Origin of the sequence: Bradyrhizobium sp. CCBAU 53415, from assembly GCF_028128735.1 — a bacterium.
Classification (GTDB): Bacteria; Pseudomonadota; Alphaproteobacteria; order Rhizobiales; family Xanthobacteraceae; genus Bradyrhizobium.
Window position 1 is genome coordinate 1 of sequence record NZ_LBJF01000021.1, and the last position, 57,671, is coordinate 57,671.

Annotated in this window: 41 protein-coding genes and 7 pseudogenes; 26 read left to right on the plus strand and 22 right to left on the minus strand. The window is 57.9% G+C overall.

The window, feature by feature from the left end; all coding sequences use genetic code 11:
• Positions 1 to 383: 383 nt before the first annotated feature.
• Positions 384 to 557, minus strand: coding sequence for a hypothetical protein (locus tag XH87_RS13400; protein ID WP_271587632.1), 174 nt, complete (start codon positions 555 to 557; stop codon positions 384 to 386).
• 842 nt (positions 558 to 1,399) lie between these two features.
• Positions 1,400 to 2,476, minus strand: coding sequence for a TRAP transporter substrate-binding protein (locus XH87_RS13405; protein ID WP_271587633.1), 1,077 nt, complete (start codon positions 2,474 to 2,476; stop codon positions 1,400 to 1,402).
• A gap of 173 nt (positions 2,477 to 2,649) precedes the next feature.
• Here XH87_RS13405 and XH87_RS13410 point away from each other — a divergent pair, with 173 nt between their 5' ends.
• Positions 2,650 to 5,292 (plus strand): ATP-binding protein, encoded by a 2,643-nt coding sequence (locus XH87_RS13410; RefSeq protein ID WP_271587634.1) that lies wholly within the window; start codon positions 2,650 to 2,652, stop codon positions 5,290 to 5,292.
• Positions 5,293 to 5,403: 111 nt separating this feature from the next.
• Here XH87_RS13410 and XH87_RS13415 read toward each other — a convergent pair.
• Positions 5,404 to 5,676: pseudogene (locus XH87_RS13415) on the minus strand (ATP-dependent DNA ligase); the annotation flags it as partial.
• Between the two features lie 21 nt (positions 5,677 to 5,697).
• On the opposite strand from XH87_RS13415, the gene XH87_RS13420 reads away from it, so the two are divergent.
• The 3 genes and pseudogenes from XH87_RS13420 to XH87_RS13430 all read left to right on the plus strand — a co-directional run bounded on the left by XH87_RS13420 (position 5,698) and on the right by XH87_RS13430 (position 6,765).
• Positions 5,698 to 5,928, plus strand: a complete 231-nt coding sequence (locus tag XH87_RS13420) for an ATP dependent DNA ligase (RefSeq protein WP_271587802.1) — start codon at positions 5,698 to 5,700, stop codon at positions 5,926 to 5,928.
• A gap of 140 nt (positions 5,929 to 6,068) precedes the next feature.
• A complete protein-coding gene (locus XH87_RS13425; protein WP_271587635.1) occupies positions 6,069 to 6,239 on the plus strand; it encodes a hypothetical protein in 171 nt (56 codons plus the stop codon).
• Positions 6,240 to 6,580: 341 nt separating this feature from the next.
• Positions 6,581 to 6,765: pseudogene (locus XH87_RS13430) on the plus strand (DUF3606 domain-containing protein).
• A gap of 6 nt (positions 6,766 to 6,771) precedes the next feature.
• On the opposite strand, the gene XH87_RS13435 reads toward XH87_RS13430, so the two are convergent.
• On the minus strand, positions 6,772 to 7,533 hold the full coding sequence (locus tag XH87_RS13435) for a 3'-5' exonuclease (RefSeq protein ID WP_271587803.1): 762 nt from the start codon (positions 7,531 to 7,533) through the stop codon (positions 6,772 to 6,774).
• Between XH87_RS13435 and XH87_RS13440 the strand changes: the two genes are divergently transcribed.
• The 4 genes from XH87_RS13440 to XH87_RS13455 all read left to right on the plus strand — a co-directional run bounded on the left by XH87_RS13440 (position 7,501) and on the right by XH87_RS13455 (position 11,851).
• A complete protein-coding gene (locus XH87_RS13440; protein WP_271587636.1) occupies positions 7,501 to 7,842 on the plus strand; it encodes a hypothetical protein in 342 nt (113 codons plus the stop codon). The two genes, XH87_RS13435 and XH87_RS13440, sit on opposite strands and share 33 nt — an antisense overlap.
• A gap of 279 nt (positions 7,843 to 8,121) precedes the next feature.
• The gene (locus XH87_RS13445) at positions 8,122 to 9,894 is read left to right on the plus strand and encodes an adenylate/guanylate cyclase domain-containing protein (protein ID WP_271587637.1); all 1,773 of its coding nucleotides are present in this window, start codon (positions 8,122 to 8,124) and stop codon (positions 9,892 to 9,894) included.
• Positions 9,895 to 9,935: 41 nt separating this feature from the next.
• Positions 9,936 to 10,823, plus strand: coding sequence for a phosphatase PAP2 family protein (locus tag XH87_RS13450; protein ID WP_271587638.1), 888 nt, complete (start codon positions 9,936 to 9,938; stop codon positions 10,821 to 10,823).
• On the plus strand, positions 10,823 to 11,851 hold the full coding sequence (locus tag XH87_RS13455) for a G1 family glutamic endopeptidase (RefSeq protein ID WP_271587639.1): 1,029 nt from the start codon (positions 10,823 to 10,825) through the stop codon (positions 11,849 to 11,851). The genes XH87_RS13450 and XH87_RS13455 overlap by 1 nt, the downstream gene beginning before the upstream one ends.
• Before the next feature lie 176 nt (positions 11,852 to 12,027).
• On the opposite strand, the pseudogene XH87_RS13460 reads toward XH87_RS13455, so the two are convergent.
• From XH87_RS13460 to XH87_RS13475, 4 genes and pseudogenes are all read right to left on the minus strand, one after another.
• A pseudogene (locus tag XH87_RS13460) lies at positions 12,028 to 12,747 on the minus strand (SOS response-associated peptidase).
• Positions 12,748 to 12,831: 84 nt separating this feature from the next.
• On the minus strand, positions 12,832 to 13,053 hold the full coding sequence (locus XH87_RS13465; RefSeq protein WP_271587640.1) for a hypothetical protein: 222 nt from the start codon (positions 13,051 to 13,053) through the stop codon (positions 12,832 to 12,834).
• A 142-nt stretch (positions 13,054 to 13,195) separates the two neighbouring features.
• Positions 13,196 to 13,558, minus strand: a complete 363-nt coding sequence (locus XH87_RS13470; protein ID WP_271587641.1) for a hypothetical protein — start codon at positions 13,556 to 13,558, stop codon at positions 13,196 to 13,198.
• A 377-nt stretch (positions 13,559 to 13,935) separates the two neighbouring features.
• The gene (locus XH87_RS13475) at positions 13,936 to 14,346 is read right to left on the minus strand and encodes a DUF4429 domain-containing protein (protein ID WP_271587642.1); all 411 of its coding nucleotides are present in this window, start codon (positions 14,344 to 14,346) and stop codon (positions 13,936 to 13,938) included.
• Between the two features lie 670 nt (positions 14,347 to 15,016).
• On the opposite strand from XH87_RS13475, the gene hxsA2 reads away from it, so the two are divergent.
• From hxsA2 to XH87_RS13500, 5 genes are all read left to right on the plus strand, one after another.
• Positions 15,017 to 15,298 (plus strand): His-Xaa-Ser repeat protein HxsA2, encoded by a 282-nt coding sequence (gene hxsA2, locus XH87_RS13480; RefSeq protein ID WP_271587643.1) that lies wholly within the window; start codon positions 15,017 to 15,019, stop codon positions 15,296 to 15,298.
• Positions 15,273 to 15,632, plus strand: coding sequence for a hypothetical protein (locus tag XH87_RS13485; protein ID WP_271587644.1), 360 nt, complete (start codon positions 15,273 to 15,275; stop codon positions 15,630 to 15,632). The genes hxsA2 and XH87_RS13485 overlap by 26 nt, the downstream gene beginning before the upstream one ends.
• Positions 15,633 to 15,649: 17 nt before the next feature.
• Positions 15,650 to 17,098: a His-Xaa-Ser system radical SAM maturase HxsB gene (hxsB, locus tag XH87_RS13490; RefSeq protein ID WP_271587645.1), complete on the plus strand. Its 1,449-nt coding sequence runs from the start codon at positions 15,650 to 15,652 to the stop codon at positions 17,096 to 17,098.
• Complete coding sequence (gene hxsC, locus XH87_RS13495; protein ID WP_271587646.1) at positions 17,095 to 18,303, plus strand: His-Xaa-Ser system radical SAM maturase HxsC; 1,209 nt, start codon at positions 17,095 to 17,097, stop codon at positions 18,301 to 18,303. Before hxsB ends, hxsC begins: the two co-directional genes overlap by 4 nt.
• Before the next feature lie 1,275 nt (positions 18,304 to 19,578).
• Positions 19,579 to 23,430, plus strand: a complete 3,852-nt coding sequence (locus tag XH87_RS13500) for a hypothetical protein (protein WP_271587647.1) — start codon at positions 19,579 to 19,581, stop codon at positions 23,428 to 23,430.
• A 196-nt stretch (positions 23,431 to 23,626) separates the two neighbouring features.
• On the opposite strand, the gene XH87_RS13505 is transcribed toward XH87_RS13500, so the two are convergent.
• Both XH87_RS13505 and XH87_RS13510 read right to left on the minus strand, forming a co-directional pair.
• Complete coding sequence (locus XH87_RS13505; RefSeq protein WP_271587648.1) at positions 23,627 to 25,900, minus strand: DUF2235 domain-containing protein; 2,274 nt, start codon at positions 25,898 to 25,900, stop codon at positions 23,627 to 23,629.
• A gap of 409 nt (positions 25,901 to 26,309) precedes the next feature.
• Complete coding sequence (locus tag XH87_RS13510; protein WP_271587649.1) at positions 26,310 to 26,495, minus strand: hypothetical protein; 186 nt, start codon at positions 26,493 to 26,495, stop codon at positions 26,310 to 26,312.
• 491 nt (positions 26,496 to 26,986) lie between these two features.
• Here XH87_RS13510 and XH87_RS13515 point away from each other — a divergent pair, with 491 nt between their 5' ends.
• Positions 26,987 to 27,409 carry a hypothetical protein gene (locus XH87_RS13515; RefSeq protein ID WP_271587650.1) on the plus strand — a complete coding sequence of 141 codons (423 nt, stop codon included), beginning with the start codon at positions 26,987 to 26,989 and terminating at the stop codon, positions 27,407 to 27,409.
• A 394-nt stretch (positions 27,410 to 27,803) separates the two neighbouring features.
• Here XH87_RS13515 and XH87_RS13520 read toward each other — a convergent pair whose 3' ends face one another.
• Positions 27,804 to 27,986: a hypothetical protein gene (locus XH87_RS13520; RefSeq protein ID WP_271587651.1), complete on the minus strand. Its 183-nt coding sequence runs from the start codon at positions 27,984 to 27,986 to the stop codon at positions 27,804 to 27,806.
• A 257-nt stretch (positions 27,987 to 28,243) separates the two neighbouring features.
• On the opposite strand from XH87_RS13520, the gene msrB reads away from it, so the two are divergent.
• The 3 genes from msrB to XH87_RS13535 are packed head-to-tail and all read left to right on the plus strand — an operon-like array spanning position 28,244 to position 30,505.
• Positions 28,244 to 28,696 carry a peptide-methionine (R)-S-oxide reductase MsrB gene (gene msrB, locus XH87_RS13525; protein WP_271587652.1) on the plus strand — a complete coding sequence of 151 codons (453 nt, stop codon included), beginning with the start codon at positions 28,244 to 28,246 and terminating at the stop codon, positions 28,694 to 28,696.
• A 2-nt stretch (positions 28,697 to 28,698) separates the two neighbouring features.
• Complete coding sequence (msrA, locus tag XH87_RS13530) at positions 28,699 to 29,211, plus strand: peptide-methionine (S)-S-oxide reductase MsrA (protein ID WP_271587653.1); 513 nt, start codon at positions 28,699 to 28,701, stop codon at positions 29,209 to 29,211.
• 13 nt (positions 29,212 to 29,224) lie between these two features.
• Entirely contained in the window at positions 29,225 to 30,505 is a 1,281-nt protein-coding gene (locus XH87_RS13535) for a lactonase family protein (RefSeq protein ID WP_271587654.1), read from the plus strand.
• Between the two features lie 222 nt (positions 30,506 to 30,727).
• On the opposite strand, the pseudogene XH87_RS13540 reads toward XH87_RS13535, so the two are convergent.
• Positions 30,728 to 31,270: pseudogene (locus tag XH87_RS13540) on the minus strand (Dps family protein).
• A 533-nt stretch (positions 31,271 to 31,803) separates the two neighbouring features.
• Positions 31,804 to 32,709 carry a sensor histidine kinase gene (locus tag XH87_RS13545; RefSeq protein WP_271587655.1) on the minus strand — a complete coding sequence of 302 codons (906 nt, stop codon included), beginning with the start codon at positions 32,707 to 32,709 and terminating at the stop codon, positions 31,804 to 31,806.
• 340 nt (positions 32,710 to 33,049) lie between these two features.
• On the opposite strand from XH87_RS13545, the gene XH87_RS13550 reads away from it, so the two are divergent.
• From XH87_RS13550 to XH87_RS13575, 6 genes are all read left to right on the plus strand, one after another.
• Positions 33,050 to 33,664, plus strand: coding sequence for a response regulator transcription factor (locus XH87_RS13550; RefSeq protein ID WP_271587656.1), 615 nt, complete (start codon positions 33,050 to 33,052; stop codon positions 33,662 to 33,664).
• A gap of 88 nt (positions 33,665 to 33,752) precedes the next feature.
• Positions 33,753 to 34,121, plus strand: a complete 369-nt coding sequence (locus tag XH87_RS13555; RefSeq protein WP_271587657.1) for a response regulator transcription factor — start codon at positions 33,753 to 33,755, stop codon at positions 34,119 to 34,121.
• Between the two features lie 86 nt (positions 34,122 to 34,207).
• Positions 34,208 to 35,185, plus strand: coding sequence for a LysR family transcriptional regulator (locus XH87_RS13560; protein ID WP_271587658.1), 978 nt, complete (start codon positions 34,208 to 34,210; stop codon positions 35,183 to 35,185).
• Between the two features lie 896 nt (positions 35,186 to 36,081).
• Positions 36,082 to 36,369 (plus strand): hypothetical protein, encoded by a 288-nt coding sequence (locus XH87_RS13565; RefSeq protein WP_271587659.1) that lies wholly within the window; start codon positions 36,082 to 36,084, stop codon positions 36,367 to 36,369.
• A gap of 135 nt (positions 36,370 to 36,504) precedes the next feature.
• The gene (locus XH87_RS13570; RefSeq protein WP_271587660.1) at positions 36,505 to 41,916 is read left to right on the plus strand and encodes a trifunctional serine/threonine-protein kinase/ATP-binding protein/sensor histidine kinase; all 5,412 of its coding nucleotides are present in this window, start codon (positions 36,505 to 36,507) and stop codon (positions 41,914 to 41,916) included.
• Between the two features lie 124 nt (positions 41,917 to 42,040).
• Complete coding sequence (locus tag XH87_RS13575) at positions 42,041 to 42,184, plus strand: hypothetical protein (RefSeq protein WP_271587809.1); 144 nt, start codon at positions 42,041 to 42,043, stop codon at positions 42,182 to 42,184.
• 164 nt (positions 42,185 to 42,348) lie between these two features.
• On the opposite strand, the pseudogene XH87_RS13580 reads toward XH87_RS13575, so the two are convergent.
• Positions 42,349 to 42,654: pseudogene (locus XH87_RS13580) on the minus strand (hypothetical protein).
• A 51-nt stretch (positions 42,655 to 42,705) separates the two neighbouring features.
• A pseudogene (locus XH87_RS13585) lies at positions 42,706 to 43,323 on the minus strand (LabA-like NYN domain-containing protein).
• Positions 43,324 to 43,490: 167 nt separating this feature from the next.
• Between XH87_RS13585 and XH87_RS13590 the strand changes: the two are divergent.
• Together XH87_RS13590 and XH87_RS13595 are read left to right on the plus strand one after the other, a co-directional pair.
• The gene (locus tag XH87_RS13590) at positions 43,491 to 43,769 is read left to right on the plus strand and encodes a hypothetical protein (protein WP_271587661.1); all 279 of its coding nucleotides are present in this window, start codon (positions 43,491 to 43,493) and stop codon (positions 43,767 to 43,769) included.
• Positions 43,770 to 44,285: 516 nt separating this feature from the next.
• Positions 44,286 to 44,699, plus strand: a complete 414-nt coding sequence (locus tag XH87_RS13595) for a cupin domain-containing protein (protein ID WP_271587662.1) — start codon at positions 44,286 to 44,288, stop codon at positions 44,697 to 44,699.
• 405 nt (positions 44,700 to 45,104) lie between these two features.
• Here XH87_RS13595 and XH87_RS13600 read toward each other — a convergent pair whose 3' ends face one another.
• Positions 45,105 to 45,992, minus strand: a complete 888-nt coding sequence (locus tag XH87_RS13600) for a LysR family transcriptional regulator (protein WP_271587663.1) — start codon at positions 45,990 to 45,992, stop codon at positions 45,105 to 45,107.
• Positions 45,993 to 46,421: 429 nt separating this feature from the next.
• Positions 46,422 to 47,240: a YiiX/YebB-like N1pC/P60 family cysteine hydrolase gene (locus XH87_RS13605; protein WP_271587664.1), complete on the minus strand. Its 819-nt coding sequence runs from the start codon at positions 47,238 to 47,240 to the stop codon at positions 46,422 to 46,424.
• 1,415 nt (positions 47,241 to 48,655) lie between these two features.
• Here XH87_RS13605 and XH87_RS13610 point away from each other — a divergent pair.
• Complete coding sequence (locus tag XH87_RS13610; RefSeq protein WP_271587665.1) at positions 48,656 to 49,396, plus strand: Crp/Fnr family transcriptional regulator; 741 nt, start codon at positions 48,656 to 48,658, stop codon at positions 49,394 to 49,396.
• Positions 49,397 to 50,523: 1,127 nt separating this feature from the next.
• Here XH87_RS13610 and XH87_RS13615 read toward each other — a convergent pair.
• The 5 genes and pseudogenes from XH87_RS13615 to XH87_RS13635 form a co-directional block, all read right to left on the minus strand.
• Positions 50,524 to 50,925 carry an SPW repeat domain-containing protein gene (locus XH87_RS13615; RefSeq protein WP_271587666.1) on the minus strand — a complete coding sequence of 134 codons (402 nt, stop codon included), beginning with the start codon at positions 50,923 to 50,925 and terminating at the stop codon, positions 50,524 to 50,526.
• Between the two features lie 557 nt (positions 50,926 to 51,482).
• Positions 51,483 to 52,895 (minus strand): annotated as a pseudogene (gene gorA, locus XH87_RS13620) (glutathione-disulfide reductase).
• Positions 52,896 to 53,302: 407 nt separating this feature from the next.
• On the minus strand, positions 53,303 to 53,818 hold the full coding sequence (locus XH87_RS13625) for a Dps family protein (protein WP_271587667.1): 516 nt from the start codon (positions 53,816 to 53,818) through the stop codon (positions 53,303 to 53,305).
• 177 nt (positions 53,819 to 53,995) lie between these two features.
• Complete coding sequence (locus XH87_RS13630; protein ID WP_271587668.1) at positions 53,996 to 55,585, minus strand: GMC family oxidoreductase; 1,590 nt, start codon at positions 55,583 to 55,585, stop codon at positions 53,996 to 53,998.
• A gap of 958 nt (positions 55,586 to 56,543) precedes the next feature.
• Positions 56,544 to 57,227, minus strand: coding sequence for an antibiotic biosynthesis monooxygenase family protein (locus XH87_RS13635; protein ID WP_271587669.1), 684 nt, complete (start codon positions 57,225 to 57,227; stop codon positions 56,544 to 56,546).
• Between the last annotated feature and the right edge of the window lie 444 nt (positions 57,228 to 57,671).

Sequence of the window (57,671 nt, forward strand, 5' to 3'; positions counted from 1 at the left end):
GAATGGAAGGCGCCTGTTCAGTTCGCGGCCTGATCCGCTCCGGGCCGTGTGATTACCCCGCGGCCCTCACCGGACGGTTACGTCCGAAGCCGGTTGCCTGCCGGAAGAGCGGAAACCGAACGACAACGAAAGCGAAGAGGCAGACCGCGATCAGAGCAAATAAGATGGCGAGAATGTCAGTGCGCGTCGGGTACCAGCGAGGCCTCCGCATCTTTAGCCCCTTAGCGGTCGGTCGCTAAACCTATCGGCGTACGACGCGTCGGTCCAAAAGAACTCGTGAACGGCAATCACGTCACAGCCTTCTGCCTTGGCGAGCCCCATTGCCTCTACCGTGAAGTTCACACCAGCGAGCAAGGTAGGACCGCGCGGAGCTGGTATTTTCCTTAGTGGGAAACCGCGCGCCCGGTAACGACGCCATCGGGAAATTTGAGCACGAACGCGTATTTGGCCACCTTGGGATTTTCACAATACTGCTTGGCCAACTTGGGACCGATGGCTTTTTTCACCGAGGTGATATCAGCCGGTACATCGGAAATGACAGACGGTTTTAGCGTCATGCTAACGTCAAGGCTTTCTTCGCGAATGTGCCACCTGAAGTCGCAATAGACGACAGGAGATGCCGAACAGGGTGAATGTCCGGTGATGGCCCGATGGCGAAGTTCGGTTTGGCTCAGATATGATCATGATCGGAGGCACACCGGGAATGACACGGCGCCATTCAAACCCGCGCTTTTGACCCAAAGCCGACGATAGCGGCGCGCGGCGAACTACGGAGGATTCCCGCTCAACCATTGTGCCGACGGTTCCTGTACATCCCGCCGAGTGTACCGGCTACCGTCCCAAGGCACAGAGGTGCACCGACCCCGATCATTCCCCAGAATGCGAGTAGCAGGAGGTGAGCTGCCAAACCTTCTCCTATGACGTCACCTCTTAGCCAAAAAGGTGCTGCTGCGGTCACGATCAACAGAGACCCGGCAATTGCGATCTTCATCAAAGATGTTGAGCTTGGATCACGCCGTGCGAAGTGAAACGATCCCCATGCCGCCGCGACGGCAAGGACCGCCCATAGAATATAAGCGAGACCATAGAGAGACAACATCCTCCAATCGACTTCCAACGATGGACTAGGTTGGTGCACAAATCGTCGTCGCTGAGTTTAAAATTTCGAGCAAAATCCGTCCATCACTCTCAGGGCCGAGGTAGCTTCTGGCCCACCTGCGAAGTTGGGCTGGATCTCACGGAGGTCCGTTCGTTGCGACAGACCGGACCAGATTTGCTCAACCGGAGTTCTTCGCATTTTGACCCACAACGGACATGCGAGCGCCAGAAAGGGTATCACTGATTGTTCCGTTGGAGACCCGATCACGCGGTTTCTGGGGCAACACTCCTGTCGATTTGATCAGGCGAGCCTGCGGCTCCCGAGAATGGAGCCTTCTGCAATGTCGCTCCAATCTATGATCGACGGAAGAAACTGCTGATAGCTCGCGTAAATCCTTTTCGAGTGTTCGTCAGCAGTGCTGGCCTCTGCAACCACATCCCTGCTCACCCGATAAAGCTCTTTCAGAATGGAATCGTCGAACTTCAGCACCTTAACGGCGCCTTCGCCGCGAAGCTTCTGCAGCCATAGCGCATTTTTGGCATTGAACTCCGCAAGAGAGCGCGTGTATTCGGCAGCGCTCGCGTCCTCTATCACTCTCCGAAGGCTCGGATCGAAGCTCTCCCATACCCGCTTGTTTATGCCGAGTGTGATGCCGGTCCCTGGCTCATGAAAGCCGGGATAGTAGTAGTACGCCGCTACGTTTTGCAGTCCCATCGCAAGATCCGGCCACGGACCGATCCATTCGCTGCCTTCAATGGCGCCGGATTTCAGCGAGGCCACGATGTCTCCGCCCGGCACATTCACAACGATCGCGCCGAGCCGCCTCAGAACTTCGCCGCCCAGTCCGGGCATCCGATAGCGCAAGCCTTTCAGATCTTGCAGCGAAGCGATTTCGCGCGTGCACCAGCCGCCCATTTGCGTACCGGTGTTACAGCATAGAAGAGGCTTGACGTTATACTGGTTGCTCAGCGCATCCCATAGCTCCTGGCCGCCGCCATACTGCACCCAGGCAAACAGTTCGTTGGCAGTAAAGCCGAATGGCACGGCGGCAAAGAAGCTGAAAGCCGGAGACTTCTTTTCCCAGTAGTATTCTGCTGAGTGATACATGTCGGCGACGCCGGCTCCGACCGCGTCGAAAGTCTCCAGCGCGCGGACAAACTTGCCGGCGCCAAAAACCTCTACCTCGATGCGTCCTTCTGTCGCAGCCGTAATCCGTTGCGCCAATCGGTCTGCGCTGGACTGAAGACCAGGCAAATCTGCGGGCCAATCGGTTACCATCTTCAGGCGTCGCTTGGTCTGCGCGACCCCAGGCTTGGCAATGCTCAATGAGAGGCCGGCCAACGATCCAGCGCCGGCCAAAATATCCCGCCGCCTCATAAGCTTCTTCCTTTCGACACGCGAAGGACGCCGCTCGATGGGTCTGCTTAAGCCAAGCCCGCATTTCTGCTAGTATGGATTTTTACCGGGGCCGGCGGATCGTGAACAGATTAGAGCAGCAAAGCTCGGCCATTGCAACACGAACGACCTCCAAACTCGGAGTTCGCGGACGATTGTTGTTTGCGTTCTTTGGAATCAGCGCCTTCGCCATATTTGGTGCCGCTCTCGGCAATTACGCATTTCAGCAGGTGGGCAGCCGGATCGAGCGCATCGATGCTCGCGTGCCGCAGGTTGTCAGCTCGATGGAGATTTCACGTGCTGTGGATCGACTCATCGCGTCAGCGCCAACGCTGCTTGGAGCTGCAACAAGCAAGGAACGCGACGAAGCCTCGAAGTCGATGCGACCGGAACTGGATCGCCTGATCATCAGCCTTAACGAGCTTGCGCGAGCCGGCACCATAAGTGAAGCCGGGACGACAATCCAGACACTTGTAGCAGCATTGAGGTCCAATCTCGCCGAGCTTGGCGAACTCGTTGATTTGCGCATCAAGACTAGGGAACATCTGGCCGAACTGCTGCAGGCCTTGGTGCAGATTGACAAGGACGCGGATCGCCTGTTTGCGCCGTGGTTCGACGTCATGGAGTTGCGGATCAGGCGTGCCCTGGAAAGCTCGCGTGATGGCAAGGCGGAGGCTGGGGTGTCGGCGAATCCGGACTTGGCGAGCACCATTCTTCTCGACCGGGCAGCGCAGACTGCGCATCGAGGAATTTCCGGTCTGATCGACCAGCTCGTTCAAGCGTCGACAATCGAGCAAAATGCACGCCTCCCCGTAGTTGAATTTCAGATCCGACGGAGCATGGATGATCTCCAGGCAAGAGCAAAAGAGCTGGATCCTAAGCTGCGTGCCATCTTTGCGGAGCAATTGGGGCAGGTTCGCAAGCTCGCGATCGGGCCGGAAGCTGCCCTGGAAATTCGTGGCCACGAACTCGACCTCGTTGGCAAGGCTGAGCGGCTGATCGCCGAAAATACCGATTTATCCGTTCGTCTCACGACTGCGGTTGATCGGCTGGTGTCCGAGGCCGAAGTTGAAATCGGACTATCTGCCAAGGACGCACTCTCGGTCCAAAGATTGAGCGCGCAAGCACTTCTCTCGTTTGCCGTTCTGAGTTTGCTGAGCTCGATCTTGATCGTGTGGCTCTACGTAGGACGCAATATCATTGGCCGATTGATGATGCTGAGCAGCGGCATGCTGGCCATAGCGAGAGGCAATCACCATAGCCCAATCAAAATCAGTGGCCGCGACGAGATTGCCGAAATGGGCCAAGTCGCCGAGGTTCTCCGCAAAAACACTCTGGAACGTGACGAATTGCTTGTCGAGAAGGAACACGTCGCGGACCGACTGGAGCAGCAGGTCAAGGAGCGCACGGGCGAGCTGGCACAATCGGTCGAAGAGCTGCGCGCTCTCGGGGTCGTCAGCCAGGCGGTCAACTCCAGCATCGATCTCGAAACCGTATTGGCCACTATCGTCACGAAGGCAACCGAGCTATCCGGAGCGGATGCCGGCACGATATACGTTCTGGATCGGGAACAGGGAGCTTTCCGGCCTCGCGCGGCGCATGGGATGGACGATAGCATCATCAGGGAGATCAATGATCATCCTATCCGGATCGGCGAGACCCTCATCGGCAGGGCCGCAGAGCAAAGGCAGTCGATACAGATTTCGGATGTGCAGGAAGATCGCACATCTGTTCTGAATGTGATCGTTCGGGCAGGGTTTAGATCTCTGCTTGTCGTTCCCTTGATAGGCAATGTCGATGCCATCGGGGCGCTGGTCGTCCGGCGAAAGCGGATCGGTGAATTCGCGAAGAGCACTGTCGAGCTGCTTCAGACCTTCGCCGCTCAGTCAGTGCTCGCGATAGAAAACGCGCGCTTGTTCGAACGCGCCGAGACTCGCTCGCGCGAGCTCGCCGAATCGTTGGAGGAACTGCGTACCACGCAGGATCGCCTGGTTCAGACCGAGAAGCTTGCTTCCCTGGGCCAGCTGACAGCGGGAATCGCCCACGAGATCAAGAATCCTCTGAACTTCGTCAACAACTTTGCGTCCCTCTCCGCGGAACTAACGGACGAACTGAACGATGCGCTTACGCAGGCAAAGCTCGTTGAAGAACTCCGTACGGAGGTCGACGAACTAACGTCGCTTCTGAAGGAAAATCTAAACAAGGTCGTACAGCACGGCAAGCGAGCGGACGCAATTGTCAAGAATATGCTGCTGCATTCGCGTGAGGGTTCAGGGGAACGGCGTTCGACCGATATTAACGCACTCGTCGAGGAGAGCCTCAATCTCGCCTATCACGGGGCCCGGGCAGAGAAAGCTGACTTCAGTGTCAGCCTAGAGCGCGACTTCGATCCGGATGCGGGTTTACTCGAAGTCTATCCGCACGAAATCAGCCGGGTCCTTCTCAATCTCATTTCCAACGGATTCTATGCAGCGACGAAGCGCAAGGTTGAGGCAGGCAATGAGACGTTTGAGCCGATCCTCCGCATGTCGACCAGAAATCTAGGCACGACAATTGAAATTCGTGTGCGCGACAACGGTATTGGTATTCCGCCCGATGTGAGAGAAAAAATGTTCAATCCGTTTTTCACCACCAAGCCGAGCGGAGAAGGGACAGGCCTCGGCCTTTCAATGACGCACGACATAGTCGTCAAGCAGCACGGTGGCAGGATCGACGTCGAAACGAAGCTGGGTGAATTTGCGGAGATAATCATTACGCTGCCGCGGGGCCGAATGACAGGTGGAGAGAAGGTGGAATGACCGGTTCTGGCCCATCTGCGAAATTGCGCCGGGTTTGACGGAGCGCCGCTGATGGCGGCAGAGCGGACCAGATTTGCTCAACCTGAGTTCTTCGTATTTTGACCCTCAGCAGACGCGCTTCTTGCGCTCGAGGAGCGGCAGCCTGCGCAGGTCTTCGCCGTCCGCGAACATGAGATCGAACGCGCAGTACAGAAGTTTGGCCTCATGGCGCAGGGCATTCTGGAGCAACTGGAAATGGGATGCGCCGTCCTTGCCGATCGCGACGAGTTCGCCATCGATCACGGCGTCCGCTTTCACGCCCTCCAGCGCTTTCGCCACCTCGACGTAGGAGTGGCTGATGATCTTCCCGTTACGGGCGTGGCCGGGCTCTATCTCGGCAAGAAGAAAGGCAAGGATCTGGTCTACATGGGAAAGGTCGGGACCGGCTGGAGCCGAACCACCTCGGCGCAGATCCGCAAGGCGCTCGACACCCTGGTAAGCCCGAAGCAGAAGCTGACCAAGACCACTAGGAAGCCGAAGGCCACATGGGTCGAACCCAAGTTCTATGCGGACATCGAGTACCGTGACATCACCTCCGAAGGTCTGCTGCGGGCCGGCTCGTTTAAGAGGCTGAGCAAAGGAACGCGCCGATCATAGCCGGTCATGGATCCGGAACAGCGAGTTGCGAAGGCCTTGGAAGACGCACAAGGCATCTTGGTTCGGCATGTCGAGCCCGGCCTCAGAGATTGCGAGCAAACCATAAATAAGCTGCTGGATGTGATCGACGAGAAGCCGTCGTGCAGGCGCTCAAGGACTTGAAGATGGAAAGGCCCACAGCAGAACAACTCGACGAGCTCAAGAGGCTCAGTGCACTCGCGCGTGTGCCGGACGAATCGGAGATCGAGACTTCGAAGGAAGAAGCCGAAACCCGGATTCGCGATCTGAAAGACAAGGCTCGGATGGAATGAGACGATCCCAGGACGACATCCGGAGCGAAGAGCTCGATCGGCGAAGGGACGTCGATTTCGGACATCCGGCATGAACTCGATGGACACGTTCGATCCGATATGCCGTGCCGCGTTCACGATGGCCTCAATGACCAGATCATCGAATGGAGCCCCCAAGTGGGCGTCGATGTACCGCCAACACGCGTCGAAATGGGATGAGGGCGTCGTAGCTTGGGACGGTCTGTTATTCGACGGATGGGCTCCATCTTGTGACCACTGAGCCGCGTGCAAGAGAGCTGGCGCGGAACCCGCGAATCCTCGCGGCGTTGCATCGTCATCAAAGTTCGCAAGAGGAGGAGCCGATGGCGGCAGCGAAGAAGAAAACCGCGCGTGGACGCAACCAGGACCGGGCACGCGTCGCCAAGGGACAGGACTACGAAGTCCGCTACGAAGCGAAGAAAACCGCCGCTCGGCATCGGCAGTGAAGAAGGCCGTCAAGAAGGTCGGCAACAGCCGCAAGCGCGTCGAGAAGCGTCTCGGCCGCTAGGCCGCCTCAAATCCGGCCGGAAAACCTTGTGAACGCGGTCAGCCTCTGCACGGTTGGCTCGACTTCCTGCATGTAGATCTGGGTCCGCAAGAACGCGATCTCGTCGGCGAGAGCGGCCTCGTCGACGTCTTTGAACCAGGACTTGGGTCGCCCGTCGCTGCCGTCGTTCCAGCGATAGCCCCTGCGCTTCAGCAAATCCTTGAGCTTGAACGCGCTCTGCTCCGCCCAGACCCGCACCGTCGGCTTGCGCGCGGTATCCAGCAGTAGCGCGAGCGCCGGTGAGGCCGTCTCAGGCAGTTCGAAGGCGAGGACCTCCAGCAGGGCGTGGCAGTCGTCGACGGCCCGGTGCGCCTGGTGGAAGAAGCCGGCGCCGTTCAGCAGATAGCCGAGCTGCGCGCCCGCGAAGCCGTGAGCGCGCCAGTCGATCTCGGTCGCGCTGCAGGCCGAAGCCTTGTGCTCGAACACGGGCCAGTAGCGTTCGGCAAACTTCCTGTCGAAAGCGCTGTTATGCGCGATCGTAATAACTGAGCAATCGACGAAGGCCGCGACGGCAGCAGCGTCTATCCCTTGACCCGCCACGATCCCGTCGGTGATTCGGGTGAGCTCCGTCACCTCCGCGTAAAGCGGGGCAGCCTGCTCGTTGAAGGCGGAGAACGTTTCTCTGACGCCGAGTATCCGCCCGTCGGCCGCGTAGTCGAACTTGACCATCCCGAGCTCGATGATTTCGTCTTTGGCGTGATCGAGGCCGGTCGTCTCGGTGTCGAGCAGGACGCCGGTTTTGGTCTCTTGCCCGGCTACCGGGAACGCCGGGACACGCGGGCGAAACGCTTTATGTCAGCTTCTGGATGGCCAAGCACAGGCCGTATGGTCAGTCAGAGCATTGCTGTTCGTGGCCCTTTGAGATGTCTGGGCCACATGGAGCGCGAGCATGGCAATATCCCGCTTCACGAGCTGCCCGGCCTCGCCGACTCCATGCGCAGCGAGGGGTTGGAGGACAGGGAAGAGATCGTGCGAGCCATACAGGAGCATTTCGGGCTGGCGCGCCTCGCGTCGACGCGGCAGCGCTTCGAGCTATAAGTCAGCTCAATTTCCCGCCCATTCCGCGTCCGTCGACCCGTGGGCGGCGTTTGGCCGTTGGGCATGATCTGGTGAGACCACGAAGTTCCAACTGTCCAGCACTACCATGGCGCTGGCCTCCGCGCGCGCAGCAGTGGGCAGCGGTTAAAATCTAGATCGATCCTGGATAATTGATTCTAATCGATCGCGGTTGCATAACTCTTCCGCTTCGCTCACAATGGCGGGCAAATGTCGAGCTAAATTTGAAGGTATCAAGATATTTCATAGAAATTCAACAATATGAACGCACCCGAGCCGGAAATTCGACGGCGTCTCGCGGCCATCCTCGCGGCCGACGTGGTTGGGTATTCGCGACTTATGGAGGCGCACGAGGAAGACACTCACACCCGGCTCATGCGGTTGCGTTCGGAAGTTCTCGACCCAGGTGTTATCGCGCGACACGGAAGGATCGTCAAAAACACCGGAGATGGTTTCTTGGCGACCTTCGATTCCGCGCGCGATGCAACACATTGTGCTCTTTCACTTCAGGAAGCGGTAGCCGCAAATACGGCGGGGCTGCCGGCAGACCAGCGCATCAGCTTTCGCATAGGGGTGAATGCTGCAGATATTATCTTGGAAAGAGATGACGTTTATGGCGACGGCGTCAACATTGCCGCTCGTCTTCAAACCTATGCGCCGGCGGGCGGCGTTGTCGTTTCTTCCGCCGTTGCGGAGCAGCTTGGCGAGGATTTCAATGTCAACGTGATCGACCTTGGCGACCTGCGCCTCCGCAATATTGGGCGACCTGTTCGCGTGTATGCGCTCTATCCGTCGAAGCAACCTGCGAAGCTTGTAGGAGAAGCTTTGGTGGGTTCCGAACCGCGCCCTTCGATCGCAGTTTTGCCCTTCAGAATGAATTTGTCCGCCCCGGACGAAGGGTACTTCGCGGATGGGGTGGTTGACGACATCATTCGTGGCCTTGCCGGTCTCAAGGAGCTATTCGTCGTTTCTAGAGGGTCTGCACTTGGCTATGGCGGCCGGAATATCGACGTGCGCGAGGTCGGCCGTCAGCTCGGCGTTCGTTACGTTCTTTATGGGAGTGTGCAGAGGACAGCGACGATACTCCGCATCGGCACCGAGCTCAGTGATGCCGAATCGGGAGAGGTCATTAGTTCGGACCAGTACGAAGGCGATCCAAGCGATCTCTTTGCCGTTCAGGATCGAATTGCCATTAATGTTGTGAGAAAGATAGCGCCACAGGTGCGCGAACGTGAGCTGATGCGGACGATGCGCAAGCATCCGCAAAATCTGACGGCATATGATCGCGTCTTGCAAGCGCTCGATCTGTTGTACCGAATGGATTACGATTCGTTCTCGAAGGCCAGGGGCCTACTTGAGCAGGCCATATCATATGACCCCAATCATTTCCTGGCCTACTCCTATGTTGCCTTATGGTACGTCTTCCGCATAGGTGAGATCGGATCGTCGGATCCCGATGCCGATGCCGAAGCCGGCGCCAAGTATGCCGCGGAAGCGATTGAACGCGGCGGCCACGGCGACGCGGTTGCGCTGGCGGTGTACGGCCACGTTCAGTCATTTCTGCTCCGCGACTTTCAAAAGGCAAAAGGGGTCCTGGAACGCGCTATCGTGGCCGGCCCTAGTTCAGCCATGGCCTGGACCATGGCGAGCGCGACGTCTGGTTTCCTTGGTGACGGCCCTGCGGCCGTACGCCAGGGTGAGCAGGGCGTGCGTCTGTCGCCTCTCGACGGCCGCTCATTCTGGCACGAAGGGTTGCTCGGCCAGGCTCACTACGTGAACGGCGACTATGAGCATGCATTGGAATGGCTGCGTAGCGCATTGAGCCGCAACAACCAGATACGTTTCAATCATCGCTCACTCATCGTCACGCTCGGTGCCTTGGGTCGCCGCGAAGAAGCCGCGGAGGCCGCGCACCGCTATCTGCAAATTCAACCGGGGTTCCGCGTATCATCATACGCAAAGCGCTGTCCTTTTCGCGGTGCCGCTCTGGAAACCTGGCTCGGGCACCTGCGATCGGCGGGGCTTCCTGATTAGCGCGTATTGCTGGCGACTACTTTCAAACGAGGGAGGACGTCTTGACAGGTAACACGGGCAACACAGGAAATACGGGAAACACAGGAAATACGGGAAACACAGGAAATACTGGCAACATCGGCAGTGCTGGCTGGATCATTTCGGATCGGGTCGACTTGCCGTTCGTCACGAGGCTTGACTCCGGCGGACGCGAGCTTGGCGCCCTGCGGCGGACTCCGCCTGCCCAGTTCGGCGACCGGCTATGGGCGGCGAACTGGTATGCGTGGCGAGTCTTGCACGAGTTCGTGGCTAATGTGCCCGGCTGGGCGGGGACCGTGGATGCCGACGCTGCCTTCACAACAATCCGGACTGACCTATTGGCCGATCTTAACGGACCGCAACACGAGATAGATAATCTTGTGCTCGCTGCCCGGGATGAACGCCCGGACGCTATGGGACTCATTCTGTCGCAGGACGTCGAGTTCTTTACCGATTTCATGGCGGTGCTGACGATCAGCCCGGCATCGCACCCTCAAACTTGGCGTGTATTAAATATTGCCAGTTTGATCGGATCGTTTGCGGTGTTGTACTTCAAGGGCAAATACGATCTGCCGAGGCCTACACAAATCTGTCTCGCATTGCTGCCGCCCATTCCTGTGCCCGGTCACTCATCCTGGCCAAGTGGCCACTCCACGCAAGCGCATTTGATGAAGAATTTCATGTTGAGAGTGCTAGCCGGAATATCTGCCGCCGACCTCTCCGCAATGACGTCCGATTTGACTGTCCTGGCAAATGAAATCGCTAGAAACCGTGAGATTGCCGGGCTGCACTTTCCCAGTGACTCGGCAGGTGGTGCTAGGCTGGCGGATTTGCTGGACAGCGTCATCTTGGCGACAGGCGCCGTGCCAATGCTGGATTACGCGATTACTGCTGCGGCAGGTGAATGGTGATGAGCGTTAAGCAAATGCAGCCCAAACTTGACCTCGGAATCCTGACCAAATTGGTAGGGGATTCGATAACGAGCAGTTTGCCTCCAACTGGATTTAACCCCTTGACCGCGCCGCAAAAGGACTTGGCGGTGCTTGGTTTTCCAAGGCGGCCGAACCCGGCGCTTCAACCGGCCGAATACGCTGTTTGGGAGAAGATGTTCGATCCGCCGTTTTATTTCGAACAATTGAAGTTCAGCATACTTCCCCTGATCATGATACAGGCTCGGGAGCTTGGCCGACGATTGCCGCGGCGGCAAACGAGCCTAAACTGGTCCGGCGCGTACATTACGCCCAGGGATGGCACGATATTTTCGTCGATCTGGGGATCATTTCAGGTTCCGACACCAAAACAGCCGATTGGAGGAACCGCTAACAAATATCGAAGCTCCACGTGGATCGGTTTCGACGGGCAGCGCCGGTACTACATGTCGACCCTCCCGCAATTTGGCACCGCGCAGAATATCGACGTTGTCATGGGTGTCCCCCAGCCATCGTTCTTCGCATGGTGGCAGTGGTGGTTAAGGACTGACACGGGCCAATCGGTTCCCGTTTCGCTCTCGGCGCCGGCGATTCACGCAGGCGACCTAATCTTGTGTTTGATGCAGGTGGCGGATGATCGCGCCGGAGTATCATTCATGATGAAGAATCTTACGACCAGCCGTGTTGTGCAGTTTTCTCAGGGCGCACCACCTTCGGAGTACTGGCATCGACCCTACAAGGTTTCAGGAGCCACGGCTGAATGGGTAATGGAGAGGTCAGCGGAATGGCCCGACCCAACTCCCTTGGAGCTTCCGGACTACGGCACTGTAGATTTCCACGGCTGCGGTGCGACGGCGGTCAATGTGAATACCGGAAGGACTGTAGATCGTTCACTGTCTGCCGCGAAGCTCATCGATATGTACGCCGTGCGACACAAGCCGGAAAGAACTGAAAAAATCTCGATCGCGAAGCCGATCGACACTATGGAGTTCCTTACGAAGTTTCCCTAATTGAGCTGAGCAAATGCATCATCCAGTTTGATCCGTGCAGCTTCACGAGGTAGCTGCTCGCTGAACCAAGTGCCGAACACGGTCTTTGCTCGTTCCTAGCGGGTAGCAGGCAGCTGGGATTCGCAATCGGCAGAGCTGGAGCTTGTCCACGTGTTCCGCAGCGCCCGTGCAGAACGCTAGGTCGCCGGCGCGGGATCTTCCTTCACGCCGCGGGCGACGATCCGCAGCGTCCCGTCCGCAAGCGGCCCGCTGCAGCCGCAGCGCCTCGTCGGCCGGCGCAGTCATCCAGGTCTCGACCTCGTCGGGCGTCGTCAGAATCACCGGCATCGCCTTCGGATGGATGGCGCCCACCTCGGCGTTCGGTTCCGTGGTCAAGAACGCGTAGAGGTCGTTGGTGGTCTCCCCTTCCTTGACCTTCCTAACCGACGTCCAGTTGGTCCAGAGGCCGGCGAAGCAGAGGAGCGGGCGGGTCTCGTCCAGCGCGAACCAGATGTCGCGGCCCTCGGCCTTGTTGAACTCGCTGAAGCTGTTGAAGGGCACAACGCAGCGGTGCTCCGGTCTCAGCCAGCGCGCCCAGTGTTTGCTCTTCACGTTGCGAATGTTGGTGGTCCCGGAGTCGGGCTCCGGAGCAGTTCCTTGAAATCTACGGCCTTGCCCTTCGCTTGCAATTTTTCGGCACGCTTCTTGGTCGCATCCATTTGAACCTTCGACGACGACGGCATGCCCCAGCGCGCGATCGCGAGTTCTCGTCTCTCGGCACCGGTTCGGATGATCGGTGCCTTGTAGTCCGGAAACACGCCGGGCATCGGCGCCAGATTGCCGACGTATCGATTGACGACCCTGAAGAGAGCGCTAATCGCTTCTTGATTTGTGGTGATCGAATATAGATTACACATCTTCAGTCGAACTCGGCCCCTGGAATTACGATAGCTTTGCCCGATGCAGCCAGCATTTGTCCCTTTTTGGGCCTCTTCGTATCGTTATCGGGGAAGCAGGACGTGATAACCTGATCTAGCCAGGGCGAAAACAGCGTTGGGCCGGCCCGGTTTCGCGTCAACCATTTTGAGCGTAGCTGCTTCTACCAGATGGCGAGCGTGCAGGTCATCCCGCGCTTCGACCCACGCAGTCTTCTGGATGGTGGACGCAGACCATTTTTCGTCACCGGAAAGAATATCGATCGGAGATAATCGGAAGATGGTCATCGGCGTCGTTTCCCATCGCTCGCTGCGCCGGATGAAGGTGAATCCGGCTTGGCGTAAGTCAGGCCAACGATGAACGCGCGCTGGCGATGAGTGTAATGTTTCCCCTCGCTGCACGGTTGGCAGAAAATTGCATCCTTGAGCATCAAGATCGGCGTCCGCGCGGGTCGCCTACTATCACACAATGAAACCAGTGAAAGCCGCCGGCAACGTTTGCACTTGGCCTCAAGCAGATCGTATCCGCGGTTGATGGCCTTGCCGATTGTAGATTGGCTTGCCTGTCGTCGATGACCGGGCGCATTTCACCGGTCGCCCATGCCCACATCAGTGCATTCCACGCCTCGCATTCCAGCCTATCGGCTTCACGAATCTTGGCTTCTGCCGCGCTGCGGATCAGCTTCGACTGCTCGAAGTAGGTGTCATGGAGCCCGTCAGCATGCCGGACGCCCTTTGCTTGAGCTTTCCTCAGATCGCCGGAGAGTGGGATAGGAATGATGCGAGGGGACATTCAGTCATAATCGCGCCGAATCCAACCTCGGGAAAGTCGCTAGGGGTAGGGGATGGGGAAAGTACCTATACCTGACATTGGTCAATGTTTGGCAGGGCGACAGTTGACTTGCCAGGTCAGCTGCCAGGCAGGCTTGAACTGTTGCCACCGGTCTGTTGTCGGATTGACTTTGTTACCTATTTTGGATCCGGAAGACCGGAGATGTGTGGCACTCTCGAAAACAGCGAACGGAGTTTGTCGTCCGATCGATAAGCTTTGGTCAGTTCTCCGACTGATAAGGTTTCTAACAAAAGGTTATCAGTCTAAGAGCCGGGCAGGGACAAACCCATCGAGCCGCGCGCAATATTCTTCTCGTCGTCGCGACGGTGCATCAGCGGTTAACCTCGCGATAGAAGCTTCTCTTTCTCCGCATTGAACTCGTCTCGCGTTAGCAAGCCGCGATCAAGCAATACGGCCAGCTTTTCGAGTTGCTCGACAACAGTTAGCCCTTGTTCTGTCGCCGATAACGAGGGAGGGTGATTCTTAGCGGCGAGCTTTGCTTCTATAAACTGTCGTGCGCTTGCGAATTCAATCTCGCTCGAGAACAAAACGGTGTTCTCATCGTGAGCGGCCGACAACACGCCGCCCGTACTCTCGATAGCCCCGCCCAAAGTGAACTGTATGTAGCCCTTTATGAGACCCGGGGGTTTGAACTGGATTGCGTTAATTGAAGAGAAAGGAATTCGTTTGTCGCCCTTAATCCCTTGTTGGAAGACAAGTCCCCAAATCAAACCACGGCGGATCACCACGCAATCATCGTGCAATTCTAGGTCTGCCCCGCTCCCCCTGCAAGTTAGGATGGGCGCTCGCTCTTGCATCGATTCTATTTCGTTGGCCTTAGCCTCCAATTCAAGAATCCTTTGCCAACGTGGCTTGTTACCCTCCGATTTCAATTCCGATTTCCCCAACTTTCAGAGTTTGAACCGACTTTCTTAGCGTGTCGCTGTGCAACTTAGCGATGATTCGCAGCATCTTCTTTATCCAATGCCACGCCGAGCATCAGCAGCGACGTCGGTGGCTCAGTCCTGTCCTTGGAACTGCTTCCGCGTCTCCTCGGGAGGTGGCCGCCGGGAAGCCGCGTCCAAGAAGTCGACGTCCGCATCGTCGGTTGTCTTTTTGTCGTCTTCAGTCGCTCCCTGCTGGGACGAATCCTTCTGCTCCCTCATTCGCTCCGGGCTGCTTGTCAAACAGCAAAGGTCAGAGTCCAGGGTTGCCGGCATTTGTTGCTCGATTTGTGCCGGAACGGCGCGCTGGCTGGCAGATTCTCGAAAAACAAGCACCGCAAAGTCAATGGCTGGCAGGTTTCGCGCCGCGGGCGGCGGTCTCCGAACAGGACGGTCTTGGCCAATAGAAGTATGGACTTCCCGCCCTCGGAAGTTGTAAGAAGCCTATTCATTAGGCAAATTAAGTGGGGGCTGTATGACCGAAAAATCAAAAGTTGTGCTTTCGCTTGGCGCTGCACTCGCATCGCTCACTGGCATTTCGGTTCAGGGCGCCGAGGCCAAGGCGGTAGTTACCGATAATCGGACCTCGGTGGCGGCAGAAAATACTGGCGATAAGCCTGAAGCAAATGCTTATTATCAAGCGGGGGAAGATCTTCTTGGGTTCGTCATGACGAAGCAGGCCGATGGCACCATCGTCGCAGGGCATAGTTCCCACGCGTCGCATGCTTCACATGCGTCCCATGCCTCCAGCCGCTAAGCTTCCCGCGGCGTCTCAGGTTGAGGTAGCTGTTGATTTCGATTCGAGCATCCAAAACCTGAGCGCTTTGGATTCCGCGGCCTACCGTCTGATCGGAACGGCGACCTGCCAGGTTGACCGGGCAGGCAACCGCTATGTTTGCCGCTTAGTGTCTTCCGTCAATCCGCAAAAAGTAGCCATGCTCAGTTCGGACGAACTGAAGGAGCGGTTTCTGCACCTTGTAGCCGACGAGAACTTGCGGATTCGCTTGGCTGAAAAGACCGACGGCGTTCGGAACGTCATCCTCGCACTCGCCTTCGGGGCCCTGGCCACCAACCAAAATAATGCCGGATAGAGTCCTACCGGAGGACCATGGCGCGGTTTTTATCTCCTGAGACCTTCAGAACGGCAACCGAAGATCTATCGTTGTTGCCGTTCAATTTTGAGCGCACCGGCGCCAACCAGTTTCTTGTCGCCAACATAGTCGGCGATTTTATCCGCCTGACGGAGGATGAACTGAGCAGGCTGGTCGACCTTCGTGTCCGCCCCGGCGACGGTCTCTACGAAAAGGCCTATGCCGCTCATCTGGTCACAGGAACGAACCAGAAGGCACAACGGCAGCTTTTGGCGGCTCGGCTGAGAAGCCGGATGTCGTTCCTGCAGCAGACGACCCCGCTCCATATTTTCGTCGTAACGCTGCGGTGCGAACACTCTTGCCCTTATTGCCAGGTCTCGCGTCAAAGTACCGACCGCTCACGTTTCGACATGAGCGAACAGACCGCGATGCGTGCGCTCGACATAGCGTTCGCCAGCCCGACGGCACGGATCAAGATCGAGTTCCAGGGTGGGGAGCCACTTCTCAATTTTCCGCTGATCAGGAAGATTGTTGCTGCAGCGAAGCAACGGTCCGGCAAGAAGCTCGACTTTGTGATCGCGTCAAACTTGGCCTTGTTGGACGACGCCGTTCTTAAGTTTTGCAAAGCGAACAACGTCCTGCTCTCCACTTCGCTCGACGGTCCCGCCGATTTGCACAACAAGAACCGCCCCCGGCCCGGTGCAAACAGTCACGCTCTAGCTGTTGCTGGAATTCGGCGAGCTAGGGAGATTCTCGGCCCCGACAGGGTCGGGGCCTTGATGACTACCACGGAGGCGAGCCTCGACCGCGTCGATGAAATCATCGACGAATATCTCCAACTGGGGCTGGATGGCGTCTTTCTGCGGCCGCTCTCGCCGTTTGGTTTTGCCATCAAGACAAAGCAATTCGCCAAGTACGACGCGCAGAAGTGGCTTGCCTTCTATGAGCGCGGGTTACGCCGGGTTCTGGAGATCAACCGACAGGGCACCCCGTTCCGGGAGTTCTACGCGGCGCTGCTTCTCACACGGATGCTCTCGGACCGACCCATTGGTTATGTTGACTTGCGCAGCCCCGCCGGCGCCGGCCTTGGCGCGCTGGTCTACAACTATGACGGCAGTGTTTTTGCTTCGGATGAAGGCAGGATGCTGGCCGAGACCGGTGACGACGCTTTCCGGCTCGGTCACGTCGAACACGACAGCTACACTTCGCTCATCCTGTCGGACAAGCTGATCGGCGCGATTTCGTCGTCGCTGACGCAGTGCGCGCCCGAATGCTCGACCTGTGTGTACGAGAGCCACTGCGGCGCGGACCCCGTCTATCATTACGCAACGCAGGGTGACGCCTTGGGAATCAAGCCTTTGTCGGCATTTTGCGCTCGGCAAAAAGGCATCATGGGCCTGTTGCTGAACATTCTGGAGAGCTCTCCGGAAGATGCTGCCGTCTTGCGACGATGGGCCGTCGCATGACCCTTCCTCTCTATGGCACGGCCTCGCAGAGCGCTGGATTTTCCTCGGACAAGCCCCGATCGGTCCTCAGGCTCCGGTCGGTCGACAGTGCCGCTGAACGTTGCGTGGCTGATTTCGCGATCGCCAGAACGCCAGACGATATCCGGCGCGCGATAGAAGCCGATTGGCCGTCCATCCTTGTCGCCTCCGACGGCTCAATCGATCTGCGCGGCACGTTCACTGGACAGCTCGTCGCCGTCCCCTCGAAATATAACTACCTCGCGGACGGCGACGTGATCGGCTTCGATCACGCGTCCAGGAAATTCCGCACGCTCTATCGGCGGAATTCGGCGCACAACTCGTTTCTGGTCACGGAACGGTGCAACAATTATTGCCTGATGTGTTCGCAACCGCCGAAAGACGTCGATGACCAATGGATCCTCAGCGAAATCAAAGAAAGCCTACCCCTCATCGACCCGGCGACCAGCGCGCTGACGTTCACCGGCGGAGAGACCCTGTCGGATTGGGAGGACTTCACCGCCGTCCTGAAGGAGTGCCGGGATCGGCTGCCTGCAACCGCCATCCAGGTGCTGACCAACGGCCGGGCGTTCGCCGACTCCCGGATCGTCGATGCCTGGAAAGCGGTCGGCCACCCGAACCTGATGGCGGCCATTCCCGTCTACGCTTCAGTCGATCATGTCCACGATCACGTCGTGCAGGCCAAAGGTGCGTTCGACGAGACGATCATGGGCATCCTGAAGCTCAAGGACCGGGGACAACGGGTCGAAATCCGCGTCGTCCTGCATGCATTGACCGCGCCGATCATTGAGGACACGGGTCGGTGGATTGCCCGCAATCTGCCATTCGTCGACCACGTGGCGTTGATGGGGCTTGAGAACACGGGATTTGCAATTGCAAACGATGCCATGCTCTGGATGGATCCGGTGGACTATGGTGACGGACTCGCGAGGGCCGTCGATCACTTGTGCGCCGCTGGAGTCAACGTGTCGGTGTACAACCTTCCCAAGTGTGTTCTTCCAAAGTCTGTTTGGCCGCACGCGTTCCGGTCGATCTCGGATTGGAAAAACGGCTTCATAGAAGAATGCGATGGCTGCGACGAAAAGAACGCCTGCAGCGGCTTTTTTACGACCGGCCGTCCGCGGTTCAGCCGCGGCGTACGCGCGATCACTTCTAAAGGAGAAGAATCGACTGCGGGAGTGGAATAGCAGGCCACGGCGCCAGGAGAACGAACATGAAGATCGGCATCGGTCTCTTCGCTGCTGCGGTTGTATGCGGCATCTCCGCAGCTCCAGTTCGCAAAGACTGCGGAGGAATGGGCGGCGGAGTGGCACGCTGACAGGGCCGGGAATGCAGGCCTGGGGACGTGACGGAAAAAGCGTACGTCGACACAATGGAGCGGAGCCGGCCGCCTTACCGGGAACTGATAAGGTTTGGTCGCAAACGGAGACAGGATAAGAAAACTGCCAAAAGCTTATCAGTGGCCAGGTTCGATTCTCTTCAGCTGCTCCAATGCCACCCGAAGATCCCAACAAAATTCGCGAGCAATCAAGAAACATGGACTTTTGGACCACGTTGGCCGGCAAATTGCGGCCTCCTGCCAAGCCCCCGGCCTCACGCGGGTATGCGGGGGAAATCGCGTTTCAGCTCCCACGCTATAGGCTTCGCGAATTTGACCCTTATGAATTGGTCGAGAGTATAGGACGGAAATACAGCGATTGGTCGCCTAATCTGGTCCAGGAATCGACTAGCTTAGCGGGCAAGGATTTTGGGGGACGTTGATGAGAACGATTGCTCTACTCTTTGCTTTCATGGCAGCTCTGCCTGCGGCTCGCGCCGAGGCTCCCGCCAAAACGATATCTCCCGAGGAAGCCGTGAACCAATATGGGAAGTTGGTCACCGTGAAGAGCATTGTCTCGGCGGACACGACATCGGGGCGAGGGAACAGGTTTCTGAATATGGGAGGAGCGTATCCAAACCAAGCCTTCACCGGCTGGATACCTTCCAAAAACGCGAGGGCCTTTTCTGGCGTGCCTAATGTTACAGGTAAGACGTGCGCAATCACGGGCGAGGTGCAACCCTATAAGGGGAAGCCGGAAATCCTCCTAAATTCGCCATCGCAGGTAAGGTGTGAATGATAGGGATGGCGATCGCGGGACTCTTCGTGTGAAGGGAGACCCGCGCAGCATTCTGCGGTACCTAGACGTCCTGATGTGCCAGCGGTTCAGATTTCCTCGTACAGGAAAGCAGGATGCGTACCCCGCGGTAAGGAACCTGTTTGGTAAGGAATAAACCACGGGTATTACCGGGTGCGTTTAGCACTTGACGTGCCGCGCAAGTACTGCAATTTGCTGTTGTTTTTTCTTTGATGCGTTTGGGTGAGCGAAATGCGCAGAAGTCTCCGCGCCTTCGGGTTTTGTCTTATTTCCTGCCTTGGGTATGTGGCTGCAATTCCATCGTGTCACGCCCAAGGGGCTCGAGACATGATCAATGTTTTCGGTGCGATCATGCAGACTGCGATTGCCGAGGCGACGCAGGCAGAGTGGCGTAAGATTGGGCCGGCGAGCCAAGCCTGCGTGGATGGTACTCTTAGACAGCGAGGCCTCAACCTTCAGACTCTCGTTAGCAACGGCGTAGTGCCATCGGATAGCCGGATCGCGAATATTGTCACGAATTGCCGATCTCACGCAGACGCGCAACAATTCGCGAACATCAGACTTCAGCCGCCCAACGATGCCGTTCGGACTGATGCCCCCCGATCCGTGCAGCCGTCCAAGTACCGTGTCGATAAGGTTGCCCTGGGTAGCATTGTAGAATTCGAGTCGGCGAACTATCGAGAGTATCAGTGTAAGCCGAGTGACCAGTTTTCGGGATTTACGTGGTGCCAGAAGCAACGAACAGAGCGATCACCACGGGGAGATTACCTGTCATCCTACAGCCTCTTGCATAGCCAAGTTGGACGCCTTTCATATCTAAATCGATATCTTGAGCCGGCTTTCTTCGACCCTGGTGAGGTCAGTGGGGACATTGAGCGGCTGACACGCGCGTTCGGAGAGCAACCACGAACCATCGAGATGCCGCGAAACGTCCCTAATGTAACGGGCGTCATAGCGTATTGGGGCGCAGCCTCGCTTGAACCGTTGGATGCGAGTGCCATCGTTGCGTTGTCAGGCGGCCGCAGCCCGGGTGGAATTCTGATAGACTTCGTCGGCGACTTCCAGCAATCAATCCGTCAGAAGCTGCCGATCTATCGCGTGTCCGGCGGTGCGGGCTTTGTCTGGGCCGAAAGCCATGATTCCGACGGGCGCGGCCGGCTACGATTTTTTGCGATAGATGCGTCGAGCCTTTCGAATAGCCCAACTTCAGAGGCCACGCAGGAGGCATCGACAGCGACGCCCACCGATCCATGGAAGGATTGTCAGTCTTCAAGACCTGAAACGCGCCTTGCAGGCTGTACGAAGGTAATTGAGGCGAGAGGCCTCGACCGTGTCCGACTAGCTGATGCTTTCGACGGCCGCTGTTCTGCTTACAATCAGACACAGCAGTATCAGTCTGCGCTAGCGGACTGCAAAGCCGCGATTGATTCGAATCCGAGGTATTCCTACGCGTATGCCAACCTCGGCGCCAGCTATTTAGGCCTCAATGACACGGCGAATGCCCTGACATCGCTGAACAAGGCCATTGCCCTCAAGAGCAACTTTGTATGGTCTCGTCTTAGCCGTGCTAAGGCTCGCGCTGCCGCGGGCTCAACTCAAGAGGCGCTCCAAGACTACCAATACGCCCTGCTAATAGATCCTACTAACCAAGCCGCCAAAGACGGCCTGCTGACCTTAGTGGCGCCGGATACCGCGACACAGGCGCCCGAACCGTGCCTCTCGGGACCGGCAGACGGCAACTCGGGCGCGGCGGGATCTGATATCTCGCCAGTTCGAAAGTTCGACGTGACGATCAGAGAAATATCGTCGGTCGTCCAGAATTATCGAGAGCAATTGAGCCGTTCGCAGGCCAAGGTCGATCAGTTATCGCGGGACAAGGACGCCGGCGAACGAAAGCAGCAAGCTCTCGCAGGTTCGGCCGAAGATCGCAAGAAGTTGCTCAATGATGTTCAGCGCATGACGGAAGCCGCCGCAGAGAGCCAATCGAGATTTGATGATCTTGAGCAGCGGTTTTCCGAGCAGGAAGACAAGTTGCGTCGGCTCGAGGCAACCGGGGGCAGCAAGCCGCTATTGAAGGAAACTCGGCAATCAATCGCAAAGTTGCGCGCGGCTCGCGCAGATGCCGAGCGAGAGCTCCATCGAAAAATTGGCGATCGAGATGAGGCTATTTCGAATGCTCAACGGCGAGCCGCGGAGATGGCGGCGCCATTGGCCGACATCAGGAAGATCGACATCGCCAAGGACGCTGCTGAAAGCTGCGTAAGACAGATCAAAGCTGGTATTGACGCTCTCGATCAGAAGGCCGACGACCTTCAGCAGAAGGAGCGGGTTCAAGCCGCTGCAGCATTGCGGCTGAACGGGGAGCATCTCATTGCCGATCTAACTGAATTCGCGCAGAAAAATTCGAGCCTTGTTCCGCTGGAGATCGGTCCGCTTGTTGTCGCGTTGAAAGGGGCGTTGTCCGGTCACGACAACGACAAGATATTGAGTGCGTTTGACAACCTCCAAAAGCGGCTCGATGAAGTTCCCGAGTTCAAGCGGTACGGCGCGTCCAGGGAGGAAGCCAGACAGCAGGCCGCCAAGTCCGAGCTGGACCAACTTCAAGACACCGCTCGGACGATATCGGAGTTCATCGCGAGCTATGTGCGGGCAAATATCACGTCGGATGCCGCACAGGATCTGCTCACAGTCCGCTCGCAGTTGCTTGATGTGCTCACTGAACCTGACGCTGAGTCGTTGAAGGCCGCCATTGCGCAAGCCGAGAAGGATCTCGATCGACTTCACGTCGAAGCTGCATATCGCGAATATCGCGGAAAACATCCGATACAAAGTCGCAAGGAGTTGCCTACCGCGACGGACCGCAATCGCTATCTCGTGTTGGGCCCGCTCGACGAAACACTCGTCTTGGTCAACGAGAGTGGACGCGCAGGGGTGGTTCGCAACCTGCGCGGTGACCTTGTGTTTGACAACGGTAAGGCCACGATGTGCTTTGCGCATGACGACAATCTTGATGCTTTCGCCACTTTGGAGCTGAAAAAGAAGATTGCTGACCGGGGGGTGGGAACACTTAACGTGCTCGCCGGAGTTTGCCAGCCGGCTGACCTCGACAAGTATGATCTTATTGGGGTCAACCGGGGTCTCCTCGCTACGGCCTCTCCCGAAATAGCTGCGTCGATCCTCGCCGCATCGGATAGGGGCGACTTTACCTTGCTTGCGAGTATTAGCGAACGAGAGCTTCAGGTCGCTCGAAACGGCGACAGCATTAGAAGCTTGCAGTTCGAGAACGACCTGTTGAACAAGGCTGTCAATGGCTTCGGCGTTGTCGCCGTGAAGAACAGTAACTCTGTGGTCTGTCAAACGGTTCCAGATCAGCCAAAGGCTCATGAATCATTGCTGTCACGCAACGCGGACCGCTTTCAATTAGAGTTTGGTGCGCCCGCGGCGACCATTTCGACCTCGATCGAAAGTGCATTCGTAGCCGCGAAGAGAGGTCAGTGCGGTGCGATCTATGGAGCAGCTAAAGACCTACGGGAGCTAATCACAAGCTTGCAACGCGACAAACTCAGCTATCATGTCGTACCGATTTGGTTTTCGGCCGGAGATGTTGACGCCGAGCAGGCTAAGATTGCGGACCGCGTGGCTAGCGAGATGCGTGCGCAGGCGGCGCTAGAGCAAAAGAAGCGCGATGATCAGGTGCGCCGCGATGCCGAAAGGAAGCAAACTGACGCTGAGAAGGCTGAGCGTGAGGCGCAGTTGAGGCAACAAAATGGATCTCGTGCGCGCGGCATGGCCGACTCAATCCTCTCAAGGATAAAGACGTTTTCGTCGGGGGCCGGCGATGGAATGCGCGTCGCGCAAGAATGGCCTACCTTGGCAAGGTGGTTTGGTGATCAGAGACGGCAAGATTGGGAGCTTGAGTCTGTGGGTGGAGATCTCCAGGACTTTGGCGTCGTTGAATGGAAGAACCGCGTGCTGGAGGCAGGGTTTGTCGCTGTGCGCTTCAAGATGAAGCAGCGAGCTCTGGGAGAGTACCAGGAAAAGTGTTTTTCGGTTGGCTATACAGCCGACCGCGAGTTTGATGTTGAGCGCGATCCGATAGCCGTCCCTTGCGAGGACGAGAGCTCTGTGAACAGGTACAAGGTTGGCCACAGTTTCACGAGCAAATGGTTTGCGCACTAGGACCGCAGGCAAAAGGCAAGCAATTGATCTCGCTGGGGCTGACAAGGTTTGTCCGCGAATGGCGTCAGTTCGCGGACTGATAAGGAAATATGCGAAAGCTTATCAGTCGAGCATCGCTTGTCCCCGAAAGCCACCGTAGTCCGCGCGGCGAGCCGGTTCGCAGCGCACTGAAAGACGCCGGGCAGCCACTAACTATCTAAAGGAGTCTGATGGTCACGTTGGCCTTTCCCCGGTGGCGCTCTCCCCGATAGAACCAGTCGTAGAGCCAAGGCAGACCGATTACGCCATCGTTGACGTACAGGAAGATCTCGCCGCTTCGTCGAGCGGTGAACTGATCCCTGTAGACTTGGGGGCTGGTGCTTGGGACCGGCTTGGGGTCCAGGAAGTACTCATCGACGCCGGTCTCGCCGAGACGCGCGATGAGCCGGTACCACGGCCGGAACAGAATCCGCCGGAGCAGGATCGTCGCATAGCCCTTCACTTCATCGAAGCCCCGCATGGTCGAGGTCCGGTAACCTACCGGCGTAGTCGGCTTGTCATCGTCCTGCCATGGCTCGCTCTCACTCATCGTGACCGCGATCTCGTACTTGAAACCTGCTCGAACGGTCAGGTGTGTAGGTGCGCACACTTTGCTGGTATCAAACTCGCTTCCCACCTGCGGTATGCCCTTGTCAACGGCGAGAAGCAACGGCGGCGGTGTGCCTTTGCAGAATGCGCCCATGGAATCGGCCACGTTGAAAGCAAAGTGGCTCAAGGCCGTCGTGCCGTACCAGACCATAAGGAAGGCCAACAAGAAAGGTGCGACATGACGGCGGCTCGCATTGAGAACGGCTTGATATACCGGATGGGTTCGGAACGCGTAGATCGCACTATGGACAGCACCCGACAGTGGTGTGGGTGAGGCGCGGTTCTGCCAGATAATCCGCATGCCGTCGCGGATGCGTGCGCTAAGCGAATTGCCCACGCCCACGAGTAGGGCGACGGCAATGCCGCCAACGACGAACCACTCGGGGTTGGCGGCGTACCAATCCGTCCACCAATGGAAGGCGCGCGGCAGGAACGATTCGAGAGCTCGGACAGCTTCGGACACCATCCGGATGCCACTCTCGTACTCGTGGGCCGGACGTAAGGGGTGGAAGAGCCAAAACCCGACAAGATGCAGAGTTGCTGCGAGCGTCGCGAAATACGCGATACGGCGCATCCAGACGAAGTTCCAAAGCTTCTCCTGTGCGACGTAACGCGCCGAGGCGCCTGCCGCTGTTTCGAAGGTGCCCTGGCTGAGTGGCGTAAGCTTGCCGTTGCGGGAGACGACGAGGTAATCCGCCGGCAGGCCGATCGGCGCGTAGGCGTTGCAGCCGCTGTCGATTCGGTCGAAGACGCTCTCGTGGATCTTCGGCATGGGGATCCTGACATCGACATACGGATCATTGCAAAGGTCGGTGACCTTGCGCGGACCGTAGCGATAGTACGAGCCTAAGCCCGAGCGGGAGTCGTAAAGTCGTCCGTCCTTGTCCTGGGACGAGCTGATCCATTTGATGGAATCGGGGTCCGCGAAAGGCGCGTTTTTGAAGATCAGGCCACGCTTGATCGCCTCATCCACAAGCCAGTTGAGGGGAACGAACGCCACTGCGTCATCGGGATAGCCGCCACCCACGTTGGCGTGCATGCCGACGAACCAGACCTGGACCAGCCGTTCGTCATCGATCGTGGTGGGGACGGCGGGACTCGATTCGCCTTCCTCGGTCCATAAGACGGGATGGAAGGTGGTGCGCTCGTCGTCGAGCGCGAGGGCGTGGCGGGCGCATTTCACGCGTGGGCTCAGAATGCGGTTTGGAAGCTCAAGAGGCCAGACCCAGTTGCTGACGCCACGAGTCATTTCATCCAGGGGAAAACCGTAGGCCGCCACGGTGTCCCAGACGCCGATGAAATCGATTGCCGGAACGTCCTTTCGGACGATCTGCGCATAGGACTTGTTGTGCCGGAAGAAGTCGAGGATGGGGACAAGGATGCTGTCGCGAAGGGCGCGGAAAAGAACCTCGATTCGCCAAACGGAGTGATATCCTTTAGCACGATAAGCGCGGTAGGCCTTGACTGCGCCGTCGTGCAGTTCGGATTCAGTGTCCGCGATTACCAATCCTTGCTGAAGGATTAGGGCGGCGAGCACGCGAACGGTGAACGCGCCCCGGCTGAAGCCGAAGAGGTAGATCTTCGACTCGTTCTGATGATCGTAGTTGCGGCAGATGAACTTGTAGGCATCGAGAACGTTGCGTTTGAGCCCGAAACCGAACGCCCCGCCGAGGATCGCCAAAGGAAGGAACGACGATGTGCCAACCCCGTCGTCGTACTTTGCAGCCTGAGTGTTGCCCTGGAGATCTAGCGCCTGAAAAATCCGCCACACGTTCGTGCGCCAGACGCTCGAGGCGGCGTTGCCGGTGCCGTCGGAAAGAATGATGATCGCTGGGCTGGCCATCGGAAGCGCCTCATTGAAAAGAGCTGAACGAATGCTGTAACCCTAGCAGCCGTGCGTATAGTTTCAACCGTGGATAGTTGGTATAAAGATTTGCATGCACTGCAATACCAATGGAGCATCCGCCGGGGTCCAACTGGGTGCGACGCAGCTCCACCCAGTGAGCAGGGTTCCGAGGGGGCGCTCCAGTTTTAATTAACGATGAGCGTGTCGACGGGGCGTCTGGCTAAACGTCGGACTCACCTCGACACCAGAGAGAGTTTGTCCCGACTACTGAATGCGCGCCCCCCAGTGCTCGCACTTTTGCAAGTTGAGCCGCGATTTCGCGGGCTTGGCCACACTCGTGCGGTGCGCCACGATCAAGCCACTCACTTCCTGGTTCGTGGCGGGACTCGCGGGCAGGTAATGTCTCTCAACGAGCAAATTCGGCTTGTTTGGCTGCCGCGTCGTAGATCTTGATCTGAATGGATGGAAATCTATCCTGCAGCTCGACGGCAGCTCTGCGCGCGCCTTCTCTGGTGGAAAAGGTCGTTTTCGCGTGGCCGTCCACAATGAGTGCGAATCCTTCGAGCGGAAGGTCGTGCAAGCGCTGATGCATGTAATGAAATCCCCCTGGCCGGAGATTTTGGCGTGAGTCGCGACCCGATTTCAACCGGTGAAGCCGTCTGGCGTTCCGCGGTTCGACCATAGGATCGGTGCCTTTGAGCTTGGCTCACCAGCCAGCTAGAGTGCTCTGAATTCGGTGATCCTTCGCCGTCGGCTTCAATCTGTTCAAGCATTCCAATACGATCAACCGGACCGATGCGCGGGCCACGGATTATACAAATTTAACATTCTTGAATTCCAAGGGCGAATGACCAACGCTAGAATGCCGCTTTCCCGTGGGGCTCTGATGTTCGACACGGCCACCACCGCGCTCTCGCGCGCCGCCCTCGAAAACGTCTCACGCCGCGAAATCCGAGCGTGTGCGTGCGTCGCTTCGAAAGTGCTGGACGCGACCACTGGCGGTGAGGCTTTAACCAAGCTCATGTTGGCCGAGATGCCGTCCCGCATACGCCATCGATCTGGCGTTGATCGATTGAGGTGACCGTGAATTTCCAGGTCACGGTCCTCAAGATCCTAGTGAGCTATCCAGGCGGCTTCGCCGCGATGGAAGACCTCAAGCGCGACATGGCGATCCTTGCCACGAGCGGCAGGGACTGGGCGGACCGGACCAAGCGGCTGGCTGCACGCGTGCCGGGCCTCGACCTATTCTCGCAGAGGCTCGTCGAGCGCGAAGCCGGCGGCTGGAGGGTTACGGCCAAGGGACGGGCTGTGTTGGAGTTTATGGAGGCGCGCCGACCGCCGTCAGAGCCGGTACCGGTTCCTCCGGTCCAAGACGCTGCTGAGGTAGCCACCACATCGCCAGCCGTGCCTCCACTGCAGTTACCAGCGGAGCGAGCGAAACGACGTCGCGAACGCCGCGAACGTCGACGTGAGGCGCGCGAGCGCGCTCGGGCCAATGCGTCGTAGTGTTCGCAAATTGCCAACCCGACCAGTGTGTGGAGAGCAGTCTTGCGTTGGTCCAGGCTTGGCTGGCGGCTGCGCATGCAGCACTGGAAGGTGACGCCCGAAATCCGCGGGCGAGCGTGTGATGGCCACCTCGGCGCAGTTTTGAACGGCGAGGTGGCAAAGCTCGGCAATGGCAGACTGATAAGGTTTGGCTGCAAAGCTTATCAGTCTCACGAAAAGCTTATCAGTCACAAAGTAGGCGCTAAGTTCCGTGAGCCTCAAGGTCTGCCCATTGGTGTGAAGCAGACGAAGGGGAGGGGAGTGCCGATGGTCGCCTTCTGACCCTGGCTGTGTGGAAAGCCGCGAGTCGGCTACGATTCCTCCGTTTCAAGAGCCCAGCTTCCGACTGAACTCCCTAGCGCCAAACGGATGGAATGGAAACGATAACGAGCGTCATTTTTGCTGATTTGCGTCCCGACGACTTATCTTTAACGGCGCGCATCCAATCCGCCTTTTCGGACTCTGCTTTAGCTCGCGCGTGATCGATCAGCGCTTCGCCGCGGAACGGGCGGCATCCCAGCACAAAGTAAATCAGCATCAACGGAAATACGAACAGACCTTTCCCGCAAAACTGGCGAGACTCGAATAAGGCGCCGCCGTCGCCTCATCTACCGTTCACGACGGCGTAGCCGAGGAATTATCGAACGTATTCCAGAAGGGAATTGGCAGTTTGCCGCGGCTCGTCGCAGCATGGACGGGAGTTTCCGAAGTCAATGACCCAATTCGAGTCTGCGAAATACGATTGTCGCAGATTTCTATGATTGGGTCTTTGCAGAACAAAAAGGAGCACGGCGAATGCCGACCTACAGGAAAAACCCCGAAGCGGTCTCGAAGTTGACTCCCGAGCAGTACCGCGTCACGCAGACTGACGGGACCGAGCGTCCCTTCGCCAACGAATATTGGGACAACAAGGAGCCTGGTCTCTACGTCGACGTAGTTTCCGGTGAGCCGCTCTTTGCGTCCTTCGACAAGTTCGACAGCGGAACGGGATGGCCGAGTTTCACGCGGCCCCTAGAGGCCGCAAATGTCACCGAGAACGTTGACAGCTCGCACGGCATGATGCGGACTGAGGTTCGCTCCAAGCACGGCGACAGCCATCTTGGCCACATCTTCCCAGATGGGCCGCGCGACAAGGGCGGATTGAGGTACTGTATAAATTCGGCCTCGTTGAGGTTTATCCACCGCGACCAACTAGAAAGCGAGGGATACGGCAAGTACTCAACGCTGTTCTCAAAGCAGGAGGCCTGACGATGGCAGCGACTACAGAGCGCGCGGTCCTGGCAGGAGGTTGCTTCTGGGGAATGCAGCAGCTGCTCAGGCGCCTGCCCGGTGTCGTCTCGACGCGGGTCGGCTACTCGGGCGGAGACGTCAAGAACGCTACGTATCGCGACCACGGAACGCACGCCGAAGCGCTCGAGATCGTATTCGACCCGAGTCAGACGAGCTTCCGAGAGTTGCTCGAGTTCTTCTTTCAGATCCACGACCCGACGACGCTCAACCGGCAGGGAAACGACCGAGGCACAAGCTACAGGTCGGCGATTTTCTACACTACCGAGGAGCAGCGCCGCGTCGCCGAGGATACCATCGCCGACGTCCAGGCGTCAGGGCTGTGGCCGGGCAAGGTTGTGACCGAGATTTCACCCGCCGGCGATTTCTGGGAGGCCGAGCCCGAGCACCAGGATTACTTGGAACGGCATCCGAACGGCTACACCTGCCATTTTGTCCGGCCCCAGTGGAAGTTGCCGGTCAGAACTCGGGCCTAAGGAGATTAACTGTATGACCCGTCCGCCATCGTCGAAGCTCTTCCTTATACCTCTCGTGCTGCTTCTGTTCGGGACTCTCGGAATAGAAGCACGCGCTTCTGAGCTTGTAGGTCATGTCTACGTGCAGACCAATGAAACCCAGAACCGCATCATGCACTTCGGTCGCAACGCGGATGGGCAATTGAAGCTACTCGAGAGTATCCCTACCGGGGGCGCTGGGTCTGGCGTCTTCAAGCCGATCAGCGGCCAAAAGAGTGCGCCCAACGCATTCGAGGGCGCTGGCAGCGTAATCCTGGCCGAATCCAACACTCTGCTGTTCACGACGAACGGCGGCGACAACAGCGTGACGAGCTTCCGGGTGAGTCCAGACGGCAAGCTGACACTGATCGATCGACAACCGACTGGCGAGCTCCTAATAGGGCGCAGCGGAACGGCGAAGTCGCTCGCCTACCGCTCCCAAAGTCGAACTCTATACGTGCTCCATGCCTTCGGCCCCAACCACCTCCGGTCATACACGGTTGCCGAGGACGGCAAGCTGAAGCTGCGCCCGGAGCGGGCTTCGGTAAATACCGCGACAAAGACCGATCGGGTGGCGACACAAGCTGTTCTGTCGCCCGACGGCCGGTTCCTGCTGGTCGATATTCTTTTCGACGCTCGTCCAGCCGTCAATCCGGACGGGTCGCCAAATCTGGTCGTGGCGAACGCCCCCGATCCAGACGGGCTCGTGATATTCCCGGTGCGCGACGACGGCGCACTCGGCGAGGCCTCCTTCGCCAATGCCGGCGGCGCGGGACCATTCTACATCGCCTTTCTCAACCGGAGCCGCGATACTTTCCTGAACGGTTTCGCGGTAGGAGACGGCGTGCTCGTGAGCCGCATTAATGGCGAGGGTCGGGTGACCGACGGTCCGTTGGCCCCGATCGATACCGCGCTCGGGAAGCCATCTGAGCTCTGCTGGCTGCAGGTGACATCTGACAACTCGCTGGTGCTCGCGACCAACTTCGGCTACGGAACGGTCTCGACCTACCGGCTTGTAGACGGCCGATTGAGCCTCCTCCAGGACCCGGCCAACAACGCGATACCGGGCGACGGTACCTTCCGCGCTGTGAACGGGCTCGTCAGCAGCGGACCCAGCGACAGCTGGTTGACTCCCGACGACCAGTACTTCTACCAGATCTTTGGAAATGCCCAGGTGCTTGTCAGCTACCGCCTCGACAAGACGAGCGGCAGACTGACGGAGATTGGTCGAAACCCGATTCCCTACAACAGCACCCAGGGCCTCGCGGGATTCTAGACATCTACCGACGGAGCGCGGTCGACCAGGCAAGATCCAGCTAATCCACTGTGATGCGTCTGGCAAACGCGCTCTCGGCCTTTTGCAGCCTTGTCGCAAAAATCAGTCAATGCCGTAAGATACAGTGGCGCAGTTTTGCCTCGCGCACGGCTGGACGCTCGACCTCGTCGAGCTTAGCGATCTCCTCGTCGGTTTGGCCGCAGATGGAGTCAGTTGGCGTCGTCAAAAAGTTCGCGGGTGGCGTGCGCACGTGGTTAAGCTTTCCTCGTTGTGTCGAAAAAGGAACCATGTACGACGTTCCGCCTCGTCGATCCAGTTCTCGATCAGGCTAGCTGAAGCTGCATCGCCATGTTCGTCGCAGATATTACGTGTCTGCCGCAGGCGCTGGCTGAGCGCGAGGTTGTCTTCTTTCAGCTCGGCTAGCATGCCGTCAGGTGTGACGAAATCGGCGTCATTGTCCTTGATATGTTTCACTCTGGCGATGTGGCCGATCGAGCGAATTGTTGTGCCGCCGATCTTGCGGGCGCGTTCCGCGATGTCTTCCATCGTCGCGAAAATCTGCGCGGCCTGCTCATCAAAGGAGGTGATAATCCCGGAAATGCGGCCCTGATATGTGCATGGAAGCTCTTGGTCTTGACGTAAAGCGCGAACACGTCTGCCAGAAACACAGTGAGGGAGGCCGGAATATTTTAGTGCATTGGAGCCGAGATTGCTCGGCGCGTCGAGCGGAGCCTCGCGGCGCTTTCTCTCGTCCTCTACACTCATTTTCATCTTTCCTTCAGTACTAATGCAGCCTTGTTGCACGCCGGGGCTCTGAACAAGCAATTTTTCGAAATAAACTGCAAGTATGAAAGGAATCGATCCCATTGATCCCGCGGCATAGTCGGTTCCGCCCTCGATCACTATCTACGTCGGGCCACTACGGCTTGTGCCAGAGCTCCTTAGGTCCGCTTCAGATCGTCGACCAGCATCGCCGTGGCGTGGCGCGCAACCGCCTGGGTCGGGGCGTTGGTGTTGCCGCGGGTTATGTTGGGCATGTCGAGGCGTCGATTAACCGGAGGCCGTCGCCAGCAGCGATTAAGCGGTCGCACCGGCCGATTCGGATATGCCTGGTAGAGGACGGTCCCAACGAGCGCCTGGAAAGGAGTATCCGTGGAGGGTAGCCGGAAGGGCCCTTGGCGGCGCGCACGATCTTGATGGCGCGTCTCTCTTTTTGAGAGGTAACCTTCGATATTGATCTTGTTTGCACATGTGACCGTCCTCCACTTGCCCTGCGGATCGGCCGCGTTGATGCCATTCTACGTACACGGAAATAGCATACGCACGGTCGTTCCCTTGTTCTCCGCGCTCTGGATATTAATCGTTCCGTTGCAGCGTTCGACGAGGCGTTTGACTTGGGTGAGACCCAACCCTGTACCTGTGTCGATTTCCTTCGTCGTGAAGTAGGGCTCGAAGGCTCGCTCGAGCACGTCCGGGCTCATGCCGGTCCCATCGTCGGAAACCGATATCTCGACCCAGGGAGCGTCTATCTGCACGCAGACGTTCCGCGCGCTAATACTGATCGTCCCACCTTCGGGCATCGCGTCGCTTGCATTCTTGCAGAGATTGAGGAGTGCAAGATGGAGCTCCTCTGGATCAGCTTGGAACTGCCCGAGACCCGGGTCGATGTGCGTGTCGACAACAACGTCAGCGCGCAGCGTCTGGTCGACCAGATCACCGATATCCACGATATGGTCATGGGAGACGGGCCGAGCTGTGCTGCAATACGGACGATCGCTGTCCAGCAGTTTGCGGCTGAGCGACCCGCCGCGCTGGATTGCGCGGCGGAGCCTTTCAACGATCACAGCGCGATCTTGCGCGTCAGTCTTTACATCAAGTAGCCGCAGGCCTCCATCGATAACTGCCAAGAGATTTGCGATGTCATGGACGAAGATCTTCGTGGTGTCTCGATCGATGCCCGCGGGCCCGCAGACCGGATCATCGATGGAAATGATTTTGCACAGGACGTCCGAGATCGCTCCATCTGCTCCTTGCAAAGGGATCTCCGCCCGCCCATTACGGACATTTTTAGATGTCGCCTCTGTCACGGCGGAGAGATCTATCGCGAACGCTCCGTCTCCGATAGGAACAGGGGCCGCATCTGGTAGCGAAAGAATAGCCCCCAATGCTGACTTCAACGTTTCTCGCAAGCTCACGACCGACATTCGCGCCTCCCTCAAGTTCTCGTCACAGCGCCGACATGCGACACCCGACGAGAACGACTTTGGACCGATTTGGAGACATCGGTCGCCATAAGTTCTATATCCCTGCGTTATCGCGGCCCCTCGCGAGGAGATGCGGGGTGATGGAAAATTGCGTTCCGTCCGTGTTTCAGGCGCGGCACTACATCCATTCCCGTTGGGAATTGACTCTATGCCTACCAATGTCTCCCAACAAAATGATAGAGGGGACGAGCGCGTCGGATCGACCGGAAGCCGAAGCTTGGGGACCATGAGCGGTGAACGAGACCGAAGGGCAACCGCTTGCTCTGAAGACGAGATAGCTATGTTGGGCGACGCTATCGTCCATGTTGTCGACGACGACGAGCTCATGAGGCATGCGATCGACGATCTTCTGCGAACAGTCGGTTACACCGTGAAGCTCTACGGTCGTGCAGAGGATTTTCTTGCTGCCGATCTAGCTGATGCGCCTGGCTGCGTGATCATCGACGTCAGGATGCCGGGGCCCAGCGGGCTCGAACTGCAGGCGTCGCTCGCCCGGCGTAATAACCGTTTGCCAGTTATCCTGATGAGCGGCTATGGCGATATCCGCATGTCAGTTCAGGCGATGAAGGCAGGCGCTGTTGACTTCATCGAAAAGCCTTTTCGGGACCAGGAGATGTTGGAGGCAGTTGCCAACGCGATCCGAATTTGGAAGCCGCCATCGCCGGCGCCGGACCGGCTGTCGGAATTGCGCAAACGATACGAAAGCCTGACCGCACGTGAACGCGAGGTCATGGCGCTAGTGTGTGCGGGCCAAATGAATAAGCAAATCGCGGGCGCATTAGAGATCCAGGAGACGACCGTGAAATTTCATCGGAGCGCGGTCATGACGAAGATGATGGCCAGCAGCCTCGCGGAATTGACCCGGATGGCGGCACTTCTAGAAGGCGAGGAGTAGGTGCTCATTGAAACCTGTCCAAAAGGACAGGACTAACCTCAACCGTGGGAGAGTAGGCGAGCGCGTCGAATAGGCGCAGTTTCGCTTCATGAACAAGAAAGTGCTCATCTGCGTCGTCGATGACGATGCCCTCCTCCGGGAGTCGTTGAATTACCTGCTGCGTGCTGCTGGCCACGAAGTAGCCTGCTTCGGGAGCGCGGAGTCCTTCCTCGATTCCGAGGAGCGCGAGCGCTGTGACTGCGTGGTCGCGGACATCGATATGCCGGGGCTGTCCGGTATCGATCTGGTCGAGCGCGTCGTCGAGATGTCGGATCCACCTAAAGTCATTCTCATTACCGGGCGCCCTGAAGAGTCGTGGCGCGAACGCGCGATGTACTCCGGAGCAGTCGGGTTTTTCAGAAAGCCAATCGAGGCGCAATCGCTGCTCGACATCGTTCAACGCAGTGTTGCGGCATGACGGACGTCCAGCCGGATCTCGTTGGCGAACGAAGTCCCCTGACGAGAGCCCCCTTGACGGGCTAGCTGACGAAATAAGGAGCCGCCATGGAATTCCACCAAATTCGGTATTTCGTAGCCCTTGCCAAGTGCATGAACTTTACTCGGGCGGCCGAACAGTGCAACGTCTCCCAACCTGCGCTGACGAAGTCAATTCAGAAGCTGGAGTACGAACTTGGTGGCGCACTGGTTTTCCGTGAAAGGCACCTCAGCCAGTTAACAGACCTTGGAAAGCTAATGTTGCCCACGCTGGAGCGGACGCTGCTCGCCGTCGAGGAGGCTCGCGCCAATGCAAAGAAATTCAAGCGGAAGAAGGTCGCCATACTCCGGGTGGCCCTGACACCGATGATCTCGGCGTCGATCCTGGCGCAACCGATCGCCGCACTCACGACCCAGCTACCGGGCCTCCAAGTCGATCTGGTCGATGCTGAATCCTCTAACGTCTTCGAAGGCTTACTGAGCGGCGACGTCAGCGCCGCTCTGGGTAGCAGCTGCATTGGGCCAACGCCCGAACGCATCGAGCGTTTCAGCTTGTTCCGCGAGAGAGTCTTTGTCGCATGCGCCGAGGGGAGCCGGATGGCAGAGGAGGCCACCGTTAGCCTGAAGGATCTGCGGTCCGCAAAATGGCTTGAAGCGATTGACTGCGAGATCTACCGTGCGTTCCGCGAGCAGCTGTGCGAGGGGCAGGTCGCACAGCCCGGGCACCGCGCGCAAGGGCTGCAGCACCTGCAGCACCTAGTTAGCGCAAACCTTGGCGTTATGCTAACCCCGGAGCACGCGCCAGCACTGCCGGATGCTGTGGTCCGTCCTATCGCGGACTTCGACTTCAAACACACTGTTGAGCTCTTTGTTGTCGGGGGACGTCAATATTCGCCTGCGCTCGACGCTTTCATAAAGATTTGCAGGCAATTCGATTGGCAGACGCTGCTGACAAAGGCGCAGGCGCGGATCGCGCCAAACACAGGTCGGTTCACCGCCATGTCCCGACGTCAACGTGACCCGGAAGTCGTCCGCATCACCGCTTAGGGTATAGCGACGCACGGCCTCTAGCGCTATGGCCTCATCGCTATCGTTTCGATACGACTGCTCGTCATGCGGCCCGTTTCCCGACTTCCGTGCACTGGCGGAGTACGAATTCCCGCTCACATATTCGGATTGCGGCGTAGACGCGCTACGAGCCCCCTTAATTGTTCCAGCGACTAGCTCGGGGAGTCCCGGCTTTCAAAAGTAGGAGAAAGCCGCCGCTTGCCATGGCGCCGGCTGTGGCTGGTGCGCAAATGGCCTCAAAATGTGACGGAAAGACTGGGGTTCGCAAGCTACGAGATCGACCCATATGGATATCAGGCGTTCCTGCAACTGGATCGGTTTAGAGAATAACGCAGGAGGTCCGGGTGGTCAGCCAACAACCAGCCTGGTGATGCGAACATACTGTCATCGATTCCATAACCAATGGGAAGTTGCAGTCCGCGGATGTCGATGGGAAATCGTTCCGGCTTACCTTGACCGATGGGTTGGCAAACTCACGGGGCCCGAAGACTGGCTGGACGCGCAGTGAACACTGGTCGTCCTTTGAGTGATTGATTGACCGGGTTTTGGGCGCACCTGGTCCCTTTGCCTGTCAACCGATGTGCGGAGTAACGATTCGATTAAGCGATACAAAGAGAAACTACTCCATCAGCTGAGAGCCCGCGCATGCCAGCCAATCCCTTCATTGATCTCAGGTGTTTCCTGACCGGAAACACCAACGACTATTTGCATCAAGGGGGCTGGCGCTACGTGATCCTGGCGCTGTTCTCGGTGCTCACGATTGCCGACCTTCGGGATGGCCGTGCGAAATTGACAGAACGATCCGACGCAACGCACCGGCCGTCATCTGGGTGTCTGGGCCCTCAGGGTCTCATCGCTGCATGTGGTTTCAGGGCATGTTATGGAAGCTGCCGCTGCCGGCGTCCGATGGTCTGCAATACTGGATCGAGCAGGAATCAACCAATGTGGCATTCGAGTTTCATCGTAGGTTCCTGAAGGATGCCGTGCGGCCTCACATGACGATCTGTGGGCCCATTGGTTTTCTGGCCGAGCTGGCGTTTGCGGGATCGATGATCTTCGGAGTTGCGCTGCGCTTTGCGGGCGCCCTGGCCGTCTCCTACACGGTACAGCTCTGGCTTGGCCTCTACGGCAACGCCTCCGATGGCAGACCGATGATGAGTTAATCTCTTGAACGAACGAGATCGACAGTGAGAAACAATGGAATAGATGTCCTATGGAGAGACGGCGAACGCATATTCTGTCGAGAATGGCGAACAAACAGCAATGGCGAGCAAACGAGCGTTTTCACCGTTAGCAACTTGGCCGCGATCCCATCCGCTGACAGCCTGGCCCGTCTCTCTCGTGAATATGAATTAAAAGATCGGCTTGACGCCGCATGGGCGCTTTGCCCTCTCTCGCTCGTCAATCGAAGTGGGCGCGTTGCATTGCTCCTCGAGGACAATGGCGAGGAACCTCTCGAGGCTCTGCTCGGGACACCATTTGAGCTTGGCCGCTTCTTGCGGCTCGCCATCAAGTTGACTGAGGCGCTCGCTGGTGTTCATCAACAGGGGCTTGTTCATAGAGACCTGAAGCCCGTGCATATTTTCATTGCGCTCGGCGAGGAGCATGTCCGGTTGACCGGATTCGGAATCGCGACACAGCTACAGCGCATGCGGCGTATGTCCGAACTGCCCGAATTTGTCGCGGGCACTCTTGCCTACATGGCGCCGGAACAAACTGGCCGCATGAATCGTTCCGTTGATGCGCGTAGCGACTTGTACTCGCTCGGTGTGATCCTCTATCGCATGCTAACGGGTACGCTCCCATTTACCGCGTCAGAACCTGGCGAGTGGATTCACTGCCATATAGCGCGAACGCCAGTACCTCCAGAACAGCGACTAGCTGACATTCCGGCCCAAGTTTCGAATGTCATCATGAAGCTGCTCGCGAAACCCGCGGAGCATCGATACCAGACGGCAGTCGGTCTCGAACATGACCTACGGCGCTGTCTTGTGGAAGTTGAAACGAATTACCAGGTCGTTCCGTTTCCGCTAGCAGAGCTAGATTTATCAGACCGTCTGCTCATCCCTGAGAAGTTATATGGCAGAGAGGAGCAAATCGGAACGCTTACGACCGCTTTTCATCGCGTCGTCCGGAGCGGCACTCCCGAGCTAGTAGTGGTATCCGGGGGCTCCGGTATAGGCAAGTCTGCGATTGTGGGAGAACTACGTAAGGTCGTGATGTCAACGCATGCACAATTTGCATCAGGAAAGTTCGACGAGCGGAGGCGAGATATTCCGTACTCGACATTGGCACAGGCCTTCCAGGGGCTTGTACGCCAATTGCTCGGGAAAACCGAGAACGAGTTACGAGGATGGCGCAACGCTTTTCTGGAATCAATCGGACCAAACGGCAGGCTCATTACCGATCTCGTGCCTGAACTCGAGCACATTGTCGGTGAGCAACCGGTAGTACCAGAACTCCCTCCTCAGCAGGAAAAAGGTCGCTTTCAGCTTGTATTTCGTCGGTTCGTCGCGGTTTTCGCGAGACCGGAACATCCGCTAGTGCTTTTTCTCGACGATCTGCAATGGCTCGATGCTGCAACGCTGGACCTCATTGAGGATATGACAACGCGGCTAGACCCGCGTCATATGCTTTTAATCGGTGCCTTCCGCGAAAATGAGGTCGACGCGCTTCATCCGCTTTCACGGACGCTGAAATCAATGAGCGATGCAGGAACCGCAGTCACTGAGATTCGTGTCGATGCCCTTGAGCACCATCATCTAGCGCAGTTAATAGCGGATGCGCTGCACTGCGGTCTCGAACGCGCCGCATCGCTTGCGCGCCTAGTGCATACGAAGACTAATGGCAATCCATTTTTCGTGGGTCAGTTCTTGAATGCTCTGGTCGATCGCAACGCGATTGTTCCCGATCGCGCTTCGGGATGTTGGCATTGGGATGTCGAAAAGATTCAGGCGTCGCGGCACACGGAGAACGTCATTGAACTGCTGGCCGATAAAATCAAGCGTCTTCCGGACTCGTGCAAGGAGGCGCTACAGGAGCTTGCATGTCTGGGCAACACGGGAGATGTTCTGGTCATTTCCAGAATTCGACAGTCAACTGAAAAAGATGTGGATGCGGATCTATGGGAAGCATGCCAGTTGGAACTTATAGAACGCTTGCCGGATAAGTACCAGTTCGTCCACGATCGGATACAGGAGGCCGCGTACTCGCTCATACCCGAGCAAACACGCGCACAGAAGCACCTGCAAATAGGAAGACTTCTCGTTGCACATACTCCCGCGGCGCATCTTGAGAAAGCGATCTTCGACATAGTCGGGCAACTCAATCGGGCCAGTCATATCGTGACGGGCGAGGAACGCGAGCGACTGGCTAACCTTAATCTGATCGCCGCCCGGCGTGCCAAAGCATCGTCAGCTCACACCTCTGCACTTAAATACCTCATCGCGGGGGCCGCTCTATTGGAGGAGAATAGTCAGCTTCGTCTACGCGATTTGATATACGCACTCGAATTCGAGCGTGCAGAATGCGAATTTCTGACGGGTGAACTACTGGCCGCGGACGCGCGCCTCGAGAGGTTGAACATCCTTGCCGTCGGTACAAAAGAGCGCGCCGCCGTCACCTGCCTGAGGATGGATATTTGCACCGCAAATGGCCAGAGCGATTGTGCGATTGCTATCGCGCTGGACTTCCTGGCGCACGAAGGCATTCACTGGTGTGCCCATCCTGCGGACGAGGAGGTGCGCCGCGAGTACGACCAGATCCTGCATATTCTGAACAGCCGGCCTATTGATGAGATCCTCAGAGCCCCATCCATGGAGGATCCAACATCGCTGGCTGTCATGGAAGTATTAATCAAGGCGCAGACGCCTGCCATGTTCACGGACCTGAACCTCGCGTCACTAGCAGTCTGCAGGGCAGTAAGCATCAGTCTCGCGCATGGCAATGGCGATACGTCGTGTTTTGCCTATGTAATGTTCGCGCGCGTTGCCGGCCCACGTTACGGCCATTACGACGCGGGCTTCCGGCTTGGTCAAGTGGGATTCGACCTCATCGAACGGCAGGAAAACAGGCGATTCCGTGCGTCTACGATTTTGGTGTTTGTGTTCACCGGCCTCCGCTGGATCAAGCACGTTCGGTCGAGTAATGCCTTGATCCACCGCGGTTTCACGGATGCAAACAATATTGGAGACCTGCTGTATGCCTCGTACGCTCGGAACAACCTGAATTCGCATCTTCTCTTTGCCGGCGACCCATTGGACCATGCCGAGCGCGAAGCCGAGTGGGGACTCCATTTCGCGCGAAACGCCCGCTTTGGGCTGGTCGAACACATCATCGCGACTCAACTTGCATTGATCAAGGCGTTACGCAGGTCAGGTAAACAACCTGCTTCCCTCGGCTATGAGGACATGGACGAGCACCAGGTCGAGCAATACCTTTCGAACAGCCCTGCCTTGGCTATCGCTCAGTGCTGGTACTGGATTCGCAAATTGCAGCTGCGTTATCTGATCGGGGATTATACGGCCGCGATCGATGCGCTATCAAAAGCACGCACGCTGCTATGGACATCCCCCCTTTTTCTCGAGGAAGCGGACTTTCATTTTTATGCGGCGCTTGCGCTCTGCGCGTCCCTGACTGGTAAGCCGATCGAAGAACGGCAGCAGCTGTGCGAAACAATTGCTGCTCATCATCATCAGCTCGAGATCTGGGCGCGGAATGGACCGGAAAACTTCGAGGATCGGGCCGCGCTCGTCGGTGCGGAGATAGCGCGCCTCGAGGGACGAGACCTCGACGCGGAACGCCTTTTCGAAAAGGCGATTCGCGCCGCGCAGTTGAACGGCTTTCCGCACAACGAGGGCCTTGCCAGCGAACTCGCTGCGCGCTTTTACACTGACCGCGGCGCGGAGATTGTCTCACACGCCTATCTGCGCAACGCCCGCTGCTGCTACCTTCGTTGGGGTGCCAACATCAAGGTCCGGCAGCTCGAGGAGTCGCATCCGCATCTAGTTGAACACGAAACCATCACCTCACTCGACACTACTTTCGGCGCGACTGTCGAAAGTCTGGATCTCGGCACTGTGCTTAAGATGTCAAAAGCGCTATCAGTCGAAATGGACTTCGAGAAATTGATCGACACGATCATGCGAATGGCGATGGAGCATACCGGTGCTGCACGTGGTCTGCTGATGCTTTGGCGAAAGACGGGTCTAAATGTCCAGGCCGAAGCCGTCACCTCGAGCGACTCGGTCACGGTGAGGCTCTGTGATGAGCCCATAAACGATACGACCTTGCCCGAATCGGTTCTCAATTACGTTGCGCGCACAAGGCGCAATGTTTTACTCGACGATGCTGTGTCGGACGTTTCTTTTTCCGCCGACCCTTATATTAACGCGCACCAAGCACTCTCGGTGTTGTGCCTTCCGCTGGTCAACCAAGCCAATCTGATCGGAGCCATATACCTCGAAAATCACCTGGGCCCGGGAATCTTCGCATTTAGCCGGATTCCCGTGCTCAAGCTGCTTGCATCGCAGGCGGCGATCACGCTGGAGAACGCCCGGCTGTACCGCGATTTGTTCGAACGCGAAAGCAGGATCCGGCGTCTCGTGGACGCCAATATCATCGGAATTTTCATTTACGGAAGCCAAGGCACCATCACTGAAGCCAATGACGCATTTCTTCAGATCGTCGGATGCGACCGCGATGACTTTCAGTTCGGCGAAGTGCGGTGGACAGATCTGACTCCTCCGGATTGGGCCGAACGTGACGAGCAGATTTGGGATTCCAAGCTGAAACGCGACGGAACGTTACCTCCATTCGAGAAGGAGCTTTTTCGCAAAGACGGCCGCCGTGTCCCGGTATTGCTGGGAATCGCCAACTTCGAAGGGAGTATGGACGAAGGTGTTGCCTTCGTGCTGGACCTGACTGAGCAAAAGCGCGCTGAAGCTGAAGCCAGCGAAAGCGAGTCGCGATACCGGGAAGCGCAATCGGCGCTTGCCCATGCAAATCGGCTGACGACAATGGGGCAACTCCTGGCGATGATCAGTCACGAGGTGAAGCAGCCACTCGCCGCGACTATCACACTTGCGGACGCGGGGCAGCGCTTTTTGGGTGGCGCCGATCCGAAAGTCGAGGAGGCACGTCAGGTATTCTCCCGTATCCGACAGGGCGGAATTCGGGCGAACGATGTCCTTGATCGCATTCGCAGTCTGGTCAAAAAAGCACCGCAGCAAAAGGAGACACTTGATATTAATACGGCAATTCACGAGGTCGTCGCCCTTTCACGGGCGGAAGCGAGTCGCAAGGGCGTTATTATGCAGACGCAACTCTGCGAGACGCTACCCCTCGTTGAAGGAGATCAGGTTCAACTGCAACAGGTCGTGCTAAACCTCGTATTCAATGCAATCGAGGCGATGAGCGAAAATTATGACGGTCCGAGGGATTTGGTCATTAGTACCAGTCGGCGCGACGATGAAAGTGTTACCGTTGCTGTGAGCGATACGGGCCCCGGTGTCACCCAAGCGGACATTGAGCGGATCTTTGAGCCGTTCTACACGACAAAAACATCGGGCATGGGAATGGGTCTGTCAATTTGCCGTTCAATCGTGGAAGCGCACGGGGGAATGTTGCGCGCATTCACTAATGCGCGACGAGGCGTAACTTTTGAAGCTTCCATACCCACGAAGAAGGTCGTGTCCCCGGTGATGGTGTAGCTCGGTAGAGCAAAGCCGTCCGCACGCGCGCCCTCCCATGGAGCCTAGCGGAGGGCTTTGCGGTGGTCACCGGCAGTTCGCCGGTAGGGTCAGGTTGCTGACACAAACCTGATTCGAGGAACCGATGACCGATGAGATGATGAACCCCCGCACGCTCGTGGAGAAGATCCCTGATGCGGAGCTGCTGCGCGAGATGATCGGCTTTGCTGCCCAGCGCAATGTGGGATCGCGCGGGGCGCTCCCACGGTCGATGATCGGGTGGATCTAGCGAGGTGCTCGAGCTCACCGGGATTGCGACCGTCTGTTGCCGAGCGCCGCCCTCGCCCTTTTTGGCTCTCCCTTGGTATGTCGTGCTCGCCCGCGAGGGATGCTCCGCTCTTCGCGTGCGAGTTGCGCGCGCCGTTCCCTGCGGGTGCTCGCGACATTGTCTTTTCAGGTCGGAAGGTCCCTTCTCCCCTTCGTCTTGTTCTTGTTTTGTATGAAGCTGACCTCCAGCTCTTCGCCGTTCACGCGGACGAGTTGACATCGCCGATAGGCGAGCCTGGTAGACGAAAGCAGAAGAAAGAATTCACTCAGTGTGAGGCCTTCAATCGACGTTAAATTTGGAGTCGCGCATCACGCTGTGAAACATCTTTAAGGCTACCTGCGGCGCCAGGTGCCGTCGATAGCCATCATGTTTACCGGTAGCAGGTACTCGAAAATGACCCGTCGGCCTTGTTGTTCTTTTTCTCCAGCCATGGATGGTCCGAAACAGATCTTCTCTGTACTTCACCTGATTCCGCGCGTTCGCTATTCCTCGTCATCATCACTCGACCGCGCGATCGCGCGCTGCATCAACCGTGGCGCTTGATCCCGCACAATACGAGATGGCGCTCGTTCGGAACGAACGCGCCCGATGCTTGACCGCGGTTCCCTTATATCGCAAAAGACGTCGGCCTCCCGTCGCAACTCATCGGCGATCATTGACGGTTGAGTAGCGAGGCTGGATACGACGGTAACACGGACGCCGTGACGCTGCACCGGCTCTACCAGCGGACGAAAGTCACCGTTTCCCGAGCATAACACCATTTCGTCGATGCGATCTGCGAGCTACATCGCGTCAACCGCAATTTCAAGATCGATGTTGCTTTTGACCTTGCGACGGCCGCTCGCGTCTACGAACTCCTTCGTGGCCTTCGTCGCCACGGTAAATCCGTTGCAATTAAGCCAGTCGAGCAGCGGGCGCACCGAGGAGTATTCCTGGCTCTCAATGATCGCTGTGTAATAGCACACGCGCACAAGCGCCCCCCAGCTTTCGAATTCCTTCAGCAGGCACTTGTAATCGATATCGAAGCCAAGCGCTTTTGCGGTTGAGTGAAGATTGGAACCGTCAATGAACACCGCGATCTTGCTGGAGCTGGAAGGCATTAAGATGCGACCTGCGTTCATTCATGCGAAGCTGGAAGGTGCCCGCGGTTGAAGCGGGACGAACACCGAGTCAGTTGATCTAACATCATCAGGAGAAAGTTGTCGTCAGGCGGTGAATCCAATGCGAAGACCTCTCTCATCTTTTTTGTACGAAAACGTACACTTAGATGTCCGATTATTCGGAAGGTATCGGGACGTCCAATCTGATGCATGAGTTCCGCAGCAGATTACTGCGTCTGCTTCCACCTGATGAACTCAAGAGCGTCCTTTTGCTAGCTGAGGAGGTGCCGCTGGCGAAACGCCAAGTTCTTCATCGCTACGGCGTTCGCATGCAGCACGTCTATTTGATAGAGACTAGCCCGGTGTCGGCCGGTGCGAAGGTGGGGCCGCAAGAGTTCGTCGAGGTATGGTTGATCGGCTCGGAAGGGCTCGCCGGAATACATTGAGTGGGTGGGAGAGGTTTTGGATCACCCAGGCCGGAATTACCGCTGCGGCGGTGGTGTGAGTTGAACCACAGGGTAAACAACGAACTCACCAGCGCTATCTATGGTTTCGGGGATGGGGGGACGGATGATTGGCAGTCGGCGCTCCGTCAAATGGATGAAAGAGTGCGGCCGACATGCTCGCCGTGAGATTATTTTCAGTTAAGTAGATCGCGCCGCCGATTATGGGAGCGGCAGCAGCTTTCTCCGCGCCTTTCGTCAAGTGCATGGACAGGTCGCGGGAGAATCTGAGCGTGATGGACAGAACTCTGATTGAAGATGCGCAACGCAGCAGGCAAAACCGCCGCGATGCGATCACATCTGAATTGAGATCGATGATAAATGGTTATCGGATAGATAATCACAGGGCATTTCCCTTTATCCGGCGGCGGCGACACCCTCAAACTTGTTCGCAGAGTGCGCGCCATTGCTTACGCCGCCACTCCGACTCGAAGAAGGTCCACAATCAGGAGGCCATAAATGCCAGTAAAGCAGCCGGTTCTCACGCCGCCCGGGGGCGGCAAGACGGTGAAGTTCAGTGCGGATTCGAGCATCGAGCTGAAAGTGGAGAGCAGCCAGTCCGGAGGCGAATATGGCACTGTCCTGTGGACGCTGCGGGCCGGTGAGGAGCCGCCGCTGCACACCCACACGCGCGAGGACGAGCTGCTCTACGTGGTGCAGGGGAAGCTAATCGCGCGGATCGGCGATACCCGCGTCGAGGTGGGGCCGGGCGCCTACGCGGCTCTTCCCCGCGATGTGCCGCATACGGTCGAGGTGGTCGGCGATCAGGCGATCCTGCTGGTCAGCTTCGTGCCGGGTGGGCTGGAGCGCTTCTTGGTCCCCCGGGACGGCGAGAAGCCGGATCCGGCCGCTTTCGGCCTGGCGTTCCCCTAAGGTAGTGGACCGGGACGCGCGGCGTTCGCGATCGAGCGCCTGCGCCGGCCCGGACGCCTGCGGCTCCCGACCGCACCAGATGATTGATTGCACGCGCTCGCCGATCGGCGGCATCGCACCGCCGTACAGCGGCGTGTCGCGTGATCTGCGGCTAATTTCACGTTGCAGCACCGGCATGAACTGGAGGTGGAGGTCCAGACGATGCTGTCCTGGGAGCCCGAGCGCATTATCTTCGCGCACGCCCGTTGGCACGACGCAAACGGCGCCGCTGAGCTGCGCAACGCATTTAGGTGGCTTTTTAAGGAGTCACAGTGAAACGCGTGCGCCACGTGCTCTCGTCGGATGCTCGGCGCATTCCGCGATTTCACGCTATGCGAACGACGACAGGCCGACGCACGGCGGGACTCACGGATTGGTCTTGAGGCTCTTAGCAAAATGTTCAACGAACGCGCGCGCCGCGAGTTTCGCTCCGCGTCCGGCCGGGAATATGGCGTTTACGTCGGCGGCGCCCATGTTCCAATCCTTGAGGATCTGCACTAACGCACCCGACTTGAGTTCGGCGCGACAGCCCCAGAGACTGCAGGCAACGATCCCGATTCCGGCGACGCCGCCAGCCACGGCCGCTTCGTTGATGTTCCCCGACAGAGGAGCTTCCACCTTTATGGAAACGGTTCTTCCGTTCTTCTCGAAGCAACAGATGCCATTCGAGCCCGGGACACCAATCAACACGGGATGTCCGGACAGATCGTTCGGCGTTTTCGGGTAGCCTGCCCGCTTCAGATAGGCCGGCGAGGCGGCGATGAGTAGAGGATTTGATCCTACCCGTCTTAGAGTCGCGGAGGAATCCTCCAACTTTCCGGACCGGATCGCGACGTCGATCGCGCTCCTGATAAGGTCTTGGCGACCGTCGTCCATCGCCAAATCGATCCGCAGCGCAGGGTGCTTCGAAATGAAGGCGGGAAGTCGCGGTATGACCTCCCGGATCGCCATGCTAGGCGACAACCCTATCCGGAGCACGCCGCGAAGTACGCCCTTGCCGTGAATGGCTTGGGTTGCTTCTTCCAGAATGGCGAGCGCGGGCTCGACCTTCGCGAGGTAGTCCGCCCCGGCTTCGGTGAGCACAACGGCCCTTGTCGATCTCGCGAAGAGGGCCGCGCCTACCTCGCGTTCGAGCGACGCGATGTGTCGGGACGCCGAAGGTTGCGAAAGTCCGAGATCCTTGCCGGCACGCGAGAAGCTACCGGTATGTGCGACACGGACAAAGAGTGTTAGAGCAAGGAGGCGATCAGTCATCTCGTCTTTGCGCAGAGATTGGTTATGTTCGAGCTTAGTCCCGGATCCAACTTATGCGAAAACCGAATGAGTGGCGAGCCCCACAAGGCGGTGAGCTTCACGCCTCCCGGTGTTTAGCCCGACGAGGGCGATCAGGGCTAGGGCGGCCGAAACGTTCGGCGTGCGGCGCACGGTGGGCGAAACGGCTGAAGCCGCCCCAATCCTTGGAGCGGAAAAGACCCCAGCTCTCTCCGGGCGCGGGGTTAAGAGCTGCCGACGCGTCAGTAGCCGCTGGTCATGGCGCGCTATTCCGAACCGGTCGTGCTTGCTTGAGAGCAGCGAAGAATTTGCCGATGAGCGGTAGTCGGAGTTCAAGCCTATTGAAAGAGCACGATGGCGACTAATGACAACAGCACAACCGAGTCCGAAGTCAATAGTCTGGCCCTCACCCTACGAAATGTCGGGCTGTACCATTGCCGCGATCCCGCGTTCTATCTCGGGCGCAAGTGTGGCCTGTGCGGCGTCAACTTCGAGATCTGCCCAGCGCATGTTTTTATAGTTGAAGCCGGCAGGTAGTGTGGGCTTCACCACCATGAAGTAGGGCGATAGATCGAAGTCGCGCGGCGCATATAGAGACGAATGACGGATCTCGGCGATCTCGCACCGCCCGGACTTGTTCTCCATGTGCGTGATGTTGGGCAGGATCGGGTAACGCACGGAGTCGAATGCCTGCGCAATCAGAGACGAACAGATGATCCGACGCGAATCGCCGGAGCCGAGCGCGATGGTTCGTTGACGCCAACGTTGCGTGAATGGACAAGGGAATAGATAGCGCATGAGGTCGATGACGTTTTTGAAATCGTAGCCGAGACCTATCCGTTCGAATGCGTAACGGCAGACCTGTTCGCGGTCCGCATCGCTTAGGCCGACTGGCCGGCATATGCGGGTTTGGCAATGCAAATACTTAGACAGAGGGGCCGACACGACCCCTTCGTCGATGTTGGCTTCAATCAGGACGTGCGGCTCGCCGCCATTTGTGGCGCCCGATATCGGTCCGACGTACAACGCCGAATGCGACCATGTCGACTGAGTGATATATTTGATGCTGCTGGAAAGACGACCTTTGCCCTCGACCAGCAGGACGTCGCCGGGTTGAAGAGTGTGGCGTAGGGCCGTCGTTGCATCGTCCGAGGTGAGGGGCTCACATCGATTGGCCGGCTTCTGCAGCCGGGCGATCAAACGTTCGACGTTGTCGAACATCCAGCCCATCACTCTTTCCTTTCGGCCCTTCCCGTACGCGAGTTCCAGACGACTGTTCCCTCTTATCCAAGCCTATTCAGGAAAGATGGTCCGGACCATTACACTGAGGTCGATCTGCGCACTGCATTTGTCTGAAACGACCATACCAAAGGATACGATTGACCATCCGGGCCGTTCCCAGTGATGGGAGAGCCGCATTGGTCCGCGGCTGCTATCGACGGTGCTCTTCATCGAGAGCACGTGCGAGATCGCGGGGTGGAGCGAGGTGACCGATGAGGGCACTCAACGCCTCCATCGACTTTGCACTGGGGCTAATTTCGAGTTTTGACCTTCGCGTCGTTTCACCTACGTGCAAGGGTCATGTCGCTTCAGTGGACAGCAATTGGCAGGCCGGACCGCCTGGCTCCGTCGAGAATGACCCAAGAACCAGTGCGCATGACCGCGGAAGGCTGAAACTGTTCAAACAGGCGTTCGCCTTCCTCAAACCGGAAGCATGTTGATCACTGTACCAAGAACAAAGCACAGCGACCCGATAAGATAAAGCCAGTTCGCTAAATTGCCCATGCGACATCCCGTCGATTGGCCGGCCGGGGTTCTGCAGCCTTGTTCATTTCAGCATCTCTCCTCAGGAGAACGCAGGGAAGTTTATCCATATGGCGGACACGTCGGCGTATCGGTCCAGGACGCCGTCGCAAAAGCGCCGAGGTGTGGTGTGTGGTGCGGGAAGCTTGAAGTGTAATATCGGTAGCGGTCTGCTCCATGATATGAATCATAGAATGGATTGGCCCAATTCGAACTATCGGCGAGATAGCCTCACCAGGAAGCATCGGGATGACCCCGATGCGCCCAATAGCGCACGTCCGTTGTCACGGCCGGTGCCGTCACCTTGATCGAACCGGTGTTAATCGGTGCAGCAGACGATTTAGCGGAGGTCTGCGGCAGTGCGAGAGGAATATCAATTGCCACGCTTCCCACTTAAATCTTCATGGCGGCCCCTATTCGTGTTGATACTAACTGTCCACCACCGACGAGAATGACCGTTTAGCGCTGCCGAGGGAAATCACGTCCCGCTATAGAGTCGATAAACGATCGTTATTGCCGCCGCGATCCGCAGGTGCCATAGCCGAGAACTCAACTGACGCCAACTGCAGAGACTCCGTTGCCGCCGTGGACCACTCGATGTTGCGCGTGCCGATGCGTCGACCTTGACCATCTTGATCATGACGCCGCTGCTACGGTCGACTTGTCGTGCACCATCCTCGCACACGCAGGTCTGGTAGCGGCACAATCCACGTCCCCGTCCGTCACCAAGCCCGAGCAGCTGATCCGCGAGCGTTACGTCGCCTTCCGTCTCATCTTTTTTGGTACGAAAACGTACAGTCGGATAGCTCCGTTTCTCAGAAAGTATTAGGACGTTGAATCTGATGTATGAAGTGCGCAACAGATTACTACGTCTGCTCCCACCTGATGAACTCGAGCACGTTCTGTTGCTCTCTGAAGAGGTGCCGCTTACGAGGCGGCAAGTTCTTCATCGCTACGGCGTTCGCATGCAACACGTCTATTTCATTGAGAGTGGTCTTGTGTCGGTCGGTGCCAAGGTGGGGCCGCAAGAGTTCGTTGAGGTGTGGTTGATCGGTTCAGAAGGGCTAGCGGGAATACATCTCGCGTTGACGGCAAAAACGCAGCCGATGCACCGTCGAATTGTGCAGGTCGCCGGCGAGGCTAATCGACTCACGGTGGATCGATTTCAGGAGGCGATTGCTCGGCTGCCGACTTTCCGCAGCGTGGTGCATGCCTATATCGCTTCCGTGCTTATTCAGATCGCCCAATCAGGGGCATGTAGTACGTCCCATCAACTACAGCAGCGCCTTGCGCGATGGCTCCTGCTCGCTCGCAATGCCTTGGGATCTGACGAGATCCCTCTCACACACCAAGTGCTTGCTCAGCTTCTCGGAGTGCGTCGTGCTGGCGTTACGGACTGCCTTCTTCAACTCAGGAGGGATGGGCTTATCGAAATGATGCGTGGCTGCCTCGTCGTCCGCGACGCTTTTCGGCTGGCGCAGATCTCCTGCCATTGCTGGAGCTTGATCGAGCGCGAGTACGAGCGGCAACTACTGAATATTGGCACTCCGAACAGCAAATCGTTGGTGCATGGGAACCGATAGTTATCTGCGATGCCACGCCAGAAATGGCTGGTTGCCAAGGTTTGTTGCAGTTGGCCCCCCAACTCGCCGATCTGCTTGCTCAAGCGAATCCGTCACATTTGGCCTCGAGGACCCGTCATTAACTTCGCATGCGGAGTCGAGACGAGTTAGGTATCCTTCAGTTTCTCCAACATTCGTTAGGGCTGGTAGACGAGACGCGCATTTGTGTCCCTTTTGCAGGACTACGCTGTCCGAAGTGGCAAGGCAGGCGCACGACCCGGCGGTACCTGACCGCACGGGAATTAGGAGCACGGGAATGGAAGAACAAGAAGCTTTGCGTGTGATGCGGGTTCTCATCGACCATGGGTGCGGACCGGATATCGATATCACAGACGCTATGGCACAGTCGTGGCTCACAGAGGCAGGTCTCAATGATTACGAATCCGAGCGCGGAATTGGGTTTGCCGGCGATCACAGATGGATAGTTCTGAGTGGGTGGGGGAGATTTCGGATCACCCAGGCCGGACTTAGCGCAGCTATGGGACCCAAAATCGGTTCGAAGTCAAAACAGAAGTCGATCTAATGTGTCTAATCAGAGTAGCTTGCGCGTGTCTCCCAATCCGCGTAGCGCACCCGCGAAGCAACACCTCGATGAACCTGTCGTGGAATGCTGCCAAAGTCTACAGCTGAAGGCTGCCAGCCGAGCTGCGCCTCAGAAGAAGGGTCAATAATTCGAAACGGATTGACCGACATCTGTCGGCCAGCGCATAGTAGCTGCCCAATCTCGCAGACCTGTGCAGCAAGTCGCGCACCTCAGTCGCGCGGCAACTCAAGTGAAATCATGGAGGCTCGTTGGACGCTTTATTGACCGAGATCCGGGCACCCGCCGCAAACGGATGAGCGGAGGGATAGCGTTGCGTGCTGCTCCATCTAGGAACCCCACGAGAGTCTTTGGTCTTCAGAAGTGCACCATCGCTCGTCAGCAACTCCAGATGCGCTACGACAAGCTCCTGCCGCGTCATTGACCTCCGGTGAGGGAGCTCCTCTTAAACGTTGCCACAAAACGAACTGGGGCGGATCCTGTATTTTCGAGGTGCTGACCCATTGCGACGGAGATGCCGCGATCCCCCTCGACCTTGATGGGGAGTTCAACTGCTGTGCCGCCGATACAATCCCGAAGGCGTCACAACTGACTCCTCAGGCACGTTAAAAACTGAAGTCGTGAGCAGGATAGCGGCGGCGAGGAGCCAGTAGTACTGGGCATCTAGCTGAGCGAATTTAAAGGCAAACGGCACGATAGCAAATACAACGCCGACTGCACGATCGACCCAAAGGTGCAGCCAATAAGGAATGATGCGGACCAACCCGGTGGGATGGTCGGTCATGGCGGCCATGAGCAGCGCGGCGACACCGACAACAACCGAAAGCCACATTGCGAACGGTCCACTCTGGCCCAGCTTCAGCACGAACGGCGCCGCGACTAAGACGAACGCGACGGGATAGTCTATCAGATATGCGTGGAAAGACTTGGTGATGAAGCGAAATGACATCGGTGACTCCTGCGCGATTGCTGGGGGCGGCCCTTGCGACGAGGAGATTACCCCCATCCAAGAGGACGATGGGACCTCCCCATGGCGGCGGGCACTGTGCACAACGGTCGCGAGTCCGGTTAGACGCACCGAAAGGTATGCCGGAACGCCAAACATTAGAAATGACGGATCGTTATCGTTTCCATTCCACTCGCGCCTCGCCATGAGCCAGCGAAATGGCGATTGGTCTTGCTCGCCTTTGCTCGTGTCAAAAGTACCAGCTGATGCGCTTATCCGTTCCTTCAGGAGCGGACTACCTTGGCAGGATCGAGTGTCGGGTCGAACAAAAGGGAATTATGGACCTGGATCGGAGATTTCAGATGTTCGGACGTAAGCAAGCGAGCCGGCTCAACGAGTGGCTGGTTTGGGCAAGCGGCACAAGCCCGCAGCGCTCTCGACCCTATGGAGGCGGCCCGACCTTATCGATTGTTTCGCGGTCGCTCTAAGCTTTTAGCATTTAGGAAGCGCAACGTCCCGCGACGCTCCGAGCGGGTCCTTCCGAGCCAGCTGCGGCTGAATCAAACAGCGGCGCTTGAGACGAGTGATGCGGCGTCGCGCCGATCGTAACGCACGGTCGGCGTACGCATTCCGACGATCTCCTCGCCAACTGTTGGATGCACCGCCATGACCGACATGAAGTCTTTCATGGTTGCTCCGCTGCCCATGGCGATCGCGAGCACCTGGATCAACTCGCTGGCCTCGTGAGCGAAGATATGGATCCCGAGGATCCGGTCAGACTCGCTATCCACGACGACCTTCAGAAGAGAGGCCTCGCAATCCCCCGTTACGGCCGCCTTCAGCGGGCGGAAGCGGACCTTGTAGACGTCGACTGCGAGGTACTGAGCTCTGGCTTCCAACTCCGTCAGACCAACAGTGCCGATCTCCGGGCTGGAGAAGACCGCGGTTGGTATATTGGAGTAGTCGACCTGCCAAGCCTTTTTGCCGAACACCGTGTCGGCGAACGCTTGGCCTTCGCGGATAGCGACGGGAGTTAAGTTGAATTGGTTCGACACATCGCCCACAGCGTAGATATTATCGATGTTCGTGCGCGAGTTAGCGTCTACGATGATTCAGCCGTCTGCCGCAGTCCTGACCCCGGCGCGGTCGAGTCCGAGCGAATTCGTGTTCGGAGCGCGCCCGAAGGCGAGCAGTACCTGGTCGGCGACCAGCCTCCCGCCCCGTTCGGTCGTAACGTCTATCCTTCCTGCGTCGTCGCCACCGCCAACGTCCCCGTCACGTCTCTTGAGGCGGCAGATGCTGTCGCAAAACATCAGCTTAATGCCATGATTCGTGTAGGACCCGGCTATCGCTTGGCGCACATCCTCGTCAAAGCCGCGCAGGACATTGCTTCCGCGGCAGACGACGGTGACGTCACTTCCCAACGCGGCGAACAGACCGGCGAACTCCATTGCAATGTATCCGGCGCCCCCAACGACAAGCTTCCTGGGGAATGTCTTCATGTCGAAGACGTCATCCGAGGTGATACCGAGCTCAATGCCCTCGAAGGGAGGCAGTGCGGGGCGTGCGCCTGTTGCGATCAAAATCGTGCGCGCCCGCACGCGGCGACCGTCCTGGAGGAGGCGCACCGTATGCGCGTCGTCGAGCACAGCGCGAGACCTCACGACCCCGACGCCTGCACGTTCTTGGCCGACGCCATACAGCCCTTCCAGACGTGCAATCTCGCGGTCCTTCGCCGCCACGAGCGACGGCCAGTCGAAGCGAGGAACCGGTAAGTGCCAACCGAATTGTGTAGCCTCGTCGAATGTGCTGCGGAAGCGGCCCGCGTAGACAAACAGCTTCTTCGGCACGCAGCCGCGGATAACGCACGTCCCTCCCAGCCGGTACTCCTCGGCGAGCATCACCTTCGCGCCATACCCTGCTGCAACGCGCGCGGCCCGTACGCCTCCTGAACCGCCGCCGATGACGAACAGGTCGACGTCGAATTCCGGGTCGCGGGGAGGCTCTGAAGCGTCGGTCGCCGGCGTCGACCCGTCTCGTGGACCCTGCAATCCATTTGTATTATTCAAGTCAGGTATCCAGTCCATTCTGTGAGGCCGGTCGAGATGCGTGCGCTGATCGCACGCGCGTTAGCAAATGTCCTGTTAGGCGGCAGCTACTCTGGGAGCCGAATGGCCCTGAGTTCTACCGCACGCGCTGTTACTTCGGACTCGCGGCGTCGCATTTCGGATTCAGTATCGGCGTCGAGCAGATCTTACGCTACCCGATTGGGCAGACAGAGGCCCGGCAAGCGCGGTCCGACGGCTAACGTGTGTGGCCACAGGGCTTCTGCTTTGTCCAGTCGATCCGGTCGCCCGAATTTCGCGAGCTGACGTTGCTCTCAAGCCCTTCTAGTCACCTCGAACAGGAACCATGTACGACGTTCCGCCTCGTCGATCCAGTTCTCGATCAGGCTAGCTGAAGCTGCATCGCCATGTTCGTCGCAGATATTACGTGTCTGCCGCAGGCGCTGGCTGAGCGCGAGGTTGTCTTCTTTCAGCTCGGCTAGCATGCCGTCAGGTGTGACGAAATCGGCGTCATTGTCCTTGATATGTTTCACTCTGGCGATGTGGCCGATCGAGCGAATTGTTGTGCCGCCGATCTTGCGGGCGCGTTCCGCGATGTCGTCCGTCATCGCGAAAATCTGCGCCGCCTGCTCATCAAGAAGAAGGTGGTAGTCCCTGAAGTGCGGACCTGAAATGTGCCAATGGAAGTTCTTGGTCTTGACGTAAAGCGCGAACACTTCTGCCAGAAGCACGGAGAGGGCGGCGGAAATATCTGTGGTGGCATTGGAGCCGAGATTGCTCGGAGTGTGGAGTGGTGCCTCACGGCGCTTTCTCGTGTCCTCTAAACTCATTGTGGTCTCTCCTTCAAGGTGCTGCTGTGTTGTTGTTCGTCGGGGATGGCTCTGAATAAGAAAGCTTCGCGAGTAGAGACTGCCCAGTTGCAGACGGCGCTTTGACGTTGGCCCGATGTGGTCGGTTCCGCCCAATGACTATCTACGTCTGCCTACGTCGGCCTGCGCCGGAGCTCCTCAAGACTGTTTGAGATCCTCGACCAGCATCGCCGCGGCATGGCGCGCGAGTGCCTGGGTTGGGGCGTTGGTATTGCCGCTAGTGATGTTCGGCATGATCGAGGCGTCGATTACCCGGAGGCCGTCGACCCCTCGGACCCTGAGCCTCGCGTCAACCACTGCTCGCGCATCCTGCCCCATCCGGCACGTGCCAACCGGGTGAAACATCGTCGCCACTGCACCCTTCACCCATTCGCCGATCTCTGCATCGGATTGGATGTGCGGGCCGGGATCGATCTCCTCCTCGATCACCGGCGCCAACGACTCCTGCGCCATAACCTTGCGGATCGCGCGTACCGATTCCACTGCGGCCCTCAGGTCTTCCTCCTCGCCCATGAAGTTCGGATTGATGAGGGGCATCGACGTCGGGTGGCTGTCGGCCAACCGCACCCAGCCACGGCTCTTGGGCTGAAGCGCCACGAGTTCGAAAGTGATGCCGGAACGGTCTCCCGTCGGGCTGACGCCGCCAGTTGCGACGATGGGCACGTGATAGCATTGGATCGTAGGTTCGGCAGTAAAGTCCGACGGATTCCAGTGGGAAACCGTCTCGATGCCATTGCCCGCCGCCGGACCATCCTTGGTGACGAAATAGCGCAGGCCCGCCTTCACGCTACCTAGGCCATGTGCGGCCGCTTGGTAACCCAGATCGCCCTTTACATAGGCGCGGACCGGCACGATCGCATGGTCCTGGAGATTTTCGCCCACCTCCGGAGAATCGACGATAACGGCGACGCCGTGCTGGCGAAGCTGCTCCGGTGGCCCGATACCCGAGTGCATGAGGATCTTCGGGCTATGGACCGAACCGGCCGACAGCACAACCTCGCCGGCCATGATCATCTCGTCATCCACGAGCTGGACGCCGACGACTCGATTGTTCTCGACGAGGACGCGAACAACGGTCTTGCCGGTCAGAAGAGTGACGCGGCCCGAAGCGAGGTGCCGACGGAGATAAGCGTCGACTGCGCTGCACCGCCGCTGGTGCCCGACCGTTGACTGCACCGGCGAGACGCCGATCTGGCTCTCGCCGTTATAGTCGGGGTTATAGGGAACCCCATATTCCTGGAAGGCTTTGAGGCAGTATTGGTTCAGCTCGTTGATGCCCTTGGGCTGCTGGATCGACAGACCACCATTGATGCCGTGATATTCGTCGTGGAACGTGTCGTTGTGTTCCTGCGCCATGAAGACGGGAAGCAGATCTTCGTACGACCATTTGCCGGTATCGCCGACCGCGGCCTGCCACGCGGCGAAGTCGCGCTTCTGGCCTCGGACATAGGCCATCGCGTTGATCGAGGAACCACCGCCGAGCACCTTGCCTGAGCGATATGCTCGCTTGGTGCCGTGCTGGGGCACTGTCTCGTATTTCCAGACATGCCGATCTTGGGCCAATATTTTGGCAAATCCGGCAGGAATATGGATGAACGGATCGCGGTCCGTGTCGCCTGCTTCGATGAGCGCGATCGAAACATCGGTGCGTTCGGCAAGATAACTCGCGACCACACATCCGGCCGCCCCTGCACCAACAATGACGATATCGAAGGCTTCTTGAGACATCAGCGTCTTCTCTCTCTCTCTCTCTCTCTCTGCGCCAATCTGTATCGTTCAACGCCCCTAGCCGGCGGCGCGCCATCGTAGTGCCTGATCCTGAGATTGATGGGACCTTGCGAGTCCAACAGTGACCTTGCATTGGGGGCGAGGGAAATCACCTCTCGCCATGAAGTCGATAGACGATCGTTATTGGCGCGCGCCGCATACATGAGGCCGTAGCCAGGAAAGATGCGAGCATTATCGGACGTAAGACCGACGCTTCTATTCTGCAGCGAGTTATAAGCCGCCTTCAGTTGGCAAACCCGCCTTTAATGGCGTCGCGGCATGCTCGACTGAAGCTGCGAGTTCGTGCGGTTAGCCCCGAGAGATGTTCACAGATGGTGCACGAGAACGGTAAGGAGCGCGTGACACGTTGGACATCATGATGCGCGTGAATGCCTCCCCGCATTCGCACCGAGGGGCGTTTGGGGTTGCATGTGATCCAAGCAGGCTGGTCTCAAGCCGCGAGACGCAAACGAGTTTGCAACGGGCTGTGGCTTCGAAACGTTGGAGCTGAGCCATCGTTTGAGACTACTCGTCTTGCGGTACGAATCGCGACGCGTTCACGTCTCTCACTTTTACACGCCGTTATTTCAATCCAAGGTGGTCGTTCGCTACAATCCTTATGGACCGAATGATGGGAGGGTGTGTCGGTTGCAAGCTACCGACTAAAATGATCGCGCAGGGCCAGGGCTGTTCCCTCACCATCCTTGGCATTAGACGGCTCTGTACGCACTTGACGCCTCGTCAGTCGTGTCAAGGCGGGTAGGGCCTCCTAAGGAACGACGCCGGGTGAAGCCAACGCCCCATTCAGGACCTGGTGGCAACAAGTCGTCGGAGATCAACAAAGCGGGGGGCAAGCATCGAGAGGCTGGTCGAAGCAAATCCACGATCCACTTTGCTCGGCCTCCAGGACGAAGCAATGTTAGGGGTGGATGGCCTCGCCGCCCTTGGCCTCTGAGAAATACTGAGGCGCCTCGCGACGGTCGTACTTTCCGTAGTCGCGTACAATCCGTACTCTCCGAACCCTTGCGCTGTCATCCAGCACGGAAGTGTCTTCGTACGCCTGCGCTGCAGCCGCGTTCTTCCAAGACATGAGCAGAATCAGATCGCCGGGCGTGAAAGCATCGAAGATATCCCAGGACGTGCTTTCGGCGGCCCATGGATTCAGGCCGAACCGCTCGGCGCATTCGTAGGCGTTGTTGGTCCGCTTCCATTCCGCGGGGCGAGTCGCGTTAATCAGAGTGACCGTCGTTCCCTCGCCGACTTCTGTCTCATCGAGCCTTTGCTCGGAGAGGGCGTACCCCGGCGGCACTTGATTGTCAGCAGTGATCTGGCCGATGCGCAGGTGGTAGTCAGCAAGGATTTTGTCGCGGCCCTTCTGCTGAACCTCACGATGGGACCTGCAGGTGCGCCAGCGCACGAGCGACTTCTCATCCCGCCAGCTCGAAAGTGAAAGGATCCAGCCCTCGCGGGTAAGGCTACGGTAACGGACGTTGTCGACGAAGCCATCGACCAGCTCAAGCTCGGGACGCAGTATCTTAACGTTGTGGAGATAGTCATTCCAGTTCTCTCTATTGGGCAGCGTCTCGAAAATCACTGAAAACATGTCGTATCGCGCTCCTTCAGTGCCGCCGCGTAATCGATCTCGATGTCGAGTGCCCCGGCCATGAACGCACTCGCAATTCTAGCTGTCCTAAGCTGTACGCTCTCGACCACACCCTGACGACCGCGCCTACCGCGATCGCGTGATTGATGAAGAGTCCATCGCAAAGCGATGTTTCGATACTCGCGCCAACACTTTTGGCGATTATCAAGAGTTCCGCTCGGGCTACTCGTCGAGAAGGAAGAGCTGCTCCGACACGGTCCTCGACGCCAGCGCCGGCGCACGTCTTGCAGACGATCTATGGCAGACGTCACCAGGCCCCGCCGGCCTCCACAGCGTGCCGGCCTATGGCTGAAGACGCCAATGCGGACTGGAAATCATCTTCCCAACCACTCACAATTTCGCTTCGTCGTAAGAAGCAGATGTTTCTACTCGTACCACACCTTT

Bases quoted from the DNA above. Each gene is read 5' to 3' on its own strand.
- XH87_RS13465 (WP_271587640.1), bottom strand. From the start codon at position 13,053: ATGACCATCTTCCGATTATCTCCGATCGATATTCTTTCCGGTGACGAA.
- XH87_RS13590 (WP_271587661.1), top strand. From the start codon at position 43,491: ATGTCCGATTATTCGGAAGGTATCGGGACGTCCAATCTGATGCATGAG.
- XH87_RS13445 (WP_271587637.1), top strand. From the start codon at position 8,122: ATGAACGCACCCGAGCCGGAAATTCGACGGCGTCTCGCGGCCATCCTC.
- XH87_RS13635 (WP_271587669.1), bottom strand. From the start codon at position 57,227: ATGTTTTCAGTGATTTTCGAGACGCTGCCCAATAGAGAGAACTGGAAT.
- msrA (WP_271587653.1), top strand. From the start codon at position 28,699: ATGGCAGCGACTACAGAGCGCGCGGTCCTGGCAGGAGGTTGCTTCTGG.
- XH87_RS13485 (WP_271587644.1), top strand. From the start codon at position 15,273: ATGCGTCCCATGCCTCCAGCCGCTAAGCTTCCCGCGGCGTCTCAGGTT.
- XH87_RS13560 (WP_271587658.1), top strand. From the start codon at position 34,208: ATGGAATTCCACCAAATTCGGTATTTCGTAGCCCTTGCCAAGTGCATG.
- XH87_RS13505 (WP_271587648.1), bottom strand. From the start codon at position 25,900: ATGGCCAGCCCAGCGATCATCATTCTTTCCGACGGCACCGGCAACGCC.
- XH87_RS13455 (WP_271587639.1), top strand. From the start codon at position 10,823: ATGAGCGTTAAGCAAATGCAGCCCAAACTTGACCTCGGAATCCTGACC.
- XH87_RS13500 (WP_271587647.1), top strand. From the start codon at position 19,579: ATGATCAATGTTTTCGGTGCGATCATGCAGACTGCGATTGCCGAGGCG.
- XH87_RS13565 (WP_271587659.1), top strand. From the start codon at position 36,082: ATGTTATGGAAGCTGCCGCTGCCGGCGTCCGATGGTCTGCAATACTGG.
- XH87_RS13520 (WP_271587651.1), bottom strand. From the start codon at position 27,986: ATGCTGATTTACTTTGTGCTGGGATGCCGCCCGTTCCGCGGCGAAGCG.
- XH87_RS13470 (WP_271587641.1), bottom strand. From the start codon at position 13,558: ATGTCCCCTCGCATCATTCCTATCCCACTCTCCGGCGATCTGAGGAAA.
- XH87_RS13610 (WP_271587665.1), top strand. From the start codon at position 48,656: ATGTATGAAGTGCGCAACAGATTACTACGTCTGCTCCCACCTGATGAA.
- XH87_RS13535 (WP_271587654.1), top strand. From the start codon at position 29,225: ATGACCCGTCCGCCATCGTCGAAGCTCTTCCTTATACCTCTCGTGCTG.
- hxsC (WP_271587646.1), top strand. From the start codon at position 17,095: ATGACCCTTCCTCTCTATGGCACGGCCTCGCAGAGCGCTGGATTTTCC.
- XH87_RS13555 (WP_271587657.1), top strand. From the start codon at position 33,753: ATGAACAAGAAAGTGCTCATCTGCGTCGTCGATGACGATGCCCTCCTC.
- XH87_RS13605 (WP_271587664.1), bottom strand. From the start codon at position 47,240: ATGGGCTGGATGTTCGACAACGTCGAACGTTTGATCGCCCGGCTGCAG.
- XH87_RS13550 (WP_271587656.1), top strand. From the start codon at position 33,050: ATGTTGGGCGACGCTATCGTCCATGTTGTCGACGACGACGAGCTCATG.
- XH87_RS13575 (WP_271587809.1), top strand. From the start codon at position 42,041: ATGACCGATGAGATGATGAACCCCCGCACGCTCGTGGAGAAGATCCCT.
- XH87_RS13545 (WP_271587655.1), bottom strand. From the start codon at position 32,709: ATGTCGGTCGTGAGCTTGCGAGAAACGTTGAAGTCAGCATTGGGGGCT.
- XH87_RS13420 (WP_271587802.1), top strand. From the start codon at position 5,698: ATGGGAAAGGTCGGGACCGGCTGGAGCCGAACCACCTCGGCGCAGATC.
- msrB (WP_271587652.1), top strand. From the start codon at position 28,244: ATGCCGACCTACAGGAAAAACCCCGAAGCGGTCTCGAAGTTGACTCCC.
- hxsA2 (WP_271587643.1), top strand. From the start codon at position 15,017: ATGACCGAAAAATCAAAAGTTGTGCTTTCGCTTGGCGCTGCACTCGCA.
- XH87_RS13600 (WP_271587663.1), bottom strand. From the start codon at position 45,992: ATGACTGATCGCCTCCTTGCTCTAACACTCTTTGTCCGTGTCGCACAT.
- XH87_RS13625 (WP_271587667.1), bottom strand. From the start codon at position 53,818: ATGAGTTTAGAGGACACGAGAAAGCGCCGTGAGGCACCACTCCACACT.
- XH87_RS13405 (WP_271587633.1), bottom strand. From the start codon at position 2,476: ATGAGGCGGCGGGATATTTTGGCCGGCGCTGGATCGTTGGCCGGCCTC.
- XH87_RS13510 (WP_271587649.1), bottom strand. From the start codon at position 26,495: ATGCATCAGCGCTTGCACGACCTTCCGCTCGAAGGATTCGCACTCATT.
- XH87_RS13595 (WP_271587662.1), top strand. From the start codon at position 44,286: ATGCCAGTAAAGCAGCCGGTTCTCACGCCGCCCGGGGGCGGCAAGACG.
- XH87_RS13630 (WP_271587668.1), bottom strand. From the start codon at position 55,585: ATGTCTCAAGAAGCCTTCGATATCGTCATTGTTGGTGCAGGGGCGGCC.
- XH87_RS13615 (WP_271587666.1), bottom strand. From the start codon at position 50,925: ATGTCATTTCGCTTCATCACCAAGTCTTTCCACGCATATCTGATAGAC.
- hxsB (WP_271587645.1), top strand. From the start codon at position 15,650: ATGGCGCGGTTTTTATCTCCTGAGACCTTCAGAACGGCAACCGAAGAT.
- XH87_RS13400 (WP_271587632.1), bottom strand. From the start codon at position 557: ATGACGCTAAAACCGTCTGTCATTTCCGATGTACCGGCTGATATCACC.